Raw genomic sequence first — 52,544 nt, 5'->3', positions numbered from 1 at the left:
TATCGACCAAACCCGATCAAAACCGGTGGACCGGCACGCCGCCATTATTCAGCGGTCTCCTAGTCGGGCGTGGGGATTGCGGGGAGGCGGAGTTCGGCGCGGACACCGGGAGCCGCGCCTTCCAGGACCACTGTGCCGCCGTGGCGACGGGTCAGCTCGCGGACGATCGCCAGCCCCAGGCCCGAGCCGCCCGCGTCGCGGGCGCGGGCGTCGTCGAGGCGGGTGAAGCGGTCGAAGACGCGCTCACGGTCGGCGACCGGGATGCCGGGGCCGTCGTCGGTCACGGTGACGAGCTGGTACGGGCCGTCGGCGCTCACCCCGACGACTACACGGGTGCTGGTGTGGCGGACCGCGTTGTCGAGCAGGTTCGCCACCACGCGGGCAAGCGCGTCCGGCTCACCCATCGTCCACAACGGACACTCGGGTCGGGGCACCTCGACCGCCGGGTACCGCTCCGCCACCGTGGCCACGAGATCGCCCAGCTCGACCGGCACCGCCGCCCGCGCGGCCCGCGCCCCACCGTCGTCGGAGCGGGCGAGCAGCAGCAGGTCGTCGACCAGCCGGCTGAGCCGCTGGATGTCGGCGAGCAGGTCGTCGCCCACGTCTGCCCAGTCGGTGCGGTCGCCCAGCCGCTGCGCCACCTCCAGCTCGGTGCGCATGTTGGTCAGCGGGCTGCGCAGTTCGTGTGCCGCGTCCGCCACGAACGCCCGCTGCCGCACCCGGGCAGCCTCCAGCCGGTCGAGCATCCCATTCAGCGTCACCGCCAACCGGTGTATCTCGTCTTGGGAGTCCGGCACCGGCAACTGGCCTGGCCGGGCGCCGCCGGTGATCTCCTCGGCGCCCCTGCGCAGCGCCTCGACCGGCCGCAAAGTCAGGCCCACGACCCGCCACGCCACCGCCGCCAGGGCGACCAGCAGCAGCGGAAACGCCACCATCAGCGTGATACGCAGCAGCCGCACGCTGCGCGTCAGGTCGGCCATCGAGCGCGCCACCAGTACCGTCTGCGTGCCGCCCTCCCCCGCCGGCTCCCCGACGACGCGCACCGGCCCCTCGATGCCGAGCCTTTCTCCCGGGATGAGCAGCGCCTTGCCGGCGCGGGCCTTCGGCAGCTCGTCCCGATACAGGATGGCCACCAGCCGGTCGGCGCCGATCGAGGCGGCGAGCACCCGGCCGTCGACGTCCACCACCTGTACCCGCACGTCGCCAACGACGGGCAGGGGCTCGGGCACCTCCTTCTCGTTGACCAGCCTGGCCACGCCCTTGGCGCTCTCCCGTGCCTCGGTCTCCGCGGTGCGCTGTAGGGCGATGCCGAGCGCGCCGACCAGTACGACCCCGCCGACCACCAGCCCGGCCGCCAGCCCGGCGACGCCGATGAACATCAGCCGCGCGCGCAGGCTGACGCGGCGCCACCAGCGCAGCCTCATGCCGTGAGCCGGTACCCGGCGCCGCGCACCGTCTCCAGCACGTCGCGACCGATCTTGCGGCGCAGGTATCCGACGTAGACCTCGACCGCGTTCGGCGCGGTCTCGACGCTGGCGTCCCAGACGTGGTCGAGCAGCTCGGTCTTGGAGACCACCTCGCCGGGCCGGCGCATCAGGTACTCCAGCAGCGAATACTCCCGCGCGGTGAGCACGATCTCGTCGCCCTCCAGCGTGACCCGCCGCTCGGCGGGGTCGAGGCGCAGGTCGCCGACCGTGAGCACGGCCGGGCGCTGCGGGGCGCCGCGCCGCAGCAGCGCCCGGAGCCGGGCGAGCAGCACCACGTACGAGAAGGGCTTGGTCAGGTAGTCGTCGGCGCCGCAGTCGAGGCCGTCCGCCTGGTCGTACTCGCCGTCCTTCGCCGACAGCATGAGCACCGGCAGCCAGTGCTCCTCGGCGCGGAGCTGGCGCACCACCCGGTATCCGGACAGTCCGGGCAGCATGACGTCGAGGATCATCGCGTCGTACCCGCCGTGCCGGGCCATCTCCAGCCCGGTCGGACCGTCGCCAGCGACGTCGACCGCGAAGCCCTCGCCCTGGAGCCCGCGCTTCAGGGCGGTGGCGAGCCGCGCCTCGTCTTCCACGACCAGTAACCGCACGCCACCAAGCGTGCCATTCTTGCTGAGAGGCCCGACAGCGACTCTCAGCACGCTCACAGCGCCAGTTCCGCACGATGGGCGACAGGAGGTGCGAAACATGTCAGTAACGAAATCCCGGCCAGCCCTGCGTTGGTTGGTGCCGGCGGTCGCCACGGTGGTGGTGATCGGCGGAGGTGCCGCGGTCGGCACGTTCGCCGCGTCGGCCGATCCCAGCCTGCCGCCCCGGACCGCCGCACAGCTTCTGGTCGACCTACAGACCGCTCGCCTGGACGGCCTGTCCGGCACAGTGGTGCAGACGTCCGACCTCGGGCTGCCGTCGCTGCCCGACCTGGGCGGCGGCAACGGCAGCGCCGACCTGATGTCGCTGATCACCGGCGACAACACGCTCCGCGTCTGGTACTCCGGGCCGGACAAGGCGCGCGTGGCGCTGATGGGCACGCTCGGCGAGACCGACATCATCCGCAACGGGTCCGACGTGTGGCTCTGGGAGAGCAAGGCCAACAAGGCGACACACAGCAAGCTGTCCGGAACGGAGGCTGGACAGAAGCACACCCTGCCGAACGGGGTGCCGTCGACGCCGCAGGAGGCCGCCGACAAGGCGCTCGCCGCGATCGACCCGAGCACCGAGGTGACCACCTCCGGCACCGCCAAGGTGGCTGGTCGTGACGCGTACGAGCTGGTGCTCCGGCCGCGCGACACGACCTCACTGGTCGGCCAGGTGCGCATCGCGATCGACGCCACCGAGCACGTGCCGCTGCGCTTCGAGGTCCTGGCCAAGGACTCCGACAAGGCGGCCTTCCAGGTTGCGTTCACGCAGGTCGACTTCGAGCGGCCGGACGACCAGCAGTTCGAGTTCAACCCGCCGCCCGGTGTGAAGGTCGAGGAGTCGACCGAGCTGGCGCCCCAGCAGAAGGCCCAGCAGAAAGACAAGGCACACGATGCCGTCACGACCGTCGGCGAGGGTTGGACCACGGTTGCCGTAGCGAAATACGACGGCGCCGCCCCGTCGGGCTCGTCCACGTCGGAGCAGGGCGCCGCGGGCCTGCTCAAGGCGCTGCCTGAGGTCAACGGCGCGTGGGGTAGCGGGCACCTGCTGACCGGCACAGTGTTCAGCGTCCTCCTCACCGACGACGGCCGGATCCTCGCCGGTCTGGTGAGCCCGGAGCGGCTGTACGAGGTGGCGGCGACCAAGGCAGGCAAGTGACCGCGTTCGCGGTCGAGAGCAGCGGTCTCACGAAGCGGTTCGGACGCCAGGTCGCGGTTGACGCCGTCGACCTGGCGGTCCCCCGCGGCACGGTCTACGGGTTCCTGGGGCCGAACGGCTCGGGAAAGACCACGACGATCCGCATGCTGCTCGGCCTGATCAGACCGACCGACGGCGGCCACGCCCTACTGGGCGAGCGGATGCCGGCGGGCGCCGCACGCGTACTGCCGAAGGTGGGCGCCCTCGTCGAGGGGCCCGGCTTCCACCCGTACCTCTCCGGCTTGGACAACCTGCGGCGGCTCGACGCGGCTGACCGTACCGGCGATAGAAGGACCGCGCAGGCCCGGATCCGGACGGCGCTCGACCGGGTGGGGTTGGGCGCCGCGGCGCGCAAGCGCTACCGGGCGTATTCGCTGGGGATGCGGCAGCGGCTGGCCCTCGCGGCGGCGATCCTGGCGCCGCGCGACCTGCTGATCCTCGACGAACCGACGAACGGGCTCGACCCGCAGGGCACCCGCGAGGTGCGGGCGCTCATCGCGGCGCTGGCCGCCGAGGGCAGCACGGTGCTGCTGTCCACCCATCTTCTGTCCGAAGTGGAGCAGATCTGCGGCCACGTCGGCGTCATGCACCAGGGCCGCCTCGTCGCCCAGAGCACGCTCGCCGACCTGCGGTCGGAGGCGGCGCCTCGGGTGCGCGTGACGACCGACCGGCCGCACGACGCCGCTCGGGTGCTGCGCGAGCTGGGCCTGACCGATGTGGTGACGGGCGGCGCCGAGGCCGCCGGGGTACTCGGGCCGATCGCGCCGGAGAAGGTGGTGGCGGCGCTGGTGCACGACGGCGTGCCGGTACGCGGGTTCGGCGTGGTGGCGCCGGATCTGGAGGAGCTGTTCGTCGGGCTGACCGGGGAGGGGTTCGATGTCAGCGGTTGACGCTCCGGCGTTCTTCCTCTCCGAGCTGCGGCTGGCTGGCCGCCGGCGGCGCAACCAGGCGGGGCTGGCGGTGCTCGCCGCGGTGCCGATCATCATCGCGGTGGCCATGAAGGTGGCGGCGCCGACCGGAGACGGCACGTCGGAGGGGCCGCACTTCCTCGGCTCCATCACGAGCAACGGTTACTTCGTGGCGTTGGCGGCGCTGGCCGTGGAGATCCAGCTCCTGCTGCCCATCGCGGTGGCCACGGTCGCGGGTGACTCGGTGGCCGGCGAGGCCAACCAGGGCACCCTGCGGTATCTGCTCACCGTGCCCGTCGACCGGACGCGCCTGCTGGCCGTCAAGTTCGCGGCGATCGTGGTGGGCGCGTTCGTCGCCACGCTGACCGTCGCGACCGCCGGGCTCCTGGCCGGGTGGGCGCTCTTCGGCGCCGGCCCGGTGACGCTGCTGTCCGGCTCGCAGGCGAGCGTGGGCGGGTCGCTGCTGCGGCTGCTCGCGATGTGCGCGTATATCACCGTGTGCCTGTCGGCGCTGGGGGCGATCGGGCTGTTCGTCTCGACGCTGACCGAGCAGCCCATGGGCGCCACGATCGCGATCACCATCATCGCGGTGACGAGCTGGGTGCTCGGTGCGGTGCCGCAGCTCGACTGGCTGCACCCGTATCTGCTGACGAACTCGTGGAACGCGTTCGGTGAGCTGCTGCGCTCTCCCATCGCATGGGAGCCGCTGCGCGATGGGCTGTTGTCGGCAGCGGCCTACATGCTGATCTTCTTGAGCGCCGCGTGGGCCCGCTTCACGACTGCCGACGTGACGTCGTAGTCACGAGCGCATCGGGACCACCAGATAGGTCAAAGCGGACTCGGGAGCCGTGAACGCGGTGGCGCGCATGGCCTCCTGGACGCTCACCGTCACCGGGCCACCCGCGAACGGGCGAAGGGCGTCGAGGACGAATCGCGCCTGGTAGTGCGCGCTCAGGTGGTCGCCGCGCACGCTCGCCTTGACCGCCTCTTCGGACTCGCCGCTGTGCGGGTCGCGCCCGCTCACCTGGAGCACCCCGTCGCTGGCCCGCAGCGTGACCCGGCCGTGCGGGCCGGCGTACGGCAAGGCGCGCTGCACAGCCGCCGCCAGCTCGTCGGCGGCCAGCTCGACCACGCACTCGGGACGCACGTCGAGCAGCGCGTCGAGCTGGCGGTCGGGAAACGGGCCGGCCAACGACGCCGCGACGACGGTGCACCCCTGCCAGGCCAGCCCGAAGCGGTCGCCGCTCGCGTACACCCGGACCTCCTCGGCACGGCTCGCCTGCCGGCACACCTCGGCGAACAGCACCCCCGGCACCAGCCCAGCGGGCCCCGCCTCACCGGCCGATGGCTGCCACGGGATGGACGCCGCGGCCATTCGATACCGGTCAGTGGCCACGAACGCGAGCCGGTCGCCGTCGGACCGCACCCGCACGCCGGTGAAGATGGGCAGCGCGCCGTCGCGGGACGCCGCACCCGCCACCGCGGCGCCCACGCCGAGCGCCGCGCCCGCCACCGTGCCGGTAAGCGGCGGCTCCTGGGCCGGCGCCGGGTGCGTGGCGGCGTCGAGGCACGGCAGTGCGAACCGGCCGCCGCCGGTGCGGATGGCAAGCCGCGAGCCCTCGACGGCCAGCCGGACGTCGGGCGCGTCGAGCGCCGCCACGGTGTCGGCGAACGCCCGGCGCGCCACGACGACAGAGCCGTCGGTGTGGACGGTGGCCGAGGCGTGCAGCCGCACCGACAGCTCCGCGTCGCTGGCGGCCAGCGTCAGGCCGCCGGCGTCGGCGCGCAGCAGGACGGTGGCCGGGCTCGCGTGCAGGGAGCGCGCGGGCAGCAGGCGGACGAGGCGCGCGGCTGCTTCGGCGAGTGGCGCGGTGACAGCGGTCAGCTCCAGTGACATGCCGGCACGCTAGCCCGACCCACCGACAAGACCCGTCTTGTGGCCCATGGTCGAGAAGAGCGGGTGGCCGCGCAGCACCAGGCCGGAGGTCGGGTCGGTGACGAGCTGGCGGATCCGCTCCAGCTCGGCGGCGGTCAGGCCCAGGCTCAGGAACCGCTCACGGAACTGCGTCAGGCTGATTGTGGCCAGTAGGGCGCCCGGGCTGCCGGCCGGCCACACGGGCGTGAAGATTTGGGTGTCCACATCGGTCAGTCCAGCGGCACGCATCGTGGCGTGGATGCGCGAAGCCCAGTACGGGTCGGTGCCGCTGCGCGCGAGCACGTCTTCGGCCAGCAGGCGGCGGAACCGCGCGATCAGCCGGGCGTCGCGGGCACACGGTGCGACCAGCACGGGATCGTCCAGCCACAGGTACCAGTCCTCCACCACGAGCGTGCCGCCCGGTGGCAGCGCGGCGGCGAGGCGGCGCAGCACGCGCTCGGGGTAGAGCAGGTGCATCAGGAGCAGGCGGGCGCGGATGAGCCGGAACGGCCCGGTGGGTACCGGTTCTGTGGTGATGTCGTGGGTCAGCACCTTGATCCGCGAGTGGTTGGGGATGTGCCGCGGCTTGATGTCGGTGGCGACCACCTCACCGGCGCGACCCACGCGGTCGGCGAGCCACACGGGCACCGCGCTGCCGCCCGCGCCGACATCCAGGCAGCGGGCGCCATCCATGCGGTCCAGCCCGGCGATCCGGTCGATGCTGAACGAGTCCAGCACCGCCGCGAGGCACGCGTGCTGGCGTAGGGCGTCGACCGCGTCGTTGTCGAACGCGTACGCCGTCGTCCTCATCGGACACCGTCCGCTGCCTGCGCCGCCTCGAACGACACGACGTCGTCGGGCACCAGCGCGCGCTTCACGAGGCCGGTGCTGTACAGGATCGCGATGGCACGGGCGACCCTGCTGGGATCGAACGTGCCGGTCCGACCGTCGAGCCGCACGTACGGCCGCATCAGCCGCAGTTCGTCCGCCGCGATGGCGGGGTCCTGTGCCGGCACGTGCTTGTGGAGGATCTCGCCGGCCTCTTCGGGGTGGTCGACGGCGTAGGCCAGGCCGGCCAGCAGGGCGGTGGAGAAGCGACGCACGAGCTCCGGGTCGCCGTCCAGCATCTTCGTCGACGTGATGAGCGCATTGCCGTACAGGTCAGTCAGGACGTCGGAGTACGGCAGGACCACCACGCTCCTGCCGCCCGCCACCTTCTCCACCGAGCCGCGCGCCACCACGAACAGCCCAACGCCGTCGACCTTTCCGGCGGCGAGCAGCTTCGGCAGGTTCGCCGCGGGCGTCGGCACCCACGTGACGCGCTTCGCGTCCACATCGGCCAGTTTCGCGTACGCCGGGAACAGCAACCACGGCGCGCCGCCGGCGACCCCGCCGATGGTGCGCCCGGACAGGTCGCGCGGCGCCGCGATGCCGGTGCTGGACACGGTGGTGATGGAGTTGAGGGTGCGCTGCTGGATGGCGGCCACGGCGCGCACGGCGTGGCGGAGGTCGCCGCCACCGAGCATCACCATCACGGCGGAGAGGTCGCAGGCGGCGAACTGCGCCTTGCCGGCGGCGAGCAGTGCCAGGTTCTCGGTCGTACCGGCACCGGGCAGGATCTCGACGTCGATGCCGGCCTCGGCGAAGTATCCCTTCTCCTTGGCGACCCACACGTACGATTCCCGGCCGAATGCGCCGACCGCTGTGAGGTACGAGACTTTGTCGACACCGCCTGCGGGCGCCGCGTTTTCGCCGCTTACGCAGGCGCTTTGCGAGAACGCAAGGAGGGGGGCCAGAAAGGCGGCGAGTATTGGTCTGCGCACGGATTCCTCCGAGGTGTGTAAGGCGGGCGTACTCGCGTTTGTGGCGCGTCTGCGGGAGGCACACGCGAGTACGCCCGCCAGCCTGGCACCCGGCGGCGCAGAGGCATAGGTCGTCACACCGCCGGGGAATCGGGGTTTGCTTTTATGCAACGGACCGAGCGGCTCCTGACCTGCGGGAACCGCGCCAACTCCGGCGCACACCGACGATGTTTTCAACGCTTTCTCGTTGGTTTCAGGCACCCCTGGCCAAGATTTTTTAGCAGGGTTGGACCAAGGGGATTTCCATTCCACCTCTATTACCGCGACACGCCGGTAAAGCCGGTAAACGCGTCATTGGGGTCGCCCATGCCAGCGCAGCCGTGGTAAACACTTCTCCGTCGGCGATCGTGGGCCAGTCCCCGTTCGCGTGGCGGAAGCTTTCCCCCCGAATCCTTCTCGCCATTTCCTACCGCGACCAGACCTTATCGCGAGAGAGGTGCGTCTTGCCCACCAAACGAGAGCAGTTCGTTCAGACCATCCGGGCACAGTGGCTCGGTCAACGGATGCGGGAGCTGCGCGACGACCGCGGCCTGACGCTGAAGTACGTCGCGGCGTACCTGGGCGTCGAGTTCTCCACCCTGGCCCGCTACGAGCGTGCGGAGTGGCCCTTCCGGCGCGATCACGTGATGGCGCTCCTCGACGTCTACGGCGTGTACGACGAGCGGGATCGCACCCAGTTGGTGCAGCTCGCCCAGGACGCCTGGCGCATCAACAAATGGGAGGAGGACTTCGAAGGAGCCGTCTACGACGCGACCTTTGTGGACTATCCGTGGCTGGAGTCCCGGGCGCGGGAGATCTGCGCCTACAGCACGATGATCGTGCCGGGCCTGCTGCAGACCGCTGGATACGCCGAGACGATGATCCGGCACTACGAAGGCTCAGCGGCGGCCGAGCACCGCGTGCAAAAGTGGCTGCACCTGCGGCTCGACCGGCAAAAGGTGTTGAACGACAAGGACACCCGGTTGACCGCGATCCTGGAAGAGTCGGTGCTGCACCGGCCGGTGGGTGGTCGCGGCGTGCTGCGCGGTCAGCTCGAGCACCTCAAGGAGATCAGCCGCCGGCCGCAGATCGACATCCGGGTCATCCCGACGAACGCGGGCGCGCACGACGGCACCTACGGTTCGTTCTTCCTCTTCCAGATGCCACCGCCCTACCCGGCGGTCTCCTGTGTGGAGCATCTCGCGGGGCGGCTTTTCGTCGAAGCCACTAGCGCCGAACGGTACGAGAAGGCGTATGCTTCGCTGCGGGAGGCCGCACTCAGCGACAGCGAGTCGGTGGCGCTCATCGCAACACTCGCAGAGGAGTTGTCATGAGCGAGTCGATGCCGGGCGTTGCCTGGCACATCAGCAGCAAGAGCGACGGCAGCGGCGGCATGTGCGTCGAGGCCGGGCCGCTCTCCGACGGCAGCGGCCGGGTGGCCGTCCGCCACAGCCAGCGGCCCGACGACGCGGTGATCGTCTACACCCGTGGTGAGTGGGAGGCGTTCGTCGGCGGCGTCAAGGAGGGTGAGTTCGACTTCACCACTGCCTGAGTGGAGCGTCCTGGTGGGTCAGCGTGCCAGCAGCTGACCCACCAGGACGGTCAGGGTTGCGGCCACCACTCAATTTCGGTGACCGTGGCACCCGCTACTACCACGGTGCCGGCGGGATCGGTTTCGTTACGCCAGATGACGTAGGCACCGGCCGCCAGCGATGGATACACCGCGGTGTAGCGAACACCACCCGCCACGTGCCGGGCTCGGACGGCGACATGGGTGCGTATCTCAGGGAGCTCGCCCTTGCGGCTGATCTCGATCTCCCGGCCGTGCCACTCCGGACCGGTCGTGATGATCAGTGCGCCCATGTCGCCGCCGATATCGAGCATCACGCTGCCGGCCATGGAGTCGGCCAGTGTATGAGCGTGTACGCCGTTCATGACGGGTTGTTGAAGCCGTCGTAGGGCAACCCGAGGTACGGGAAGCGGTTGAGGAACTTGGCCGTCACGTCGGCGGCGCTCAGCCCCTGCGAGAGGTCGGCGACCGCCTCGTCCGGCTCGAAGTCCTTGTCCACCAGGGCGAACGTGGCGCCGGCCACCGCGCGGAGCGCGATCGACACCACGTCGTCCTTGACCCGGCGCCCGTTGGGGAAGCCGGCAAGGTCACCGCCGAGGAGGCCGAACCTGTTCTCCTTCTTGGACGGCTTGATGTCGGTGTTCAGCCGGAGCATGTCGGCTTGGAGGTCACCGGTGTCGTTGCGGAAGCCCTCGATGAGCCCTTCCGGGATACCGGTCAACAGCACCGCCACCAGGTCGGCCCGGGGCGTCTTGGCCTCGTTGAGCTTGGCCAGGTTGTCGAAGACGCCCGGGTACAGGGCGGGTAGGAGGCGTGCCAGCTCGGGCTGCTCGACGAACTGCTTGAAGTTCTTGTCTTCGGTGGGCGGCAGGCTGTTCCACAGGTCCTTCTTGGACATCGGCACGATCACCTCGTTGAAGAGGGGGTTGCCGAGGCGCGACACCTGGACGTTGGGTCCAACGTAGACGTCGTCGCTGGAGTGCCCGTGCAGCACCCGCACCTGGCGGCGGCTGGCGGTCGTCCACACGCCGATGACCGGTGAGCTCTTGCCGCGCAGGTCGGTGACGGGCACCTGGATGGCGATGCTGTGCACGTTGGTCCGGTCGGTCGCGTTGACCGCCTCGCCCGCCTCCTGGAAGGCCTTCTGCCCGAGCACGTGCAGGTTCTGGAACGGCCGCAGCGTGCCGAGGTCGAAGATGGAGCCCAGGTCGACGAAGAAGCCTTCGGCCCGCTGGCCTACGAACACCTTCTCGCCCGACTTCAGCTTGAACGTGGCGTCGTCGGCAAGCTTCTTGTAGTTGGGGATCGACAGCTTGCCGACGTTGCAGGGCGGGCATGGCACGTTGCGCGCCAGCACCTTGGCCTTGCCGTTACCGTCCACCTTGGTCACGCTGTAGAACTGGCGGCGGTTCCACGCCTCGCTGTCCAGCTCCTCGATGGGGCCAGTGTTGTACAGGAACGTGTTGTTGTCGTTCAGCTTCGTCTCGAAGCGGAACTGGTAGGTGACGTCCGCGTGGCCGTCGCCGTTGTTGTCAACGTGGATCTCGTATAGGACGTCGTCGCCGAACTCGAAGAAGTTCGGGCCGGACGACGGCGTCTGCAACGGCACATAGTTCGCGATGATGGTGACGGTGTCCGGGTGGTCCGGGCTGACGAACGCGTAGAGGTCGGTGCTGTCCGCCACGGGATCCTTCGAGATCTCGGGCGCCTCACGATGTGAAGACATGTCGATTTACCCCTACTTCTTCGCCGCTTTGGCGAGCCGGTTCGCGAGGTCCTTGTCGCGTACTTCGATCAGCCGGTCACCAGCGAACACGTCCAACCGCCCGTTCTTCAGATCACGGACGTGGACCACGATCGCGTCGTCTGCCGAGTTCTGTGCGTTGTCGAACGCCTCGCTCAGGTTCGAGACGCTGACGACAGCGCCACCGACACCAACGGTGGCCGCGCCCAGCAGCACAGTTCGACGGGACACCCTCGGTACGGCTCTTGCCCTGCGGGCACTACTCACGGTCGTCCTTTCCAGAACGAGGGCATGGCGGATCGCCATGTGACTTACGGATTCCCCGGCCAGCCACCCGTCCAGCCGCCGGCACCCTGACATACGGACGAGGCGCGTTCAGAGTTCGGGCGTGCGGAGAAATAAGGAAGTCGTAAGGATGCTGCCCGTTACCGCTTGATCACCCGCGCACTATCTTGAGCGCGATGTCCCTGGTAAACGTCGGTACGCCGAGCGCGCCGGAGCGCGCCGGAGCGGTCGCCACCGCCGACCCGTCGGCCGTCGCGAGCCACGTCGCTGTCCACATTCCGGACAGGCCCGGCACCGTGAGCCGCGCACCGGCCACTGTGGGCGGCCGGTAGGTGTATCTCTCCAGCTTGGTGCCTTTGTTGAGCGCCGCGCGCAGCGCCTTCTCGTACGCGCGCTTGGCGTCCTCGCGCGTGTATTCGGCGGCACGGACCCACACGAGCACCCGGCCGGGCGCACGCAGCCCCATCGCCACCGCGCCGCCGGTCATCGGCGGCCGGAAAGGCGTGTAGCGCGCCAGCCTCTCCCCCGCCAGGAACGCCGATATCCCGCGCACCTGCCGCCACAGGTCCTGCGGATCCAGGTACTCGTCCCACCACCAGTACATGGCCGGGCTGGCGAACCCCGCGAACGGTGCCGCCCACAGCCCGTTGTGCCAGTGGATGCCCTCGGGGTCCACTGTGGCGTCGTCGGGCTGTCCGGACGCGCCGTACTCGGCGAGCACCACCGGCTTGCCGGCCGCGCGCGCTCGTTCCGTGGCGGCCAGGTCCGGCAACTTGGCCACCGGGTCGTCGGTGTCGTAGACGTGGGCGGTGGCGAAGTCCAGCTCGGGCAGTCGCCAGGTGTCCGTCGCGATGCCGCTGCCGTAGCTGTTGGTCGCCAGGTGCCGGTATGGGTCGTTGGCCCGCAGCACGGCCGTCATCCGCTGGATCCAGGGCGCGAGCGCGGCGTCGTCGATCGGCGTCCAGTTCACCTCGTTCCACCACTCCCACGCCCACAGTGCCGGCTCGGCCGCCCACCGCGCCGCGACGTATCGCAGCCGGCGCGCGAACATCGCCTGCGCGGTCTCGTCGGTCACGAAGTGCCGCGGGGAGTCGAGCGGGCCGCCCTTCGCTTCGTTGTAGGGGTTATTTATCCACTCGGCGTCGGTGGTGTGGCTGAACTGGCCGTGGTTCAGCAGCGTGAGCATGATGGCGACGCCGCGCTCGTCGGCGTACTCGAAGACCCGGTCGAGCTCCCACGCGCGCCGCAGCCTGTTGGTGTAGTTCCCGAGCGGCGTGTCTGACCACTCCAGACTGAACGACCACGGCGCCATCCACACCCGAGCCGCGTTACCACCGGCCGCCGCGAGCCGCTCGAACCACCGCCGATAGTCACCGAGCACATCGGACCCTCGGGACCAGCCCATGTTGGCGCCCACCGGAAGGTACGGCGTGCCGTCGTCGTACCCGAATCCAGTGCGCTCGCGATCGAGCCGCAGGAAGCCGCGCGCCCGCGGCGGCGCGGCGCCGGCAGAAACCGTGAGGTCCGCGCTGCGCAGGCTCCGCGCGGGGATTTCGGCCCGCGCCGTCCATTCCCCTGGTACCGCCAGCGTGGCACGCGCCCGGAACGTTGGTGGGCCGGCGGTCCGGGCGCCGTCGGCCGTGAAACCCTGATGCCAGAACGCCGGCACGGTGAGGGTCTCACCGCCCGGCCCGGCGAGCGTGAGGCGCAGGTCGACCTCGGCCGGGTCGAAGGGGTTGGCCCACACCCCATCGGTATCCACAGTGAACTCGATGGGGCGGCGGGCGGTGAGCGGGCGGTCGTCCGCGCGGCGGAGGGTGAGCCGGGTGGCCGGGCGCGGCGACGGCGGGGACGGCGGAGGTGCCGGCCGCTCGTCGGAATCACAGGAGCCGAGGACCGTGGCGCCCGCCGCGGCCAGCAGAGCACGTCGGGACGGCACCGCACACCTCTCTGAACCGGTCCAGTGTGTCGAGCCTACCCAAGAGGCGCGACCGCCGGCGTGACCCTGCAACGGCGGCGGTCGGGAACGTCGATGAGAGCGCTTCGGCAAGAATAGAGCGAAATCACTGGTTACGGAAGGTGCGCCTGCGCCACGGATACCTTCGTCGACAAAACCAGGATTTTTCGGTTACGGGGGGTTACGGTCTGATTCCGGTCCTGCGGACGGGAGGAGGCAGCCCCATGGTTGACATGCTTTTCATTGCTACCGCCGGTGTGCTCATGCTCGCTGCGATCGGTGCCCTTGCCGCCTTCCAAAGCAGAGGCGAGGCGCCTCGACCCGACGTGCCCGAAAGCCCCTCCCCCGAGGAGGCCCGCACCGACGTGTAGCCCCTGGCTGCCCGGGTATGGCAACCAACATGGTTGCTGTTGGCTACACCCTGATGTGTGAGCAGGCCGGGCCGAAACAGCTCGTCGACAACGCGATACGGGCGGAACAGGCCGGGTTCGACCTCGCGGTGGTATCCGACCACTACTACCCGTGGCTCGAAAGCCAGGGCCACTCCCCGTACGCCTGGTCGGTGCTGGGCGCGGCGGCGTACGCGACGTCGCGGATCGGGCTGATGTCGTTCGTGACCTGCCCGATCCGGCGCTACCACCCCGCCGTGGTGGCGCAGAAGGCCGCGACCGTCGGGCTGCTCTCCGACGGGCGGTTCACGCTGGGCCTCGGCGCCGGCGAGAACCTCAATGAGCACGTCGTCGGCGCCTGGCCGCATGTGCAGCAGCGACACGACATGCTGGAGGAAGCGCTGCACATCATCCGGCCCCTGCTCGACGGCCAGACCCTGACGTACTCCGGCGAGTACTTCGACGTCCCCGAGGCGTACCTGTGGGACCGGCCGGAAGACGGCGTCCCGATCGCCGTCGCGGCCTCCGGGCCGTCGTCCTGCGAGCTCGCCGGAGAGTACGCCGACGGTGTGATCGCGGTCGAGCCCGACCACCGGGTGCTGGAGCTCTTCGACGAGGCGGGCGGCATCGGCAAGCCGCGCTACGGCCAGGTGGCCGTCTGCTACGGCCCCGACGAGGACGAGTGCCGCAAAATCGTGTACGACCAGTGGCGCTGGTTCGGGCTCGGCTGGAAGGTGAACGCCGAACTGCCCGGGCCGGACTCGTTCGCGAGCGCGACCCAGTTCGTGCGCCCGGAAGACGTCGTGCAGGCGGTGCCGTGCGGCCCGGACGTCGAAAAGCACGTGGCAGCGTTCCAGAAGTTCGTCGACGCCGGCTTCACCCACGTGGCACTGGTACAGGTAGGCGGCGACCGCCAACCCGACTTCCTGGACTGGGCCGAGCACGAACTGCTCCCCCGCCTGCGCGGCTGAAGCGGGGCCCCATTTTCGAGGCCCCGCTTCAGACTTGTCTCTAGCTGCGCCGGAAGGCGTACTGGCGCGGCTGGTGCGCCGCCTTGGTGTTGCCGCCCGCCTTGGTCCGGTCGGATCCACGCGGCGCGGGCTTGGCCGAGCGCCGCGCGCGCCCCTTGCTGGCGTCGTCGGCCGGCTCGAAGGCGGCGGCGAGACGCTGTTCTTCCAGCTCCGCTGGATCGACGTGTACGGAGAATTCTGCACGCATAAGAGGTGACTCCTTCCGCTGGAGGGAGTCTCGGGCGCCGGCACGCGAAAGAAGCCGCGGCCGCGACGAAGGCAGATTGACGCCCGAGACGGGACAACACACTCGGTCTCAGCAGGCGTCAGAAGATCATGCGTACACGCTAGCGCGCAGGCGGCCAGACGACCACCTTTTTATCGCGGTTGCCCTGCGCGCGCCGCACGCTAGGCTTGTCCGCGTGATGTATCGAGTAGCGCGATTTCTACGCCCCCGGCTGGCCGGTGGGCGTTCGACGCTGCTCTGACTCCTGAAGGATTCCGACGGAGCGATGCGAAACCCGCGGTCAGGGCCGGGGGTTCGTCGTATCCGCATCGAATCCGGAAGGAAACCCCATGACACCCGACGACCTTCGCGCTGCCCTGAGCCTGCGCGACCTCACTGACCCGGCCGCCGGCCAACACGCCATACAGCACGTCGTCGCCGCTATCGAGAACGCTCTGGCCCGCACCTGGGGCGTACCGGTGCGCCGCGATCCCGGACCGCGCGTCGTGCCGATCGCCGACAACTACGACCGGCTGCGGTACTCGGCCGGCGCCGTCACGCGGGACCGCCGGTACACCCGGTACGTGGACGACACGCACATGCTCCGCTCGCACACGACGGCGCGCGTCCCCGCGCTGCTGGACGCGCACGAGACGGGTGACGTGCTGCTCAGCGTTCCCGGGGTGGTGTACCGCCGGGACGCGATCGGCCACCGGCACGTCGGCGAGCCGCACCAGCTCGACCTGTGGCGGGTAAGCCGGGACGGGCCGGCGCTCACCGGCGCCGACCTGATCCACATGATCGCCACCGTGGTCGACGCCGTACTGCCCGGCCACCCGTGGCGCACGGTGCCCAACAACCATCCCTACACGCTGCACGGCCGGGAGATCTACGTTGGTGACGTGGAGATCGGCGAGTGCGGGCTGGCCCACCCCGAGGTGCTGGGGCGGGGCAGCGGGCTGGCGATGGGCCTGGGCCTCGACCGGCTGACGATGCTCGCCAAGGGCGTCGACGACATCCGGCTGCTGCGCGCCACCGACCCGCGGATCGCGTCGCAGATGCGCGACCTGTCGCCGTACCGCCCGGTGTCGTCCATGCCAGCCGTGCACCGCGACCTCTCCCTGGCGGTCGCGGCCGACCTCGACGCCGACCTGCTCGGCGACCGGGTGCGGGTCCTGCTCGGCCCGGACGCCGCCGCGGTGGAGGCGATCACCATCCGGTCGCAGACCGAATACGCCGACCTGCCAGAGTCGGCGCGACAGCGGATGGGCGTACGGCCCGGCCAGAAGAACATCCTGCTCCGCGTCGTTCTACGCGATCTGAGCCGCACCCTGACATCCGGCGAGGCGAACGCCCTGCGCGACCGCGTCTACGCCGGCCTACACGAAGGATCAGCCTACGAATGGACAACCACATAGAGCTGTAGCACCTCGTAGCACAACGGGTATGATGGCGTCATGGCTGAGCACGCGCGCGAGATCACGCAGCGGGAGCTACGCAACGAGTCAGGCGCCATAATGCGGGGGGTCGAGCGCGGCGAGTCGTACACGATCACTAGAAACGGCTCGCCGATAGCTCGCCTGATCCCGCTTCGCCGTCGCACCTTCGTGCCGCGGCACGAGGTGCTGGCCGCGTTCGCCAGCGTACCGGCGATCGACGCGGCGAACTTCCGCGACGACCTCGATGCCGCAGCCGAGCAGGACCCGTTCAGCCGTGAATGGTGAACCGGCGACGCGCGGACTGGTCGACACGAACATCGTCATCCAGTTGCATCGCCTAGACCCGGCGAGGCTGCCTGATGAGATGGTGATCAGCGCGATCACGCTCGCCGAGCTCTCGGCTGGACCACACTCCACCGACGACCCGGCAGAACGAGCCCGGCGTACCAACATCCTGCAGCACGTCGAAGCGGTCTTCGATCCGCTGCCCTTCGACGCTGAGGCAGCACGGGCATTCGGTCTGGTGTCGGCGGCGGTACTGGCAGCGGGCCGCCAACCGCGCCGACGCGTCGCCGATCTGATGATCGCGGCGGTCGCGCAGGTGCACGGGCTTCCGCTCTACACGACCAATGTGGACGATTTCGCCGGTCTCGACGGGCTGGTCGGCATCGTGGCGGTGCCGCTGCGCTCGTAGGCTCGGCGCATGGGTGATCGATTTGCGCGACGGGAACTGGGGCCGACCGGGTTGTTGGTGACGGCGGTCTGTGTGGGCGGCGGGCCGCTCGGCAGCATGCCGGACCTGTTCGGGTACCACGTGAGTGACGAGCGCGGCGTCGAAACAGCGGTCGCCGCGCTCACCGGGCCATTCAACTTCCTGGACACGTCGGCCGGGTACAGCGACGGCGAGAGTGAGCGGCGGATCGGCGAGGCGCTGCGGCAGGTGGGCGGGGTGCCGGAGGGTTTCGTGGTGGCGACGAAGGTCGACCGGGACTTCGCCACCGGCGATTTCTCCGGTGCTCAGGTGCGCCGCTCGGCCGAAGGCAGTATGACCCGGCTGGGGCTGGACCGGCTGCCGCTCGTGTACCTGCACGACCCCGAGCACATCTCCTTCGAGGAGGGCATGGCACCGGGCGGGCCAGTCGAGGCGCTGGTCGACATGCACCGGCAGGGCATGATCGAGCACCTCGGCGTGGCGGGCGGGCCGGTCGACCTGATGGCGCGGTACCTGCGTACCGGCGTCTTCGAGGCGCTCATCACCCACAACCGCTGGACGCTGGTGGACCGGTCGGCCGGTGATCTGATCGACGAGGCGGTGTCGCTGGGCGTGGGTGTCGTCAACGGTGCGCCGTTCGGCGGCGGGGTGCTCGCCAAGGGCACCGCGGTGGTCGGCAAGTACGCGTACCGGACCGCGAGCGACGAGGTGATGCGCCGCATCCGGGCGATGGAGGAGGCGTGCGCGGCGCATGGAGTACCGCTCGCCGCGGCGGCACTCCAGTTTTCGCTGCGCGACCCTCGGATCGTGTCGACCATCGTGGGCATCTCCCGCCCGGAGCGGGTCGCGGCGACGGCGAAGATGGCCACCTGGCCGATCCCCGACGAGTTGTGGGCCGAACTGGACCCACTGGCCGCACCGCGCGACCAGTGGATCTATTGACGGTCGGGTATCGACTCCAGGAACCTGTCCGGCACGTTCGTGAACGTGATGTCGCCGCCCCGCTCGTCCCACTCCTCCGGCGTCATGTGGTGCTTTCGGCCGTCCTTGACCTCGTAGATGGCCCGGTCGTCGAGGTCGCGCAGGTACACGGTTTCGCGCGGAACCTCACCGAGGTCCTTGAAGGCGCCTTTGCCGACCGGGATGAACGCCGGCTTGCCGAGCAGCGCGTACTCCACCTTGCTGAGGTGGTACCGGGCGCCGCCGATGACCAGGTGGATGGCGCCGCGGGCGGCGCGGTCGGTGTCGCGCAGGAAGAGCGGGCCATCGGGCGCGGGCCGCCTGATCGAGTCGATGAAACTGGCGGGCACGTCGGTGGCGGCGGGCTTGCCGAGGTCGCCCCACTGCTCCTCGGTGACGTGGTACTTCGCGTCGCCGAGGACGTGGAAGATCGCCCCGGACGTCCGGTGGCACAGGAAGGTGTTGTCGACCGGCGTGCCGTCGAGCGCCTCGGCGAGCCGTGCGGGCACGTCGACTGCGGACGGCCTGCCCATCGCCGCCCACTCCCTCGGCGTGAGACGGTGCTTGGCGCCACCCGCGACGATGAAGATCGACCCGTCGTCCTTGAGCCGGATCAGCGTGCCGTTTCGCAGGGTGCCGGGCATCTTGCGGAAGGTGCCGGTGGGGACGATCGTGAACTCCGGCTTCCCGAGATCCTTGTACTCCTCGGGCGTCAGGTGGAACGGCACGCCGCCCACCACGACGTAGATCGCGCCGCTCGGCTCGCGGAGCACGGCGCCCTCGGAGTGCGGGACCGACCGTCCCGGACCGTCGGCGATCTTCTTGTACCGGACCGGCCGGTACAAGGCCATCTCCTCGCTGTCGTTGCGACCGAGGTTGCCGCGGTTGGTGCGAGCCTTCGGGTTGCGCACGGTCTCGCCGAACGTGTTGAACGAGTACACGAACGCGCCCTTGCCGTGCCGCTTGGCATCCACCCAGCGCACGAACAGCTCGACGTGCCCCTGCTTCAGCAGCGCGTCGCCGGGCTTGAGGTCTTCTCGGCTGGGCAGGCGGAACGCGCCCTTCCAGGTCAACATGTCTGCGGTGGTCAGGGACTGCGGCAGGTGCCACGACATCGCGACGAGGCCCGAGCAGTCGGTGCGGTACTGCTTGCCGCCCAGGTCTGGGCGGTGCTCCTTGCTGGTCACCGACCCGTTGCGGAACCGCGTGCCGTATGTGAACCTGCGTTCCACCCAGTTCTGGGCCCGGACGAGCACCTCGGTGCGCCCGATCGGGCCCCCGATCTTCGAAGGCATGGCACCGAACGTACGCTGGCGATTTCGCTCAGTGAGTCGGATCTTGGACGCAACAACCCGAACGACGCAAGGATGACACCAGATACGGTGACGCTGTGAAGTTCAAGGTCCAGGTGACCTGGTGGGGGCACAGCACCGTCTGGGTCGAGGACTCCGGCGTACGGCTGGTGACCGACCCGGTGCTCGGTGACCGCATCGCCCACCTGCGGCGCATGCGGGGGCCGAGCCCGCGGTTCCCGGGCACGCCGGACGCGGTACTCGTGTCTCACCTGCACGCCGACCACCTTGACGTCGCGTCGCTGCGCCGCGTCGGTCCCGAGGCCGTGCTGGTCGTGCCGGACGGTGCCGGCGCGTTCGTGCGGCAGCGGCTCGGGCCGGCCTATGCCCGGCGCTGCGTCGAGCTCGCGGTCGGCGACGAGCACGCGCTGGGTGACGTGCGCATCCGGGCCGTGCCGGCAAACCACCACGGCGGTCGCGGCCCGTGGTCGCGGCACCGCGCGGCGGCCGTCGGCTACACCGTGCACGGGGCGGCGAACACCTGGTTCGCGGGCGACACCGGGCTCTTCGACGGCATGTCCGACCTCGGGCCGCTGGACATGGCGCTGGTGCCGGTCGGTGGCTGGGGGCCGACCCTGGGCGCCGGCCATCTCGACCCCTACAGCGCCGCGGAGGCGATGCGGCGGGCCGCACCGCGCGCGGCGGTGCCCATTCATTTCGGCACGTTCTGGCCCGTGGGCCTGACGAGGGTACGGCCGGACAGGTTCCACAATCCGGGGCCCGACTTCGAGCGGCTGACCGCGGTGATCGCGCCGGATACCAAGGTCACCGTGCTGGCGCCCGGCGACTCCCTGACGGTAGCCGCCCGGTGAGCGCGACTCTGCTAGTTGGCGCTCGCTCCGCTCGCGCGGGTCACGCGCCCCTTATGCCTCCCTGTAGCCACCAGTCACTCCGGTCGCTGCAATGCTGGCCCGCGCTGCGCGCGGGCGGTTCGGGCGCTGGAATCCGCCCTGTAGCCGCCAGTCGCTTCGGTCGCTTCGCTCCCTGCGCTTGGTGGCGGCTGCGGGCGGCGCGCCCTCACAGCTCCCTCCGCTTTGTGACGGCTGCGGGAGGCGGCGCATGATCAGCACGCTGATCTGGCTGGTCGCGGTGGTGACGTTCGGCGCGGTGGTGCCGATCGTGCCGACCGGTGCGGCGGTGAGCGGCGCGGCGGCGTACGCGGCGCACCAGAACCCGGTGAACGTCGTGCTGGTCATCCTCGCCGGCGCGGGCGGGGCGTACGTGGGCGACCTGGCCATGTACGCGATGTGCCGGTGGGGCGGCGAGCAGCTGGCACGGCGACTGCACTGGCTCCGCGACCCGGAACGAGTGGCGCGCATGGAGAAGCGGCTGCGCGAGCGGCAGATCTCCATGCTGCTGGTGTCGCGGCTGCTGCCCGGCGGCCGGGTGCCGGTGCTGCTTGCGGCGGCGTTGATGGGCATGAGCTGGAAGCGGTTCGCGATGGCGAACGGCCCGGCGTGCCTGCTCTGGTCGACGCTGTACGCCGCGATCGGCATCTTCGGATACGCGATCTTCCCCGAGCCGTGGCAGAGCGTCCTCGCGGCGGTCCTGCTGGTGCTGCTGATCTCGCAGACGATGTCGACGCTCAGCCGCCGACGGGGCGCGTGACCGGCTCCGGTTCCAGGTCGGCCTCCACGTCGACGTCCGGCTTTCGCAGGCCGAGCTTGTCGAGCCAGCCGACCAGCGTCGCGTACACCGCGTCCGGCCCCACGAGCGGGTCGGTGCCGAGGTGCCAGCCGGACGGATACAGCAGCACCGCCTCGGTCTGCCAGCCGCCCAACCCCCCGTGGCTGCCGACCAGCTCCTCGAACGCCGCCACCTCGTCGACGCCCCGCTCGACGACGCTGAGCAGTACCAGGTCGCCCACGTGCGCCATCTCCTGGTGGCGCAGCAGGTCCGCACGGGCCTGCGGCCCGTACGGCACGAGCGGATCGTCGCCCTCGACCACGCCGTCGCGCAGCCGGTGGCTGCCGCGCCCGCCGATCGCGACCGGCCCGTCCTCGTCGTCGACGACGACGAGGCCGATGCCCGGGTGCGCGACCAGGCCGTCCAACAGCAGCGGGTACGCGGCCGCGATCTCCGCGCGCTTCAGGCGGCCTGGGTACCGGGTGAGGTAGACCATGCCCAGGTTGCCGGACGCGATCACCACGGTGGCCGGGTCGCGCTCCTCGATGCGGCGCGCCTCCTCGTTCGCCGGGCCGAGCGTGACCTCGCCGTCGGTGGTGTGCCGGCGCATGGCGGCACGGGTCGCGGCGGCCGTCGGTCCGCGCCGGGCGACCGCCTCGGTGAGGAGGGCGTTGACCCGGCCCCACTCCTCGGCGGTGCCGCTGGCGCCCGCGACCGCCCGGCCGTCGCCGACGGCCTCTTCGGCGAGCCGGGTCACCACCTCTTCCAACGACTCGTCGAACCGTTGCCGGAACGTCGCACCCTGGCTCTGCCCGTGGTCGGAGAGCACCACGAGGTGGTACCGGCGGGCCGCCTCGACCGACAGCCGCTCCAGGATGCCGAGCACCTGGTCGAGCGCCTCCAGCGCCTTCAGCGACTCCGGACGGGCCGGACCGGCGTGGTGTGCCACCTCGTCGTAGTCGACGAAGTCGCAGAAGATCACCGGCGCGCCCCGGGCCATCTGCTCGGCGATCAGCGAGACGTTGAGGTCGCGCAGCAGCGTGGTCGCCGGCCGCAGCGCCAGGAACGCGCCGCCCCGGCTCACCCGCGGGCGCACGTCGCGCAGGCGCTGCACGCGAGCCTGGTGCAGCTCGCGGATCAGCTCACCGACACCGAGCACGATCGCCCGGGTGAAGCCGTACGGGCTGGTCATGAACGCGGCGTACCCGCGCGCCGAGCGGCCCGGCAGCGAGGCGTGACTCACCGTGAGCAGGCATTCGGCGGCGTCACCGGAGAAGACGTTGCTGATGCTGACGCCGCCGTCGCGCAGCAGCCCGCGGCCGCTGGCCAGCCGCCTCTCGACCTCGGCGGCGTCGCGTGGCCGGCTGGTCACCACGAGGCGCCGGCTGTCCTTCTCGTACCAGCGGAACGCCGGCACCTGGCCGGTGTCGCCGTACAGGATGCCGGCCTGGGCGGCGGGTGTGGTGGCGGGCATGCCGGTGTGCCAGGCGGTGAGTCGGTGACTGCGGGTGCGCAGCCACCGGCCGACGTGCGGCAGGTTGCCGGCGCGCACCGCCCACCGCATCAGCGGCGCGGGCACCCCGTCGAGCTGGATGATCAGCAGTCCCTCGGGGCACGGGTCGGGCAGCGCCCGGCCGTTGCGCTCCTCGATGCGGCGCACCCGGCTCATCAGTCGCACCGTCTCGGAGACGAACGCGTCGTCGGTGCCCGCGTCGGCGAACCAGTTGACGAGGGCGGCCAGCGCGACCGCGACCCAGGAGGCTCCGAACACCACCGGCAGGTTGGCCACGTGCGTTTCCGGCGCGAGCGACAGCGCGATGTACAAGACGATGACCTGCACAAATGCACCCAGTACGAGCGCACCGAACCCGCCGAGCACCGTCGCCAGGGCCAGCAGCAGCGGCCGCAGCAGCGCGCCGACCGCCGCGACGGTCACCACCATGCCGAGCAGCCCGACCAGGCCGCGGGCGTTGACGCCTGGCATCAGCCAGAACGTGCCGGCCAGGACGATGAACGAGGTCACCGCGGTGCGCACCAGCGAACGGACCCGCCGAAACGTGGGCCGCCAGCCGCGCAGCGCCCGCAACCCCACCCGCACCCGACCGGGACGGGCGGCGGTCGCTTCCGGCTGCTGCTTCACGACGGCCACCTGCAAACGATGGCACAGGCCGTCACGCGGCGACCGAGGGACACCCGGCCGGGACAGTAGAGTCGGTGCATGAGGTTGGCCACCTGGAACGTCAACTCGGTCCGGAGCCGCCTGCCCCGGCTGGTCCCGTGGCTGGCCGACGTCAGCCCCGACGTCGTCTGCCTCCAAGAGACGAAGATCTCGGACGACGGGTTCCCCGCCGCCGAGGTCGGCGAGCTCGGGTACGCCGTCGCGACGCACGGCGACGGCCGGTGGAACGGCGTCGCACTACTGTCCAAGGTCGGGATCGACGACGTGGTGCGCGGGTTCCCCGCCGAGCCCGGCTTCCCCGACCCGGAGACGCGGGCCATCTCGGCCACCTGCGCCGGCGTGCGTGTCTGGTCGGTGTACGTGCCGAACGGTCGGACGCCCGATTCGCCGCACTACGCGTACAAGCTGAAATGGCTGGCGGCGCTCCGCGACGCCCTGGTGACCGACCTGGCCGCGGGGCGACCAACGCTGGTCTGTGGTGATTTCAACGTGGCGCCGACCGACGCCGACGTGTGGGATCCGACCGTGTTCATCGGGTCCACGCACGTGACCGCGCCGGAGCGCGACGCGCTCGCGCGCATCCTGGAGGCCGGCTTCAGCGACGTGGTCCCGCGCCCGATGAAGGGCCCGTTCCCGTTCACCTACTGGGACTACCGCGCCGGCATGTTCCATCAGAACAAGGGGATGCGGATCGACCTGGTGTACGCGAGCGCCGGCGTGACGGTGGATTCGGCGTACATCGACCGGGAAGCCCGCAAGGGCAAGGGTCCGTCCGACCACGCGCCGATCGTCGTCGACCTGGCGTAGGTTGGGCTGGTGTTGAGCCCGCAGCGGGTGCCCATGCCCGGCTTGCCGCCGTCGGTGACGATCTGGGAGGTCGGGCCGCGTGACGGCCTCCAAAACGAGCCGGCCGTGGTGCCACTCGACGTCAAGCTGGAGTTCCTGGAGCGGCTCGCCGCCGCCGGCCTGACGGTGGTCGAGGCGACCAGCTTCGTCCACCCCAAGTGGGTGCCGCAGCTTGCCGACGCCGACGAGCTGATCTCCCGGCTCAGCCCGGCGCCCGGCGTGCGGTACCCCGTGCTGGTGCCCAACGAGCGCGGGCTCGACCGGGCGCTCGCGCTCGGTGTGCGCGAGATCGCGATCTTCGGCAGCGCGACGGAGACGTTCGCCAAGCGCAACCTGAACACGACCGTCGACGGGTCGCTGGCGATGTTCGAGCCGGTGGTACGGCGTGCGCGCGACACCGGGTTGTGGGTGCGCGGGTACCTGTCGATGTGTTTCGGCGACCCGTGGGAGGGTGAGGTGCCGATCCCGCAGGTCGTGTCGGTGGCGCGCCGGCTGCTCGACCTGGGCTGCGACCAGCTCTCATTGGGCGACACGATCGGCGTGGGCACACCTGGGCACGTCAGCGCGCTCATCACCGCTCTCGGGTCGGCCGGCGTCCCCGCCGACCGCCTCGCCGTCCACTTCCACGACACCTACGGCCAGGCCCTGGCGAACACGCTCGCGGCGCTCCAGGCCGGCGTCACGACCGTCGACTCGTCGGCGGGCGGGTTGGGCGGCTGCCCGTACGCCAAGAGCGCCACCGGCAACCTGGCGACCGAAGACCTGGTCTGGCAGCTGAACGGCCTGGGCATCCAGACGGGGGTCGACCTGGCCTCGCTGGCACGCACCAGCGTCTGGATGGCCGACCAACTCGGCCGCCCCAGCCCGTCCGCCGTGGTCCGCGCCCTCGCATCCGAGCTCTGACGGCACGCACGATACATCCGATGTCTGCGCCACGCACGGGGCCGGAGCGACATTTGAGCCCCCGGTACGGCACTATCGACGGTTGTGGAAAGCAGCACCGCGGCCGTCGACGACGAGCCGACCCAGGACGACCCGCCCGCCCCCCAGCGCCGGCCCGCCGTCTGGCGCGTGCTCACGCACGAGCGGACTCTCGCGGTCCTCGGCGGGCTGTTCCTCGCGGCCCTGCTGACCTGGCCCACGCTGCGCCACCCGGCGACCACCATCCCGGGCGACATCGGCGACCCGACCCTTCAGGCGTGGCAGATCGCGTGGGGCGGCCACGCGCTGCTCACCGACCCGCTGCACCTCTGGGACTCCAACACGTTCTACCCGGAGCCCTACAGCTACGTGTACTCGGACACCCTGCTCGGGTACGCCCCCGCGGGGTGGTTCGGCTCGGGGGTCGAGGCGGCGATCGTCCGCTACAACATCATGTACGTGCTGCTGTACGCGCTCGCGTTCATCGGCGCGTACGCGCTCGTGCGCCAGCTCGGCGCTGGCCGGCTCGCCGCCACGGTGGCCGGCCTGGCCTGGGGTTTCTCCCCGTGGCGGCTCGCGCACGGCGGCCACATGAACATCCTTTCCACCGGCGGCATCGCCCTGTCGCTCGCCATGCTGGCGCGCGGTCACGGGTGGTCGCTCACGCACGGATACCAGCCCGAGAAGCGCCGCCCCGGCTGGGTGCTCGCCGGCTGGGTGGTCGGCGCGTGGCAGATCAGCCTCGGCTTCGGCATCGGCCTGCCGTTCGCGTACTTCCTGATGGGTGCCGGCGTGGCAGCGGCCGCCGGGTACGGGTGGTCGTGGTGGCGGCGCAAGCGGCGGCCCGAGTTCGGCGGCAGGCTCCTCGCGGCCAACGTGCTGGGTGGGCTCATCTTCGGTGGCCTGTCGGTGTGGCTGGCCATGGCGTACTTCAAGGTGGTCGACCTCAACCCCCAGGCCCGGCGGGGTCTGGAGTGGACGGAGCTGTTCTCCCCACCGCTCAAGGGCTTCTTCACCGCGCCGTGGGAGTCGTGGTTCTGGGGTGACCGGCACGCCGTGGCCCGCGAGCAGCTCGGCTGGGCGGCCGAGATGGCGCTGCTGCCCGGCGTCACGCTCATCATGCTGGCGGCGGCCGGACTGTTCTTCTCGGTGTTCAAGGTGCGGCACCGGGTCCTGCTGGCGGTGGGCGTGGTCGGCACCGTGCTGCTCGGCCTCGGGTCCACATTGGGCGGTGACGGCGACCCGGGTTACCTGACGCTGTCGAAGCACCTGCCGGGCTGGGACGCGCTGCGCACGCCCGGACGGTTGATGATCTGGACGAGCCTGCTGCTCGCGATCCTCGCGGCCGGCGCGCTGACCGCCGCGGCGAAGGCGACGAAAAACACCATCCTCCGGGCCGCGCTCGTGATCCCGCTCGCGCTCGTCTTCGTGGAGAGCGTCAACCGCACGCCCCACCCCGAGGTCCCCAAGGCCCCGGCCGCGTTCCAGGCCGCGGCGAAGACCGGTGACCCCATCCTGGTGCTGCCCAGCGACGGCCTGCTCGAACTCAACATCATGCTGTGGTCCACCGACGGCTTCCCGCAGGTCGCGAACGGTCTGGCCGGCTTCCAGCCCACCAGCCAGGGGCAGATCCGCGCGGCGACGTACGCCTTCCCCGACGCCACCAGCGTCGCGTACCTGCGCGGCATCGGCATCCGCTCGGTGGTCGTACTGCCGCAGAACATCGTCGGCACACCGTGGGACGGCGCACAGAGCCGGCCGGTGGACGGGCTCGGCATCACCCGCGAGGAGATCGACGGCGCCCTGCTCTTCAAGCTCTAGGAGCGCCGCCGCGGCCTGCGAGGGCGCGCACCGCCGCACCGATCGCGGGTTTGCCCAGGGCGCCCGCGAAGCTCGCCTCGCCGAGGCAGAACCGCGCGAACATGCGCCAGCCCGGCGGGGTGGCGAGCAGCGCGTGGAAGACGGTCGGGCGGCGGGTGAACGCGGCCAGCAACTCCCGACCGGCGCGCATCTCCGGCCCCAGCGTCGACACCACAGCGGACTCGTACCCCGCCTGGTCACCCGCGGCCGCGGCGGCACCGGCGAGCGCGCCCGACCGCAACGCGAAGCTGATGCCCTCGCGTGTCCACGGTTCCAGAAGCCCCGCCGCGTCGCCGGCCACCACCACGCGTCCCCGGTGCAGTGGTGAATCCGACGCGCGGCACCGGGTCAGGTGGCCGGAGTCCTGGACCGGTTCGATTCCCGAAAGGCCGAGCCGCCCGACGAACCGCCGCAGGTACCGCTTGGTCTCCTCGCCCCGGCCACGCTCGGCGATCACCCCGACCGTGAGCCGGTCGCCCTTGGGAAAGACCCAACCGTACGAGCCGGGCACCGGCCCCCAGTCCAGGAGCATCCGCCCGGCCCACGCCTCGGCGCGCGCGCCGGACACCGGCAGCTCCACCTCCAGGCCGAGATCGACCTGGGCGTATCGCACGCCGACGTACCGGCTGGTGACGCCCGAGGACCCGTCGGATCCAACCACGGCGCGGGCCAGTGTCCGCGTACCGTTGCCATGTCGGACCTCGACGGCGTCGCCGCTTTCCGACAGGCCGCGGACCGTGACGTTCTCGCGCACCTCGGCCCCGGCGGAGAGGGCGGCGTCGCGCAGCGCGCGATCGAACGCGTCGCGCCGCACCATCGCGACCAGCGGCCCGCCCGGGTGCCGGCGGGTGAACGCCCGCCGCCCGTCCTGAGTGAACGTGGCCCTGTCGACGCGGTCGTCAGCCGGCACCGTGATGCGGTCGCCGAGGGCGGCTAGCGACGCGCCGATCAGCCCGCCGCCGCACGTCTTGTAGCGCGGATGCGCGGCCTTCTCCAGCACGACCGTGCGCGCGCCCGCGCGTGCGGCGGCGTACGCCGCGGACAGTCCGGCCGGTCCCCCGCCCACGACGGCCACATCCCACAGCACTGGTGCAGCTTAGATGGCGGCAAAATCACGGTCATGGCGATACCTCTGATCCTCGACTGCGACCCTGGACACGACGACGCCCTCGCGATCATGCTCGCCGCGGCTGACCCACGACTCAAGCTGCTGGCGATAACGACGGTGGCGGGCAACCAGACGCTGGAAAAGACCACCCTCAACGCCCGCCGCGTCTGCACGATCGCCGGCATCACGGATGTGCCGGTGGCCGCCGGCTACGACCGGCCGCTCGTGGGCGAGCTGACCGTCGGTGAGTACATCCACGGCGCGAGCGGGCTGGACGGGCCGACGTTCGGCGAGCCGACCGTGCCGCTCGCCGAGGAGCACGCGGTGGATCTGATGCGGCGGCTGCTGCTCGCGCACCCGGAGCCGGTGACGCTCGTGCCGCTCGGCCCGCTGACCAATATCGCGGTCCTGCTACGCGATCATCCTGAGGTCCGCCCACAGATCCGAGAGATCGTACTGATGGGCGGCTCAACGGAGCGCGGCAACATCACGCCCTACGGCGAGTTCAACGTGGCGACCGACCCGGAGGCGGCCGACCTGGTGCTGCGCTCGGGCCTGACGGTCACGATGTGTGGGCTCAACGTGACGCATCAGGCCGGCGTGACGCCGGAGGTGATCGCCCGGCTGCGCGCGATCGGCACCGACCTCGCGGACGCGTGCGTCGACCTGCTGACGTTCTTCGGGAGCACGTACGAGCAGGTGTTCGGGCTCGCCGACCCGCCGCTGCACGACCCGGTGGCGGTCGCGCGGGTGATCGACCCGAGCCTGGTGGAGTGCGTGCGCGTGCCGGTCGCCGTGGAGCTGACCGGCACGCACACCCGCGGCGCCACCGTGGTCGACCTGCACGGCAAGACCGGCGCGCCGCCGAACGCGCTGGTGGCGATGCGCCTCGACACCCCGCGCTTCTGGGACCTGATGGTCGAGGCGGTTACGAAGCTGTCAGCGTGACGGTGCCGAGTTGTTGCGTGGCGCGGGTGAGGGCGACGTAGAGGTCGCTCTTGCCGCGCCGCGACTCGGCGACGATCCGGTCGGGTTCGACGACGATCACGTGGTCGAACTCCAACCCCTTCGCCTGCTTGACCGTCAGCAGCACGACCCGGCTCTCCAGGTCGGGGTCGTCGCCGAGAACCGCCTCGGGCACCGCCCGGCCGGCGCCGAAGAGCAGCCCGATGGGGACGATCACGCCGAGCCGGCCATCCCCCATGGCCTCCGCCTCGGCGCGCACGATCTCGCCCAACTCGGTCAGGTCGGCGGTGCGCTCCCACGGCCGCACTCCGGACTCCCGCACCGAACGCGGCGGCTCCAGCGTGGGGTCGATCTCGGCCAGCACCTCGCCGGCAACGGCCATGATCTCGGCGGGCGTGCGGTAGTTGACTGTCAACTCAGCCAGCCGCCACCGGTCCCCCACGTACGGCTCCAGCACCGGCGCCCACGACGACGTGCCGGACAGGTCGCCGGTCTGCGCCACGTCGCCGACCAGCGTCATCGAGCGGCTCGGGCAGCGCCGCATCAGCAGCCGCCACGTCATCGGCGACAGCTCCTGCGCCTCGTCGACGATGACGTGCCCGAACGCCCACTTGCGGTCGGCCGCCGCGCGCTGCGCGGCGGTGCGCCGCTCGCTGGCCTCGTGCCGCTCGGCCAGCCGCTCCGGGTCGATCAGGTCGGTGGCGGCCAGGAGTTCCGGTTCAGCCTCGTCTTCGACGTCGATCGACCGGGAACCCAGCGCGATCTCCAGGGCGCCGGCCGCGTACGCGACCTCCAGCCTGCGGAGGCGTTCGGCGGCCGCCGCGGCGCTGGCCTCGTCTTCGCCCAGCAGCTCCGCGGCCTCGTCAAGCAGCGGTACGTCGGCTGGCGTGAAGCCACCCCGTGGCTCGCGACGCAGCATCTCCTTCTCAGCCTCGCGCAGCTGCGGCGCCGCGGTCTTGAGGCGGTCTTCGGAGGCGAAGAGGCCGGCCACGAGCTGCTCGGGTGTGAGGACCGGCCAGAGCCAGTCGAGCGTGCCCAGCAGCTCGGGCTCCTTGCGCAGCTCGCGGCGGATCTCGGCCAGGTCGGCCTCGTCCAGGTACTGCTCGTCACCGGTCGCGTCGTCGCCGCCAAGCGCGTCGTGCGCGTACGGGTCGAAGCCGATCTTGTCAGCGATCTGCTGTGCCATGGCGTGCACGATCTCGGTGTCGAAGAGCTGGCGGGCCAGGTTGTGCTGTTTGCCGGTGCGCCGGATCCGGTCGCGCGCCTTGCGCACCGTCTCCGGGTCAAGCATCAGCGTCTCGCCGCCGATGATCCTGATTGGCAGCGGCTCGTCGGGCACGCGCTGCCGGTCGCGTACCGCCGCCGCCAGCACCTCGGCCATCACGGTGCGGCCCTTGATCTCGGCCACCTCGACGGGCTCGGTGCGCCGGGCGCTGACGCCCGGGTACAGGTCGCCGACGGTGCGCAGGAGCACGCCGGTCTCGGCCAGCGACGGCAGGACCTGCGAGATGTACTTCAGGAACGTCTGGTTGGGGCCGACGATCAGCACCGCGCGGGTGGAGAGCTCGCGGCGGTGCGTGTAGAGCAGGTACGCCGCGCGGTGCAGCGCCACGGCGGTCTTGCCGGTGCCCGGGCCGCCCTGCACGACCTGCACGCCGTCGAGCGGCGCGCGGATCACGTGGTCCTGCTCGGCCTGGATGGTGGCGACGATGTCGCGCATCCGCCCGGTGCGGCTGGCGGTGAGGGCCGACAGCAGCGCGGCCTCGCCGGTCAGGTCCTCGTGCGCACTGTCACGGGCGGCCTCGATGTCGAGTACCTCGTCGTGCAGCCCGACGACCTCGCGCAGCCGGGTGCGGATGTTGCGGCGCCGCCGTACCCCGTCCGGCGAGGCGGCTGTCGCGAGGTAGAACGGCCGGGCGGCGGGTGCCCGCCAGTCGACGAGCAGCGAACGGTAGTCAGCCGAGTCGTCGAAGAGCCCGATCCGCCCGATGTAACGCGGCTCTGCCTCGTCGTGGAAATCGAGACGGCCGAAGCAGAGCCCGTTCTCGACCGCGCTGAACTGGGAGACCTGCTCGGTGTACAGGGTGACGCCGCTCTCCCGCTCCGAACGGGCCTGCGGGGTGCCGCCCGTCTGCCGCAGGAGCGTGGCGAGCCGGTTGGCAGCCTTTTCCCGCATCTCGTCGAGGCGGTCGTAAAGCCGGGAGACGTACTTCTGCTCGTTGGTAATGTCGGCAGAGTTGCTTGACAACGCTCCCCCAAGTGTGTCTATACTGCTCGGGCACGGCAGCCGCTTTAGGCTGCCTTTTTTCATCTAGGCGACGGTCCAGCGTAGCGCATTTTCGCCTCCTTGTGGGGGCACATGATTTTCGTCGCAACGATCGGCGAGCGCGCCCTCGCTCATGAGCGAGGGCGCGCTCGCCTCCCGGGCCGGCGTCGCGCCACTTCCCGGGTCGAAATATCGGATACTTGCGGCCCTAGCCCACCGGGTCGCCGTAGACGATGCCCCGGCCGTTGGTGGCCAGGTACACCCGGCCGAAGACGCGCGGGTCACCGGTGATCGCCGCGCCCGTCCAGGCGTACTGGTGGCGGTCGTCGTTGACGCGTACCCAGCGCTTGCCGGCGTCGTCGGACCGGAAGATGCCGCGGACGCCGCGGACCTGCGCGGTGATGAAGACGCTCGGATACGAGCGTCCGCGCGCAGCCTTGCCAAAGCCGACCGCGTCCGCCTCCTCCACACTGGACAGCCGAGTGAACGAGGCCCCGCCGTCCGTCGAGCGCCACAGCCCGTAGACGCCGCCCTCCTCGCCGCCCGCAAGCCACACGTCGCCCGCGGCGCCGGGCACGGCCTTGAAACGCACGGTGCCCTCGGCCGGCAGGCCGGTCGCGGCCGTCGCGGCGAACGTCGCGCCGCCATCCGCGCTGCGGTAGAACACGCCGGCGGCGTACGCGTAGAAGACCGCCGCGTCCGCGCGGTCCGACTCGACACGCGCGTCGGCCGGCACGCCGGCCGACGCGGTCCAGGTGGCGCCGGCGTCGGCCGACCAGGCGACCTCACCCCCCGCGGGTGCCCACACGATCCGGGTACCGTCGGCGCCCACCGCCACGGTGCCGCCGCCCGTCGTGCCGGCCGGCTCGGTGGCGGCAGGCGTCCATGTCGTCCCGCCGTCGGTGGAGATGCCGAACCGCGGCGCGTTGCCGTTGCCGACGCGAGCGATGACGCCCGGCGCGAGCTCGGCCAAGTCGATACTCGTCGTGGAGCTGATCGTCGGGTTGGCGTGCATGCGGCCCGGGTTCCTGAAGTCATGGTGCACGAAGCCGCCGATGTCACCGACCGCCGAGAGCAGGTGCGCGCCGGATGGAGGGCTGATCAGATCCAGCACGGCCACCTCCTCCAGGCCGCGCGCCCGCACCGAGATGTGCACCGTGCCGCCGGTGTCCCAGTCGGTGAGGTTGTCGGTGCCGTAGATGGTGGCACCGGTGCCGTAGAGCAGGTGGTTCGAGTCGAACGGGTCGATCTCGACCGACTCCGTCATCCAACCCAGCTTCGGTGTCTGCTCCGGCAGCGGGGGCGTCGCGTTCCAGGTCAGCCACGGCGACTCGGAGATGTCGATGTCGTACCGGTTGGTGCGGTTGGGATATCCGGCGAAGTCCCACGCCCGGGTCCAGGTGGCACCGCGGTCGGTGCTGCGGAAGAAGACGACGTCGGGCCACCAGGAGATTTGCGTGGCCACCATGATGGTGTCGGGGTGCTGGCGGTCGATCGTCAGGCCGCTGTACCCGAAGGTGTTGTCGCCGCTCGTCGACGGCACCGGGCTGATCCGCGCCCACTCGCCCGTGGCGGTGTCGAGCCGCCAGACGTCGCCCTTGCCGCCGTCGTACGGGCCAGCCGTGTCACTCGTGGCGATGTAAAGGAAGCCGCCGGCGTGGTCGAGCACGCCCTTGTGCGGCAGATATCCGGTGGGCTGGCCGGGCACCCGCTCCCAGGTCGCGCCCGCGTCGGTCGACCGGTACAGGATGTTCTCCTTGTCGGCCACGCCCACGTAGATGGTCCGGGTGGGGCGGCGACGCGAGCCGGTACGCGGGTCGAACGTCACCCACAGCACGCCCTGGTTGTCGCTGGAGTATCCGCTCGCGTCGCTGGGGTCCAGCACGTAGTTGCCGGGGTTCGGGAAACTGGCGACCCGCGCCCACGTGACGCCGCGATCGGTGCTCCGCCACAGCCCGTGTCCACCTCGGACACCCAGGTACAGGATGTCGTTGCGGTTGGGGTCGACGGCGAGGCGCTCGCCCATCCCCCGGCCGGGCATGTTGCCGCCGAGCTTGAACGGCAGCGGGCTGACCTTCCAGGTGGCACCCCGGTCGCGCGAGCGCAGGATCGCGCCGTTGTTCAGATCCCAGTCGTTTGTGTACGTGCCCACCGCCAGGTACACCCGATCGGGGTCGACCGCGTCGGTGGCGAGGCTCACCACACCGGTGTACCCCCACTGGTCCCAGCCCACCCAGTCCAGCATCGGCACCCACCGTCGCTGACGGGCGTGCCAGCGGTAGGCACCGCCGATGTCGGTGCGGGCGTACACCAGGCCGGGCTCGGTCTGGTTGAACACGATGCCGGGCACGAAGCCGCCCCCGACCATTTCGACGTTGCGCCAGCGATATGTGGTGCCTCTGTGCCCTGGAACCGCGGGGATGGCCAGGCCAGCCGCCAGGAGGGTTCGGCGGGAGACGTGTGCGTCAACCATGCACAGATTCGACATCGTGGATACACAGCGCGTCAATAGTTGGGGCGATAAACGAACTGATGGTTTGACCCGCTGGCAGGGCAGCCGAGCGTACCGGCAGGTTTCCCCGCTAGGCCGTTGACCACTCCACTTGCGGACCACCTAGGCTGGACGATGATGTTGGTAGCTTTTGGGAAGGCGCCAGCCGGAAGGGGAAATCTGTGACGCATTCGGTACCGTCAGTGAGCGAGCCAGCCGCTGGCGCACCTGCGGAAGAGACGCCCTGCCAGCACTGCGGCCTGTCGCTGACCCAAGACGACATCTGGGGTTGGATACACGCCAACGGCCGGTACCTCTGTTACGACCCGAACACGGGCGAGCCGATGTCGCTTCCAGCGCAGCCCGCGACGCCGTGACCGCTGGCGCCGCACTGGCGTCCGCCCTCACCGATTACCAGCCACTCAGCGACGCGGAGGCCGCCGACGTCGCGCGGCTGCGTTCGGCGCTCGCCGGTGACCCGTGGGACCGCTCCACGTCGCTGCACGCGACCGCGTCCGCCCTGATCGTGCACCCACCCACCCGGCGGGTGCTGCTGCGCTGGCACGCGCGCCAGCGCGCCTGGCTCCAGGTCGGAGGGCACGCCGACCCGGGCGAGACCGACCCGCTCGAGGTCGCGCTGCGCGAAGGCCGCGAAGAGACCAGCCTGACCGACCTCGCCCCTTGGCCGGACGCCACGATCGCGCACGTCACGATCGTCCCGGTATCCGCCGCGCCACACGAGCCCGCGCACGAGCACGCCGATATCCGGTACGTCCTGGCGACCGACGACCCCGACGCCGCGCGCCCGGAGAAGCCGGGCGCGGAGCTGCGTTGGCTGCCGGTGGCGCAGGCGCGATCGCTGACGACCGAGCCGAACGTGCGCGAGACCCTGGACCGGGTGCACCGCCTCTTCGTGTGACCCGCCTAACTCCTGCCGCAACCTCTTGCGCTTCTTCTGGATCGATTTAGACTGGCTTTACTGGATCGATTTAGAAGGCAGGTCCCGCAATGGAGCCGTCAGGCATGCTCCTCGCCGTCAACGCCGTCAACGACCACGTGCTGTCCGCACGCCCCAACGCGCCCGTCGTGCCTGATCCGCCACCCCGGCCCGGGCGTGCGGCTCCGGTGCGACGGGCTACCGCCGGACTGCTGCGCCGGCTCGCCGATCAGGTCGAACCCACATGCAGGGAAGCCACTGCGTAGCGTCTTTGGCACTGCGTGTAGTCATTGACGGATCCGCATACGCCAAACCTACGTATGTCACTGAGGTGGCGGATCTCTCGTCACGCGCATCTCGCGAAGCTGATTCACGTGAGCATGATGCGGCGAGGCGACGAGGGCTACCACTACAGCGACCACTCTCATCGGTGGATCGCACCACCCGGTATCGACCAGGAAATATGGGAAGCCGGTGTACGCGCGCACCTCGCGCAGCACATGTCCACAATGGGCGGTCCGCCGGCCAAGCCGGAAGACATGCCCGAATGCCCACCGTTCCGCATCCCGCGCGCACCCCGCACCCGGCGCACCGCCGCGCCTGCACCGCGCACCGCCCGGGTACCGCGGCAACGAGCAAGCTGACCCGCACGGCGCCTCCGGCCGAGCGAAGTCCCCGACAAAGATGTCGGGGACTTCGCTTTGTTCCCCCGCCGGCCCGGAGCGACTGAAATCAGTCGCGGCGGCTTGCCTCGCGCGCGATTTCCGTGCGCGAGTGGAGGTTGAGTTTCGCCAGAATGTGCGACACGTGGGTTTGCACAGTGCGCCGAGACAGGAACAGGTGAGCGGCGATCTGCGGATTCGACATGCCGTCGGCCACCAGACGCGCCACCTTCACCTCGGTCGGCGTAAGGCTGCTCCACCCATGGTCAGCCCGGCGGTGCCTCGCATGTGGACCGCGCCGGATGCCGTACGCCCGGAACGTCGCCTGCGTCCGCGCCAGATCCCACTCGGCTCCGAGCTCGCTGTAGAGCGCGAACGCCTTCGTAAAGTGGGACCGTGCGGCCGACACCTCACCACGCTCGGCGAGCACCACACCCGCCGCCTCCAACGCCTGCGCCTGCGGCAACGGCCGGCCGGCCACCTTGTAATGTTCGGCGGCCTTCAACAGCAGATCCGCGTCGCGGTCGAGCAGCCCTCGGCAATGCGGCGCCACCGCGCGCCGATGCGGTACGTCCGACGTCCGCGCGACGACCTCCGCCCGCTCGGTGACCTCGCGCGCGGCGTCTTTGTCTTCAACCATCATGGCCAACCGCACCGCGTCGGCGAGCAGATCCGCCGTTACCTCGGTCTCCTCGGTGGCCTGGAGCGCTTCCATCAGTACGGCGAGCGCCTCGTCGGGCGCGTCCGCGCACTCCCGCTCAAGGCTGCGCGCCAACGCCAGCGGACTGTTGACCCGGATGGCGAGACGCTCCGCGTAGCTTTCGGCCTCGACCATCTCGCGCGGCGCGTCGGCATCGTTGCGGTGCAACCGGATGGTGGCGGCGATGGCATGGTCCTGACACCCAACCACCGGGTCCTTCGGGCCGCCGCCGTCGACCTCGACCTCAGCCAGGGTGTCGTCCCACCGGCCCACCAGGAACAACAGTTCCGACAGCACGCACTGCGCCTGGCCGAAGCGGACGGCGTTCCCCGTCTCGTCCGCCAGTTGGCGTACTCGCTGGGCCGCCGCGATCGCCGTATCGTAGCGATCGAGGTTGCCAAGCGCGACCGCCTTGTTGATCTGAAGCACCAGCCGAAGGTCTGCCAGTGCTGGGTCGCCTTCCGCCACCGCCAGTGCCCGGTCGAAGAGCGGCAACGCCTGCTCTGTCTCACCGCGCATGCCATGAACGATGGTCATGACTCCCAGCGCCCAACCTTTGGACCACCGATCGTCGATATTGTCGGCCGCGCTGAGCGCCGCCTCAGCGACCTGCCCAGCGATGTCGACCTGACCAAGCATGCAGTGTGTCCGCGCGATCAGCACCTGCAGCCGCGTCCGGTGCCGTGACCCATCTTCCGCAGCTCCGATCGCGCCTTCGAGCGCCTGCAACGAATCCTCGTTGCGCCCTTCGATGGCGCGGCACTGCGCGAGCGTCCACAATAGATCGACGTGCAGATCCGGGCGGGTGACGTGTGCGAGGGCGCCGCTCGCTGCCTTGGCCGCCTCTTCCGTATCGCCGACACGGAAGAGCGCGTCGGCGAGCTGGCAGGTAAACAGGTCGTGTGGCGGGATGCCGGCGGGTATGCCATTGACCACCAGGCGCAGCAACGGAATCACTACGTCGGGAGCGCGTCCAACGAGTTGCTGCGCCGCCCCGGTCAACCACCGCACCAGCCAGTCGTCGGCCACGCCGGATGCGGCGAGCGAGTCCATGGCGGGTAGCAACTGGCGAGCTACCCGCTCCGGCGGAGCCCCGCCGTCGGCGAGCCCGTGCGCGGCGTCGCAGTGCCAGGCGGCCCGGACCGCCGTTGGGATCTCCTCGTACAGCGCGCTGCGGATCATCGGATGCCGGAAAGCCAACTCGCTACCCTCGTCGCGAATCACGCCCGCGAGGATCGCCTCGTCGAGAACCGGCAGCAAACTGGCGATGCTCTTGCCTGAGACGTGCGCCAGATCGGAGACCGAGAACTCGGAACCCAGCAGCGCCGCCGCACGCAGGACACCACGCACCGGCGCCGACAGAAACTCCAGGCGGTCAGCGATCGCGGCGGACAGCGACACGGGCCCTCGCCGGGCGGTCGCCTCTACGGCGTCTCCCGTGCGGTTCAGCGCGCCGCCCCGATCCAGGGCATCGATCAGCTCCGATAGGTACAGCGGATTGCCAGACGCCCCCGCCGACAATTGCAGCAGGCGCGGCCCGGGAGTGCCGCCGGCGAGCATGCCCACGAATGCCGGCACTTCGCTGTCGGAGAGGCTGTGCAAACGCAGAAGGCCGTCTGGTGCGATCGTACGGCGCAGCGCGAGCAGGTCGTCGCGTCGAGGTACGGGACGCATCACGCCGACCATGAGCAGAGGGAGTTGCGGCACGGAACGGGCGAGTCGCCCGAGCGTCTGTACCGTCGCCTGATCGGCCCACTGCAGATCATCGACTACGAGCATGACCGGCGCAACGACACACAGTTCGTCGACCATGATCAGGAGGCGCTCGGTGGCCGCCGCCACGATGTCCACCCGGTTGCCTGGAGCCGAGTCAGCGTTCAACAGGTCGGTGATGTCGGACCGCCGAGCGCCAACCGGAGCAGACTCGACCGCGCCCAGAAGCGGAAGCAATGGGAACGCCTGGCTGAGCTCATCGCACCCTGCCCACAGCACATGGCACCCACGGACCTCTGCCTCTTCGGCGACCGCACGCACGAGGAACGACTTGCCGATTCCCGGCTCGCCCTCGACCAGTGCCGCCCTGCCCCGGCCGCTCGCCAAATGGCTCAGCCATTGCTGGGCGCGGTCGAGCTGGCGACGCCGGCCGATGAGAGAAGGCGCAAAATGCGTCTCGATCATCGCGAACCCGCTCCTTCGTCCGCTGCCACGGAAACCTGGTGTTCACTTGCCGTACACCTATCGCCTCGGCATTGGATCTCCGTAGCGATCTTCCGACGCACCTGTCGCCCCCACATTTCTCCTGCAAGTTGCACTATGCACAATTGATTTGAGGCGTCCAGCAGGGGAAATGACGCGCATGAATAAATGACAGTGGCCGCTTGCCTACTGTTGGGACTGCGTTCTTTGTTTGTTAACCTTTTGTTTACCTATCACGCTCACCGTTTGTGACCAATACCTGGCCAGGTGTAATCGGAGGCAACCGCTTGGCAGGACGGTGTGTGATGACAACCAAACGCAGGAGAACAGCCATCATCGCGACGGTGATGGCCGCTTGTGTAGCAGCAGCCACCTCGACGATCGCTGCAACGATCGTTTCGGCCGTCACCTATCACCCGTGATCGGCCACCACCACGCGACTAGTACCACCTCCACGGATTGCCGTGGTCGATACCCACGAGAAGTAATGATGCCCCTTGCAAGTCCCCCTGTGAACCCCCCAAGTTGCAATTTGCACCGCGCAACATCTCAGATGACGTAACGCAAGATCCGGATCGCTTTGGAGCGGTGGCAGCCAAGCCGGCTATCTGCCACCGCTCCTTCGCGAGAAGAGCCTGGTCAATGCAGCTTCCGGCCGACGACCGCGTGCATGCCCGAGCGCTCGGGCTCGGTGTCGAACACGCCAGGGTCGCGATCCGCCTGGGGCCGCCACTGGGGCGCCCACACCAGCCCAGGCTCGACGATCTCGAAGCCGTCACCGAAGAACTCCAGCACCTGATCCCGGGTCCGCAGCCCACCGGGAGTCGCCGTGCGCTGCTGGTACACGCCCTGCACAGCCTTGGCCTCGCCGGCGACAAAGCCCTCAGCTGCACCATGCGACACGACCAGCCAACTGCCGGGGACCAGGCGATCGCGCAGCCGCGTCACCGCGCCGTAGGCCACGTCGTCGTCGGGTACGAAGTGGAGCACCGCCACCAGCAGCAGCGCCACCGGCTTGTCCAGGTCGACGACCTCCCGGACCTCGGGCCCGTCGAGCAGGTCGAGCAGGTCGTTGGGGCGGCGCAGATCGCCGAGCACCGCGGCGGCGCGCGGGTTGCCTTCGAGAAGGCCACGGCTGTGCATGACCGCCACCGGGTCGATGTCCACGTAGACCACGCTCGCGTCCGGGTCGGCCTCTTGGGCGGCCTGGTGGACGTTGCCCTGGGTCGGCATGCCCGAACCGATGTCCAGGAACTGCCGCACGCCCTGGTCGATCAGGAACCGCACCGCCCGTCCCAGAAATTCCCGATTCGCGCGCGCGATGAACGGCACGAGCGGCATCGATCCGATGACCTTCTCAGCGGCCTCACGGTCGGCGGCGAAGTTGTGCACGCCACCGAGGTAGTAGTCGTACATCCGCGCGGCGGTCGCCGTGTTGATGTCGTCGCCTAGCCGCTCCCGCGCCTCCGCCCAGTTTCGCTGCTCCACCTCGCCGTACCGGCCTCCGCTGGTCACTGGGCTCCCCTCTCCGTGACGCCGATCACTGCGTCGTCCAACGCGAGGAGAGCGTAGTCCAGACGGGGGCGCACGGGTGACCAGCCACCGTGCCAGGGTCACACCACCTGCGTTTGTCCTTGATCGACGAGGTGGAGGGCGGCGCGCCCGGACGGCGGGGGCGAAGGGGCCGCGGGGCGGGGTGGGTGGACGCCCAGGCGTAGGGCGCGGTCGGTCCAGGCATCCGTGCTCTCGACACGGCGCAGCAGCACGCCCTCGCGCAGGGCCCACGGGCACACCTGCACCTCGCGCAGACCGAGCATCGCCATCGCCGAGTGCGCCACGATCGCCCCGGCGAGCGACTGCCGGGCCCGCGGCGCGGAGATCCCGGGCAGCCGAGCCCGCTGTGCCTCCGACATTCGGGCCAACCGGTCCATCTGGACCTTCAGGTCGGCGCGCCGCAGCATCCGCGGCACGAATGGGCCCTCCTTACGCGCCGGAGCCCCGCACAGCCTGGCCAGCTGATGAAACGTCCGGGATGTCGCCACGACCGTCCCTCGCCGCTCCCAGTGCAGCCGCACCGCGACCTCCTCCAGTTGCGCGCGGACGTGGTCGCGCAGCGACCGCACCTGCCGCTGGCTGGGCGGGTCGCCGGACAGCCGTTCCCGGGTGAGCCGGCCGGCGCCAAGGGGCAACGACACGGCGAAGTCCGGGGCGACGTCATGCCCGTACGCGATCTCCAGGGATCCGCCGCCGATGTCGAGCAGCAGCAGCGGGCCGGCACGCCAGCCCATCCACCGCCGGGCGGCGAGGAACGTCAGCTCCGCCTCCTCGGCGCCGTCGAGCAGGCCCAGCTCGATACCGGCGCGCTCCCGCACCGCCGCCAGGGCGGCGTCGCGGTTCGGCGCGTCCCGGACCGCCGCTGTGGCGTACCCGAAAAGCTCCTGGACCGCCCAGTTGCGCGCGTGGCCGACAGCGCCGGCTACCGCCGTCGCCAGCCTGTCGATCGCACCGGCACTGAGCGTGCCGGTCTTGTTGACCCGCTCGGCAAGTCGCAGCTTGGTCTTCTTCGCGTGTACTGGCAGCGGCAGACCGCCGCCAGCGTCGGCGACCAGGAGATGGGCCGTGTTCGAACCGACGTCGAGGACTCCGAGGCGCATGCCGCGCGGTTACCCGAAATCGGGGAAATTTATACGCTCACTGCCGACCGATGGCGTATCCCTGCTCGCGTAGGCGACGGGCCCAGCTCGCCAGCGTGTGGCGCGGCACCCCGAAGTGCTCCGCCGCCCCGGTGATCGAGCCGGCCTTCTCGTAGGCCGCCATGACCTCGTCCGGCTCGGGCATCCTGCGGTACGCGCGCTTGCCTGGCGTACCCGCCTGCACCCGGCCGCGGCGCCGACCGGCCTGCCGCGCCGGTGCGCGGCGCGCGGTGGCACCGCGCTTGGCTGCCGGCGCGGGCAGCGCTGATGCCGGTGTGGGCGCGGTGAGCGCCCGCACCAGCAGGTCCAGGTCGAGCGGCGGCATGTCACCAGGGGCCAGTCCGCTGCGGTTACCGGCCCGAACGGTGAGTTCGGTGATGCGGGTCTGTCCTGTCGAGGTGTCGACCCGCACGGTGGTGTGTGGTGTCTCCGCACCGCCGTTGTCGCGTGTGATGGTGATGACGTATCTGCTCACGGAAGCCTCCTTGCGACCGGCCCCCGTTAACCGTCGACCACCGTGACATTACTCCGTTCAGTAGCGATAGTGATCCGGTTTGAACGGTCCGGTGACGTCGACGCCGATATACCGCGCCTGCTGCTCGGTCAGCGTGGTCAGCCGGATACCCAGCGCGTCGAGGTGTAAACGGGCCACCTTCTCGTCGAGGCGCTTCGGCAGCACGTACACCTCGCGGCTGTACTCCTCTGGTCGGGTGTACAGCTCGATCTGCGCGAGCGCCTGGTTGGTGAACGAGTTCGACATGACGAAGCTCGGGTGGCCGGTGGCGTTGCCGAGGTTCATGAGGCGCCCCTCGGAGAGCACGATGACCGAGTGCCCGTCCGGAAAGCGCCACTCGTGCACCTGCGGCTTGATCTCGATCTTTTCGATACCCGGCACCCTCGCCAGGCCAGCCATGTCGATCTCGTTGTCGAAGTGCCCGACGTTGGCGACGATCGCGTTGTGCTTCATCCGGGACATGTGCGCGGCAAGCACGATGTCGCGGTTGCCCGTGGTGGTGACGATGACGTCTGCCCGCTCCACCACGTCGTCGAGGGCCACGACGTCGAGACCCTCCATCGCGGCTTGGAGCGCGCAGATCGGGTCGACCTCGGTGACCGCCACCCGGGCGCCCTGCCCACGCAGCGACGCCACCGCGCCCTTGCCGACGTCCCCGTACCCGCACACCACGGCCAGCTTGCCGGAGAGCATCACGTCGGTCGCCCGGTTCAGACCGTCCACAAGCGAGTGCCGGATTCCATACTTGTTGTCGAACTTGGACTTCGTCACCGAGTCGTTGACGTTGATGGCCGGGAAGAGCAGCGCACCTGCGGCGGCCAGCTGGTAGAGGCGCTTGACGCCGTTCGTGGTCTCCTCTGTGACGCCCTTCACGCCAGCGGCGATCCGGGTGAACCGCCGCGGGTCCTCGACGAGGACGGTCGCGAGCAGCCGCAGAAAGGCCTGATAGTCCTCGGGATCGTCGTCCATGGGCGCCGGCACGGCGCCGGCCGCCTCGAAGTCGACTCCGTTGTGGAGCATCATCGTCAGGTCGCCGCCGTCGTCGACGAGCATGTTGGGCCCCTGCCCGCCGGGGAAGTCGAGCAGCTGGTTCGTGCACCACCAGTACTCGGCCAGCGTCTCACCCTTCCACGCGAACACCGGCGTGCCGAGGGGCTTCTCCGGCGTACCATCGGCACCGACGACGACCGCGGCGGCGGCATCGTCCTGTGTGGAGAAGATGTTGCACGACGCCCAACGCACCTCCGCGCCGAGCGCCACCAGCGTCTCGATGAGCACGGCGGTCTGCACGGTCATGTGCAGCGAGCCAGCGATCCGGGCGCCGCGCAGCGGCTGGCTGGCAGCGTATTCGCGGCGGATGGCCATCAGGCCGGGCATCTCGTGCTCGGCGAGCCGGATCTGGTGACGGCCAGCCTCGGCCAGGGACAGATCGGCGACAGCGTAATCGACATTGGTAAGCACCAGCGGCACCTCCCAGACGGAGGCGCCCTTCTACCAGAAACCCACGGGCCGAGCGTGGCGGGTTACCCCGTCGCAGCGCCTCTCGGCCTGGGACCACGCCGGCAATCCGGCGCGATGCGTGAAACGCTAACGCGCCCCAAGCCCGGTCGCAAGGCTATCGGCGTTCCACGCCGCGAGGTCTCGTTGCATCAGGATGGTGTCGATCCAGCGGTCGTGCTTGTGCCCGACGCCGATGAGGCGCCCGACCTGGGTGAAGCCGAACTTGCGGTGTAGCGCGGCTGACGCGTCGCTGCCGGTGTCGGCGATCACGGCGATGACCTGTCGCATCTTCGCGTCGGCGCAGCGTGCCAGCAGCTCGCCGAGCAGCCCGGCGCCGATCCCGCGACCGGTATGGCCGGGCGCCAGATAGATCGTGTCTTCGACTGTGTGGTCGTATGCGGGCTTGGGCCGCCAGGGCGAGGCGTACGCGAGCCCCACCACCTCGGCGCCGTCGTCGGCGACGAGGAACGGCAGGCCGCGCCCGTTGACGTCGGCGAGCTTGCGGCGCCAGTCATCGACGGTAGGCGGGACCGTCTCGAACGTCGCGACCCCAGTCGTCACGTGGTGCGCGAAGATCGCCGCCACCGCGTCGAGGTCGCCGTCGACCATTTCTCTATAGTGAAGCACACCCCCATTATAGCGAACTGGCAGCTAGGTGAGGCGTGGCGCCGCCACCACCCTTGACAGCCGCCGATCAGACAGCGGATGGTTAGGACACTTTAAAAAAGACGCATCTCGATGTATGGCCGTACCAGTTCCGTGGGGTGGTACGGGCGACTCCCGCCAGCTAGCGGCGGACGAGCTCCACCGTGTAGGTGCGGGTGGCGGTGCCGTCCTCGGACGTCACCGTCACCAGCCGCCGATCCGGTCCCTTCTCGACCGCCACGGTCGCGTACGGGTCGCGCGGGGTTGCGGTGACGACCGCCTTGCGGGGCTGCGGCGTCACCACGCGGTACTCGGTGACGTCCGGGGCGAAGCCCGCGACCGGCACGCCGTCCACCTCGATCGCCGCGGCGGCCGCGTCGCTCGAAACACCAGGCGCCTTCGCATACACCTCGACCTCGCTGACCGTCGCATACCCGTCCGGCCGCATCGCCATCACCACACGGACCCCAGTCGTCGAGACCGGCTGGATCGGCACGTCAGCCACCACCGTGCCCTCGGTGCCCACCGGGACGTCCGCGCTGGCGTCGACCCACGCGCCGGCCGGGTCGAGCACCTGCACCTTGAGGCTCGACGGGAAGCTGAGGTTCGAGCCGTCCCGATAGAACCAGGTGGCGACGCGGGTCACGTCGCGAGCCGTGGGGAAGGTGTACGTGATCGTGTCGGACGGGTTCTTCGCGCCCGACCTCCAGTTCGACCACGCTTTCTCGGTGCGGTTGCCGTTGCGCAGGCCGGCCGCTGAATACCCGGACTCGGTGTACGTGGCGCCCACGGTCACCCCGCCGTCGGGTGCCGCGTTTCGCTGCGCGGGAGCGGCGACCTGCACGCGGGCGGTCGCCGGCAGGGTGCTGCCGTCGACCACCCGCGCGGTGCCGGTGACCGTGACGACGCCGACCTGATCGAAGGAGGCGCCGCCGGTCCATGTCACCGGCAGCTCGACGCGGGCACCGTGATCGCCAACGCCGGTCACCGTCACCGGCAGGTCGGGCAACCCGCCGGCGTACGCCTTGGCCCGTCCGGGCACAGTCGTGCCGAACGTGTCGACGGCGACGGTCGCCTCGGCACGCAGTTCGCGGCCGAGCACGTCGGTGGCAACGCCCTTGACCTTCACCGTGCCGGGCTGGCGCCACCGGCCGTCCGGCGGGTACGTCCACACGACCGGCAGGCTGCCACGCGCGCCGTCGCGGTACACCGGGGTGACGGTGTCGGGCAGCGTGGGACGCAGCCCCGGCACCGTGTACGCGGACACGGGCGCGACGCGCTGCGCCGTCTCGTCGACGACGGTCCAGCGCTGGTTGGAGCCGGAGGTCGGGGTGTAGGTCGACACGGGGCTGCCGTCCGCCGTCGCCTGGCCGCCGACGTCGATCAGCCGGCCGGTCTCGGCGTTGACGAGGGTGTACGTGCCGTCACCGGTCGTCGAGAGCATCCATTGTGTACCGACACCCGCCGTCAGCGGCGTCCCGGTGGCGACGTTGACCAGCTCGTACCGTTCCCTGTTGGTGACGCCCTCGGTCAGGTTCCGCACCTTCCACAGCTGCGCGGTGCTGGCTGGGTCGTCGGTGCGGATGACCAGCCCCGTGCCGTCAGCCGTAGGCGTGAGTGACCGTCCACTCTGCACGCCACGCAAGCGGTACACGTGACCCTCCTGGACCAGTGCGGCGCCCTTCGCCACCCCGCGGACGCCCTTGACCAGAAACGTCGTGACCGATTTTCCGGGGACGGTGAGTGTCGCGGCGCCGCCCGCGACGCGCACCGGCGCACCCCGCACGAGCGCGCCGTCGGCGCTGGTGATGACGGGCGTCACGGTCGCGTGCGGCCCGACGTGCCGGAACAGCGACAGGTCGAGGGTGACCGACCTGGACGCGGCGTCGTTGTTGACGTGCACGACCGTGGCAGCCGAGCCGCTGGGCTTTATGGCGGCGATGGTGGATGCGTTGTCCACTTTGACCACCCGGTCGCCGGGCCGGATGTAGTGGGTGAAGTTGCGGATCGTGTGGAACTTGGTGTTCGGCTGGATCGGGCAGGTCTCCAGGGTGGCGTCGGCCGCGCAGTTGAACGGGATGTGGATACTGCCCCAGTTTCCTCCGCCGGCGGCCTGCGGGATGGTGTCTTCGACCGGCTGCCAGAAGACCCACGCCGAGGGCTCCAGCTCGCGCAGGTCGTCGACCATCCGGGTGGCGATGCCGAGACCCGGCTCCATGCTCGTGTAGCTGGTGCCGGACAGGAAGCTGCCCTCCACCTCGCTCATCCAGAGCTTCTGATCCTCGCCCTTGGCGAGGTCACGGACGCTGGTGCGCTGCCCGGTGCCGTAGGTGTGGACGTTCATCTGGTCGACGACGGCCTTGGTCTGCGCGGTGTAGGCGTTCCAGTTGGTCGTGAACGTGCCCGGGTTGGTCTCGTCCATCGCGGAAACCACCGCGCCGGTCTGCGCGCCTTCGAGCGCTCGGGCGGTGGCCTGGACCACGAGCTGCTGGAGCGCGGGGCCGGCGTGCGCGCCTTCCTGACGCCCGCCGGTTGGTTGCCCGTCAGGGCCGAGCTGGGTGCCCCAGTACGGGGTGTTGGGTTCATTGAGCGGCGCGATGGTGTCGAACTGGATGCCGTGCCGCCGCTCCAGCTCCTCGGTCACGCGCACGAGGTACGTGGCGAACTCGTCGACGGTGTCGGTGCGGATCTGGTCGGAGCTTGCGTTGAAACCGCCGGACACGTACCCGCTGACCGTCTGAAACCATGGGGGTGAGTTACTGAACGACTCCCAACGGTCCACTTTGTCCTTGATCTGGTCGATCCACCAGCGCTGGTTGGCGTCGGCGTCCCAGTTCCAGTGGTCCGGGTTGTTCGGATCCCACCAATCCATGTCCTCGCGGGTGGTGCCCTCGGGCGCGCGCCAGAAGCCCTCCATGGTCGCGCCGGTCTTCATGTAGTCCTTGCGAACCTCAGGGGCGTTGCCACCGCCGATGTTGTAACGGGCGATGTTCAGCCGGAGGCCGTCCTCGCCGAAAAGCATATCGACCAGCTTCGTCCTGATTTCGTCCGGATATCCGCCCGTGACATTCGCGAACCAGACCAGACTCGTACCCCAGCCTTCGAAGGACGGCTGCTGATACGAGGGATCGATGCGGATGACGACGGGAGCCGCCTCGACCGCTTCGGCCCCAGCCTGTGCAACGGCTGGTCCGGCGGGTGCGACGGCCATTCCCACGGCGAGCGACAGCATTGCCACGGCGTTTCGGATATCCATTTACGAACCCCCATAGGAAGGCAGGTGGACACCGTACCGCAACGGGAACCGGGAGGCGAGACCCCAAGTTCGCACGCTAGAGTGTCCGCTCATCGAAGATCCCAATGGCGGGCAGACAGTGGACCAAACCTTCCAGGTCGACCTTCGCGGCATCGTCGACCTGCTCAGTCACCATCTGTACAGCAGTCCCCGCGTCTACGTGCGCGAACTGCTCCAGAACGCCGTCGACGCGATCACCGCGCGACGGTCGGCCAACCCGGACGCGCCGGGGGCCATCTGGGTCGAGACCGGGCCCGGACGGCTCGTCGTCCACGACACCGGCGTCGGCCTCACCGAGCCCCAGGTGCACGAACTGCTCGCCACCATCGGCCGAAGCTCCAAAAGGGACGAGATCGGCTTCGCCCGGGGCGAGTTCCTAGGCCAGTTCGGCATCGGGTTGCTCTCGGCCTTCCTCGTCGCCGACGAGGTCCAGGTGGTCACGCGGCCCGCGGCCGGCGGCCCCACGACCAAGTGGATCGGGTACGCCGACGGCCGTTACCGCGTCGCGTCCGTTCCCTCAGAACGCGATGAGCCCGGCACCACCGTCACGCTCACCGCACGACGTGGAGCCGAGCAGTGGTTCGAGGCGCCGACCGTCGCCGAGCTGGCGCGGCTGTTCGGTGCGCTGCTGCCGTACGAGGTGCGGGTCGACGGCAAGCCCGTCACCTCCGACGGCGCCCCCTGGGACGGTACGGGCTCCGACCGCCGTGCCGCGCTCGTCGGCTACGCGCAGGACATGCTCGGCTTCACCCCGTTCGACGTGGTGGAGCTGAAGTCGCCCGAGGCGGGGCTGGTAGGCGTCGCGTACGTGCTGCCGTTCCCCGCCAACCCGGCCGAGCGCGTCACCCACCGCGTCTACCTCAAGCGCATGCTGCTCGCCGAAAACGCCGAAGGACTGCTGCCCGACTGGGCGTTCTTCGTCAGGTGCGTCGTCGACACCAGCCAGCTGCGACCCACCGCCAACCGCGAGGCCCTGTACGACGACGACCTGCTGGAGTCCACACGCGAGGCGCTGGGCGCCCAGCTGCGCGGCTGGCTGGTGCGGCTCGGCACCACCGCACCCCGCAGGCTCGCCGACTTCCTCGCGATCCACCATCTCGGCGTCAAGGCGCTGGCCCTGCACGACGACGAACTGCTACAGCTCGTCGACCGCTGGCTGCCCGTCGAGACCAACGTCGGGCGGATGACGCTCGTCGAGTACCGCGAGCGGTACGGCGAGATCCGGTACGTGGCGTCCACTGAGGAGTTCCGGCAGCTCGCCGCGGTCGCCGCCGCGCAAGACCTGGCCATCGTCAACGGCGGCTACACGTACGACAGCGAAATCATCGAACGGCTGCCCCGGCTCGACCCGAACATCGAGGTGGCCCGGCTCGACCCGACCGAACTCGCCACCCGCTTCGACACACTCGACCCCGGTGACGAGCTTGCCCTGCGGGGCTTTCTGAGCACCGCGCAGCAGGCGCTCGACCCGGTCGGATGCGAGGTCACGGTGCGCGCGTTCGACCCGCCGTCGCTTCCCGCCATGTATCTCGTCGACCGCTCGGCCGCATTCGCCGCCGAGCTTCGGGCCACCCGGGACCGCGCGGACGCGCTATGGTCGCAGGTGCTGGGGGCACTCGACCAACCCGCCGACACCAGACCGCAGCTCGTCCTGAACCACCGCAGCCCGCTCGTGCGCCGGATGACCACACTGGACCATCCGCAGCTCATCACGCTCGCGGTCGAGGGCCTTTACGGGCAGGCGCTGCTGCTCGGATACCACCCCATCAGGCCGGCCGACGCCGCGCTGCTGAACCGCTCGTTCCTCGGCCTGATCGACCAGGCCGTACCGGAGGAGAACCCGTGAGCGCCGAGAAGGTTCACGAGCTGATGGCACGCGCCGACGGCATGCCGTACGGCGCCGCGAAGACCGCCGTCGTCGAGGAGGCGGTCCGGTACGCGGACGCGGCCGACGACCTCGCCCTGTCCTTCGCCACCCGGATGGAGCTGGTCAACGCGTACCAGTACGGCGCGGAGCCGGGCAAGTCCTTCGTGCCGTTCTCGTGGTGCCTGTCCACATACGACGCGGACCCGAAGCGGTTCGGCGGGCACACCCACACGCTGCTCTGGTACTTCAAGTACATGATCTCCAATCTCACCGGTTTCCCGGAGATCCCGCTCGACCGCACGTACGCGGTCCTCGACGACATGGAACGGCGCTGGCGGGCCGGCGGGCACACCATGCACGCCGTGCACCGATACCGCGAGATGATCGCCGCGCACGTCGGCGACACCGACACCGAGGTCGAGCAGTTCCGGCTGTGGTCGGCGGCGCCGCGCGACGCGCTCTCCGACTGCATCGGCTGCGACCCCACCGGCAAGGTGCGGCACCTGAGCCGGCACGCACGATACGAGGAGGCGGTCGGCGTCGCGCTGCCCGTGCTCCAGGGCCGCATGACCTGCCGCGAGCAGCCACAGCACATCCTCACCAGCCTGCTGTCCGCGTACGTCCACACCGGACGGTTGACGGAGGCCGCCGACGCGCACCGCCGGGCGTACCGCGCGCTGCGCGCCGACCGCGGCGAGCTGGAGGCCGTGGCCGACCACGTGCTGTTCTGCGCCCTGACCGGCAACGAGGTCCGCGCACTGGAGCTCGTCGAGCGGCACCTCGGCTGGCTCGACAACCCGCCGTCGCCGCGCGCCATCATGCGGTTCGCGAGCGCCGCCGCCCTCACCCTCGGCCGCGTCGCCCCTGACCTGCGGGTCAGGCGAAGTGGTGTGGAGGTCACAGCCGCCGCCCTCGCCACCGAGCTGGCTGAGCAGGCCGCCGAGGTCGCCGCCCGCTTCGACGCGCGCAACGGGAGCAAGCAGCAGAGCGACATCGTCGCCAACACCATCGCCGCTGAGCCGTGGGTCGAGTATCTGCCGCTGTCCGAGACCGCGCGGCGGGCCGCCGAGCGCCGTTCCGCTACCGCTCCCGCTTCGCCGTCGTCTCCGGCGACACCTCCGGCCGAGCCGGCTCCCCCGGCGCCCATCGACCCGGGCCTCACCGGCGACGCGCTGCTCGACCACGCCGAAGAGCGGTGGCGGGTCCGCGATACCGCCGGCGCCCGAGCCGCCTGGGCCGCGTTCGCCGATCGGGTACCGGAAGCCGCGCGCACGCCGTCGCAAGCCGCCCGCCTCCTCGACGCCAACGGCCTACAGATCGTCGACGAAGACCCGCAAGCGGCGCTGACCTCCTGGCGAGAGTCGCTGTCCGCGCACGCCGACCTCGGTGACGAATATCGGGTACGCCGTGCGCGCGCCCGCATCGGCATGCTGCTGTGCCAGCTCGGCGAGGTCGACGAAGGCCTCGCCACCGGCGAGGAGCCACTGCGGAAGCTCTTCACCGAGGGCGACCCCGCCGCCCGCGCCGGCTGGGGCATCTCGCTGGCCGCCATGCAGCTCACCGCCGACCGGCCCGCCGAGGCCCTCGACGTGCTCAACCGCGTCGAGCCGCTGGTCGAGCTCGCCGGCACTCCCGAGATCGGCGTGGAGATGCGGCTGCTGCGCGCCACTGTGCTGCTCTCGTTGGACCGCGGTGACGAGGCCGAACCCGAGCTGCGCGCCGTCCAGGCCACCGGGGCCGCCGACGAGACTCAGCGCGGATACGCCGCGTTCCGCCTCGGTGGCCTGCTGCTGCACCGCGACGACGTCGACGGCGCTGTCGACGCGTACGCCGACGCGGCCGCCCTCACCACCGGTCCCCTGGCCGCCGAGGCGCGATTCCACCGTGGACGGTTGCTCGCCGCCGGGCCGCGCGCTGCCGAGGCCGTGCCCGACCTGGTCGAGGCGGTTGCTGAGTTCACGGTCTACGGCGCGGCCGAACCGCCGGCACTCGCGCGCATCGAGCTCGCCATCGCGTACCTGAACAGCGGCCGGGCCCACGAGGCGGCCGAGACCGCGGAGGAAGCCGTGGCGGCACTGCCTGGGTCCGGTGTGGCCGCCGAGCTGCCGCGCGCCCGGCACGTGCTGGCCAGCGCCTACCGCCAGATCGGCGAGCTGGACTCGGCACTCGAGCTGATCCGCGCCAACATCGCAGCCGAAGAGAACGACCCGTACGGGTTGGCGCGGCTCCGCGAAGACGAGGGCGACGTTCTCGAAGCCGCCGACCGCGACGGCGAGGCGGTCCCTGCCTACGAAGCGGCCGCTACGGCCTACCACACGGCAGACTCCCCATTGGACGGTGTACGCGCCCTCCGCAAGGCGGCCCGGTCCGCCCGGTACGCCGGCCAGCTCGACGACACCACCCGGCTACTCGACGCGGTCGAGGCGATGCTGTTCCCACTGCCGTCCGCCGAGCCGGCAGTCGTGTTCCACACGGCAGGGCTCGACTACGACCGGTCGGCCCTCGCCGACCACATGGGTCGCCGCGAGGAAGCGGCGATGCTGGCCGGGCGGGCAGCCGAGGGATACGACCGGATCGGTGCCGCCGACAACGCCGCCGACGCCCGCCTCACCCAGGCTGAGCTGCTCGACGAGCCGGCGGCCGAGCCGTTGCTGCGCCAGGTCTTCGAGTCCGTGGAGCACGGCACCAATTTGTGGTACCGCGCCGGCTACGCCCTGGCCGACGCTCTCCGCGCCCTGAACCGCGACGGCGAGGCCGACACCATCCAAGCCCAACTGGACGCCGCCACCCCGTAACCGCCCACGCCCCGCACGGCGCCCGCCCACCACCCGCGCTCCCACGCGACGCTCCCACCACCCACCACCCACCACCCACCCTCCGCGCTTCCGCGCTTCCGTGCGTCTGGGCGTCCGCGCGTCTGGGCGTCCGCGCGTCTGGGCGTCCGCGCGTCTGGGCGTCCGCGCGTCTGGGCGTCCGCGCGTCTGGGCGTCCGCGCGTCTGGGCGTCCGCGCGTCTGGGCGTCCGCGCGTCTGGGCGTCTGCGCCGCTTCTGGTGCGGCGCGCGGCCCGCCTGGGCGGGCAGCGTGCCGCCGCGTCCGCCCCTCTCCCCACCGATCAAGGGCAAAGGCACGTGGTTTGATCTCTTTTCCGCGTGCATTTGGCCTTGATCGACGCACTTCGCCTTGATCGGCGGGGGTGAGCGGCGCGAAGGCCAGGCGCTGTCCGGCTTGGTTGGGCGCCGTGGATCTTGCGCTTCGCCATGTCGGATGCATCCGCACGCAAAGTTCTGCCAGGCGATGGCCGAGCCGCTACGCGGCCAAATTTCGGACCGCCCTCGTCGCCAGAGCGGCGGTCCGGCACCAAGATCCGGCACGTCGCCGCCCAGGCGCGGCGGTTGCTCCCGCCCAACGACGCCGGACGCGTCCGCCGGCGTGGCACGGGCCGTTGTGAGGCCCGGCCGCGCAATCTTGAACGCTTCTTGCTGCCAGAGCGGCCAAGAACGTTCAAGATTCAGCTCAACCCGGGAAGGAAGCGAGCAAGTCCGAGCCCGGGCCCTGCCGCCGACGCGCACCGGACCGTGCGCCCGGGTTCCGCAGTTCGTAGTCACACGTGTGCTGGAGTTTAGGGGTTGAGCTGGGCAAACGC

The 52,544-nt window shown here is 70.4% G+C and carries 45 protein-coding genes; 23 read left to right on the top strand and 22 right to left on the bottom strand.

Annotation, left to right across the window (positions count from 1 at the left end):
• Positions 1-59: 59 nt before the first annotated feature.
• Positions 60-1,379 carry a sensor histidine kinase gene (locus V6V89_RS29495; RefSeq protein ID WP_334622749.1) on the bottom strand — a complete coding sequence of 440 codons (1,320 nt, stop codon included), beginning with the start codon at positions 1,377-1,379 and terminating at the stop codon, positions 60-62.
• 41 nt (positions 1,380-1,420) lie between these two features.
• A complete protein-coding gene (locus tag V6V89_RS29490) occupies positions 1,421-2,077 on the bottom strand; it encodes a response regulator transcription factor (protein WP_334622747.1) in 657 nt (218 codons plus the stop codon).
• Between the two features lie 97 nt (positions 2,078-2,174).
• On the opposite strand from V6V89_RS29490, the gene V6V89_RS29485 reads away from it, so the two are divergent.
• Genes V6V89_RS29485 through V6V89_RS29475 form a run of 3 tightly spaced genes read left to right on the top strand, consistent with a single transcriptional unit; the run spans position 2,175 to position 5,027 of the window.
• Positions 2,175-3,281 (top strand): LolA family protein, encoded by a 1,107-nt coding sequence (locus V6V89_RS29485; protein ID WP_334622746.1) that lies wholly within the window; start codon positions 2,175-2,177, stop codon positions 3,279-3,281.
• Positions 3,278-4,210: an ABC transporter ATP-binding protein gene (locus V6V89_RS29480; RefSeq protein WP_334622745.1), complete on the top strand. Its 933-nt coding sequence runs from the start codon at positions 3,278-3,280 to the stop codon at positions 4,208-4,210. The genes V6V89_RS29485 and V6V89_RS29480 overlap by 4 nt, the downstream gene beginning before the upstream one ends.
• A complete protein-coding gene (locus V6V89_RS29475) occupies positions 4,197-5,027 on the top strand; it encodes an ABC transporter permease (RefSeq protein ID WP_334622744.1) in 831 nt (276 codons plus the stop codon). Before V6V89_RS29480 ends, V6V89_RS29475 begins: the two co-directional genes overlap by 14 nt.
• Here V6V89_RS29475 and V6V89_RS29470 read toward each other — a convergent pair whose 3' ends face one another.
• The 3 genes from V6V89_RS29470 to V6V89_RS29460 are packed head-to-tail and all read right to left on the bottom strand — an operon-like array spanning position 5,028 to position 7,966.
• On the bottom strand, positions 5,028-6,125 hold the full coding sequence (locus tag V6V89_RS29470; protein WP_334622743.1) for a DNA polymerase III subunit beta: 1,098 nt from the start codon (positions 6,123-6,125) through the stop codon (positions 5,028-5,030).
• 9 nt (positions 6,126-6,134) lie between these two features.
• Complete coding sequence (locus tag V6V89_RS29465; protein ID WP_334622742.1) at positions 6,135-6,953, bottom strand: methyltransferase domain-containing protein; 819 nt, start codon at positions 6,951-6,953, stop codon at positions 6,135-6,137.
• A complete protein-coding gene (locus tag V6V89_RS29460) occupies positions 6,950-7,966 on the bottom strand; it encodes an ABC transporter substrate-binding protein (RefSeq protein WP_334622741.1) in 1,017 nt (338 codons plus the stop codon). The genes V6V89_RS29465 and V6V89_RS29460 overlap by 4 nt, the downstream gene beginning before the upstream one ends.
• A gap of 482 nt (positions 7,967-8,448) precedes the next feature.
• On the opposite strand from V6V89_RS29460, the gene V6V89_RS29455 reads away from it, so the two are divergent.
• A complete protein-coding gene (locus V6V89_RS29455) occupies positions 8,449-9,318 on the top strand; it encodes a helix-turn-helix domain-containing protein (RefSeq protein WP_334622740.1) in 870 nt (289 codons plus the stop codon).
• The gene (locus V6V89_RS29450; protein ID WP_334622739.1) at positions 9,315-9,536 is read left to right on the top strand and encodes a DUF397 domain-containing protein; all 222 of its coding nucleotides are present in this window, start codon (positions 9,315-9,317) and stop codon (positions 9,534-9,536) included. Before V6V89_RS29455 ends, V6V89_RS29450 begins: the two co-directional genes overlap by 4 nt.
• Before the next feature lie 50 nt (positions 9,537-9,586).
• Here V6V89_RS29450 and V6V89_RS29445 read toward each other — a convergent pair whose 3' ends face one another.
• The 4 genes from V6V89_RS29445 to V6V89_RS29430 form a co-directional block, all read right to left on the bottom strand.
• Positions 9,587-9,883, bottom strand: coding sequence for a phospholipase (locus V6V89_RS29445; protein WP_334622738.1), 297 nt, complete (start codon positions 9,881-9,883; stop codon positions 9,587-9,589).
• Positions 9,884-9,915: 32 nt separating this feature from the next.
• On the bottom strand, positions 9,916-11,280 hold the full coding sequence (locus V6V89_RS29440) for a DUF4331 domain-containing protein (RefSeq protein ID WP_334622737.1): 1,365 nt from the start codon (positions 11,278-11,280) through the stop codon (positions 9,916-9,918).
• A gap of 12 nt (positions 11,281-11,292) precedes the next feature.
• Positions 11,293-11,529 carry a hypothetical protein gene (locus tag V6V89_RS29435; protein ID WP_334622736.1) on the bottom strand — a complete coding sequence of 79 codons (237 nt, stop codon included), beginning with the start codon at positions 11,527-11,529 and terminating at the stop codon, positions 11,293-11,295.
• A 205-nt stretch (positions 11,530-11,734) separates the two neighbouring features.
• Entirely contained in the window at positions 11,735-13,522 is a 1,788-nt protein-coding gene (locus tag V6V89_RS29430; protein ID WP_334622735.1) for a cellulase family glycosylhydrolase, read from the bottom strand.
• A 242-nt stretch (positions 13,523-13,764) separates the two neighbouring features.
• Here V6V89_RS29430 and V6V89_RS29425 point away from each other — a divergent pair, with 242 nt between their 5' ends.
• Positions 13,765-13,911, top strand: coding sequence for a hypothetical protein (locus V6V89_RS29425; protein ID WP_334622733.1), 147 nt, complete (start codon positions 13,765-13,767; stop codon positions 13,909-13,911).
• A 29-nt stretch (positions 13,912-13,940) separates the two neighbouring features.
• A complete protein-coding gene (locus tag V6V89_RS29420) occupies positions 13,941-14,900 on the top strand; it encodes a TIGR03557 family F420-dependent LLM class oxidoreductase (RefSeq protein ID WP_334622732.1) in 960 nt (319 codons plus the stop codon).
• Between the two features lie 40 nt (positions 14,901-14,940).
• Here V6V89_RS29420 and V6V89_RS29415 read toward each other — a convergent pair whose 3' ends face one another.
• Positions 14,941-15,147 carry a hypothetical protein gene (locus V6V89_RS29415; protein WP_334622731.1) on the bottom strand — a complete coding sequence of 69 codons (207 nt, stop codon included), beginning with the start codon at positions 15,145-15,147 and terminating at the stop codon, positions 14,941-14,943.
• A gap of 368 nt (positions 15,148-15,515) precedes the next feature.
• On the opposite strand from V6V89_RS29415, the gene srmL reads away from it, so the two are divergent.
• Genes srmL through V6V89_RS29395 form a run of 4 tightly spaced genes read left to right on the top strand, consistent with a single transcriptional unit; the run spans position 15,516 to position 18,258 of the window.
• Positions 15,516-16,583: a PheS-related mystery ligase SrmL gene (gene srmL / locus V6V89_RS29410; protein ID WP_334622730.1), complete on the top strand. Its 1,068-nt coding sequence runs from the start codon at positions 15,516-15,518 to the stop codon at positions 16,581-16,583.
• A 39-nt stretch (positions 16,584-16,622) separates the two neighbouring features.
• On the top strand, positions 16,623-16,889 hold the full coding sequence (locus V6V89_RS29405) for a type II toxin-antitoxin system Phd/YefM family antitoxin (protein ID WP_334622729.1): 267 nt from the start codon (positions 16,623-16,625) through the stop codon (positions 16,887-16,889).
• Complete coding sequence (locus V6V89_RS29400; protein WP_334622728.1) at positions 16,879-17,298, top strand: type II toxin-antitoxin system VapC family toxin; 420 nt, start codon at positions 16,879-16,881, stop codon at positions 17,296-17,298. The genes V6V89_RS29405 and V6V89_RS29400 overlap by 11 nt, the downstream gene beginning before the upstream one ends.
• A 9-nt stretch (positions 17,299-17,307) precedes the next feature.
• Complete coding sequence (locus V6V89_RS29395) at positions 17,308-18,258, top strand: aldo/keto reductase (protein ID WP_334622727.1); 951 nt, start codon at positions 17,308-17,310, stop codon at positions 18,256-18,258.
• Here the strand turns inward: V6V89_RS29395 and V6V89_RS29390 are convergent.
• The gene (locus V6V89_RS29390) at positions 18,252-19,571 is read right to left on the bottom strand and encodes a hypothetical protein (RefSeq protein WP_334622726.1); all 1,320 of its coding nucleotides are present in this window, start codon (positions 19,569-19,571) and stop codon (positions 18,252-18,254) included. The genes V6V89_RS29395 and V6V89_RS29390 overlap by 7 nt on opposite strands.
• 95 nt (positions 19,572-19,666) lie before the next feature.
• Here V6V89_RS29390 and V6V89_RS29385 point away from each other — a divergent pair, with 95 nt between their 5' ends.
• Entirely contained in the window at positions 19,667-20,440 is a 774-nt protein-coding gene (locus V6V89_RS29385) for an MBL fold metallo-hydrolase (protein ID WP_334622725.1), read from the top strand.
• Between the two features lie 247 nt (positions 20,441-20,687).
• Complete coding sequence (locus V6V89_RS29380; protein ID WP_334622724.1) at positions 20,688-21,236, top strand: DedA family protein; 549 nt, start codon at positions 20,688-20,690, stop codon at positions 21,234-21,236.
• On the opposite strand, the gene V6V89_RS29375 is transcribed toward V6V89_RS29380, so the two are convergent.
• Positions 21,214-23,403: an alkaline phosphatase family protein gene (locus tag V6V89_RS29375; RefSeq protein WP_442935242.1), complete on the bottom strand. Its 2,190-nt coding sequence runs from the start codon at positions 23,401-23,403 to the stop codon at positions 21,214-21,216. The genes V6V89_RS29380 and V6V89_RS29375 overlap by 23 nt on opposite strands.
• 69 nt (positions 23,404-23,472) lie before the next feature.
• Here V6V89_RS29375 and V6V89_RS29370 point away from each other — a divergent pair, with 69 nt between their 5' ends.
• The 3 genes from V6V89_RS29370 to V6V89_RS29360 all read left to right on the top strand — a co-directional run bounded on the left by V6V89_RS29370 (position 23,473) and on the right by V6V89_RS29360 (position 27,021).
• The gene (locus tag V6V89_RS29370; RefSeq protein ID WP_334622723.1) at positions 23,473-24,240 is read left to right on the top strand and encodes an exodeoxyribonuclease III; all 768 of its coding nucleotides are present in this window, start codon (positions 23,473-23,475) and stop codon (positions 24,238-24,240) included.
• Positions 24,241-24,249: 9 nt separating this feature from the next.
• Positions 24,250-25,182 carry a hydroxymethylglutaryl-CoA lyase gene (locus V6V89_RS29365; protein ID WP_334622722.1) on the top strand — a complete coding sequence of 311 codons (933 nt, stop codon included), beginning with the start codon at positions 24,250-24,252 and terminating at the stop codon, positions 25,180-25,182.
• 84 nt (positions 25,183-25,266) lie between these two features.
• Positions 25,267-27,021 (top strand): hypothetical protein, encoded by a 1,755-nt coding sequence (locus V6V89_RS29360; protein WP_334622721.1) that lies wholly within the window; start codon positions 25,267-25,269, stop codon positions 27,019-27,021.
• Here V6V89_RS29360 and V6V89_RS29355 read toward each other — a convergent pair.
• Positions 27,011-28,147, bottom strand: a complete 1,137-nt coding sequence (locus V6V89_RS29355; protein WP_334622720.1) for a geranylgeranyl reductase family protein — start codon at positions 28,145-28,147, stop codon at positions 27,011-27,013. The genes V6V89_RS29360 and V6V89_RS29355 overlap by 11 nt on opposite strands.
• A 33-nt stretch (positions 28,148-28,180) precedes the next feature.
• Between V6V89_RS29355 and V6V89_RS29350 the strand changes: the two genes are divergently transcribed.
• Positions 28,181-29,116, top strand: coding sequence for a nucleoside hydrolase (locus tag V6V89_RS29350; RefSeq protein ID WP_334622719.1), 936 nt, complete (start codon positions 28,181-28,183; stop codon positions 29,114-29,116).
• Here V6V89_RS29350 and V6V89_RS29345 read toward each other — a convergent pair.
• Positions 29,097-31,445 (bottom strand): HelD family protein, encoded by a 2,349-nt coding sequence (locus tag V6V89_RS29345; protein WP_442935241.1) that lies wholly within the window; start codon positions 31,443-31,445, stop codon positions 29,097-29,099. The two genes, V6V89_RS29350 and V6V89_RS29345, sit on opposite strands and share 20 nt — an antisense overlap.
• A gap of 163 nt (positions 31,446-31,608) precedes the next feature.
• Entirely contained in the window at positions 31,609-33,873 is a 2,265-nt protein-coding gene (locus V6V89_RS29340) for a xyloglucanase (RefSeq protein ID WP_334622717.1), read from the bottom strand.
• A 221-nt stretch (positions 33,874-34,094) separates the two neighbouring features.
• Here V6V89_RS29340 and V6V89_RS29335 point away from each other — a divergent pair, with 221 nt between their 5' ends.
• The 4 genes from V6V89_RS29335 (at position 34,095) to V6V89_RS29320 (ending at position 35,472) form a co-directional block, all read left to right on the top strand.
• Complete coding sequence (locus V6V89_RS29335) at positions 34,095-34,268, top strand: hypothetical protein (protein ID WP_334622716.1); 174 nt, start codon at positions 34,095-34,097, stop codon at positions 34,266-34,268.
• Complete coding sequence (locus tag V6V89_RS29330) at positions 34,265-34,810, top strand: NUDIX hydrolase (protein WP_334622715.1); 546 nt, start codon at positions 34,265-34,267, stop codon at positions 34,808-34,810. Before V6V89_RS29335 ends, V6V89_RS29330 begins: the two co-directional genes overlap by 4 nt.
• Before the next feature lie 104 nt (positions 34,811-34,914).
• Complete coding sequence (locus tag V6V89_RS29325) at positions 34,915-35,094, top strand: hypothetical protein (RefSeq protein WP_334622714.1); 180 nt, start codon at positions 34,915-34,917, stop codon at positions 35,092-35,094.
• A 108-nt stretch (positions 35,095-35,202) separates the two neighbouring features.
• Positions 35,203-35,472: a hypothetical protein gene (locus tag V6V89_RS29320; protein WP_334622713.1), complete on the top strand. Its 270-nt coding sequence runs from the start codon at positions 35,203-35,205 to the stop codon at positions 35,470-35,472.
• Positions 35,473-35,560: 88 nt separating this feature from the next.
• Here V6V89_RS29320 and V6V89_RS29315 read toward each other — a convergent pair whose 3' ends face one another.
• The 7 genes from V6V89_RS29315 to V6V89_RS29285 all read right to left on the bottom strand — a co-directional run bounded on the left by V6V89_RS29315 (position 35,561) and on the right by V6V89_RS29285 (position 46,994).
• Positions 35,561-38,368, bottom strand: a complete 2,808-nt coding sequence (locus V6V89_RS29315; protein WP_334622711.1) for an ATP-binding protein — start codon at positions 38,366-38,368, stop codon at positions 35,561-35,563.
• 657 nt (positions 38,369-39,025) lie between these two features.
• On the bottom strand, positions 39,026-39,874 hold the full coding sequence (locus V6V89_RS29310; protein ID WP_442935243.1) for an SAM-dependent methyltransferase: 849 nt from the start codon (positions 39,872-39,874) through the stop codon (positions 39,026-39,028).
• A gap of 125 nt (positions 39,875-39,999) precedes the next feature.
• On the bottom strand, positions 40,000-41,040 hold the full coding sequence (locus V6V89_RS29305; protein WP_334622709.1) for a Ppx/GppA phosphatase family protein: 1,041 nt from the start codon (positions 41,038-41,040) through the stop codon (positions 40,000-40,002).
• Between the two features lie 37 nt (positions 41,041-41,077).
• Positions 41,078-41,554, bottom strand: a complete 477-nt coding sequence (locus tag V6V89_RS29300) for a hypothetical protein (RefSeq protein ID WP_334622707.1) — start codon at positions 41,552-41,554, stop codon at positions 41,078-41,080.
• Between the two features lie 57 nt (positions 41,555-41,611).
• Positions 41,612-43,063, bottom strand: coding sequence for an adenosylhomocysteinase (ahcY, locus tag V6V89_RS29295; protein WP_442935240.1), 1,452 nt, complete (start codon positions 43,061-43,063; stop codon positions 41,612-41,614).
• Positions 43,064-43,180: 117 nt separating this feature from the next.
• Positions 43,181-43,720 (bottom strand): GNAT family N-acetyltransferase, encoded by a 540-nt coding sequence (locus tag V6V89_RS29290; protein WP_334622705.1) that lies wholly within the window; start codon positions 43,718-43,720, stop codon positions 43,181-43,183.
• Positions 43,721-43,880: 160 nt separating this feature from the next.
• Positions 43,881-46,994 (bottom strand): glycoside hydrolase, encoded by a 3,114-nt coding sequence (locus V6V89_RS29285; RefSeq protein WP_334622704.1) that lies wholly within the window; start codon positions 46,992-46,994, stop codon positions 43,881-43,883.
• A 118-nt stretch (positions 46,995-47,112) separates the two neighbouring features.
• Between V6V89_RS29285 and V6V89_RS29280 the strand changes: the two genes are divergently transcribed.
• Together V6V89_RS29280 and V6V89_RS29275 are read left to right on the top strand one after the other, a co-directional pair.
• Entirely contained in the window at positions 47,113-48,879 is a 1,767-nt protein-coding gene (locus V6V89_RS29280) for an HSP90 family protein (protein ID WP_334622702.1), read from the top strand.
• Positions 48,876-51,695: a hypothetical protein gene (locus V6V89_RS29275; RefSeq protein ID WP_334622701.1), complete on the top strand. Its 2,820-nt coding sequence runs from the start codon at positions 48,876-48,878 to the stop codon at positions 51,693-51,695. The genes V6V89_RS29280 and V6V89_RS29275 overlap by 4 nt, the downstream gene beginning before the upstream one ends.
• Positions 51,696-52,544: the final 849 nt, after the last annotated feature.

The sequence above is a fragment of the Micromonospora sp. CPCC 206061 genome (assembly GCF_036906915.1).
Taxonomy (GTDB): Bacteria; Actinomycetota; Actinomycetes; order Mycobacteriales; family Micromonosporaceae; genus Phytohabitans.
Note: the sequence above shows the minus strand (reverse complement) of the source record. Positions and strands in the feature narration are given on the sequence as shown.

What these genes read in the sequence shown, in the direction of transcription:
- V6V89_RS29495 (WP_334622749.1), bottom strand. Translation starts at nt 1,379, where the DNA reads ATGTTCATCGGCGTCGCCGGGCTGGCGGCCGGGCTGGTGGTCGGCGGG.
- V6V89_RS29485 (WP_334622746.1), top strand. Translation starts at nt 2,175, where the DNA reads ATGTCAGTAACGAAATCCCGGCCAGCCCTGCGTTGGTTGGTGCCGGCG.
- V6V89_RS29475 (WP_334622744.1), top strand. Translation starts at nt 4,197, where the DNA reads ATGTCAGCGGTTGACGCTCCGGCGTTCTTCCTCTCCGAGCTGCGGCTG.
- V6V89_RS29470 (WP_334622743.1), bottom strand. Translation starts at nt 6,125, where the DNA reads ATGTCACTGGAGCTGACCGCTGTCACCGCGCCACTCGCCGAAGCAGCC.
- V6V89_RS29465 (WP_334622742.1), bottom strand. Translation starts at nt 6,953, where the DNA reads ATGAGGACGACGGCGTACGCGTTCGACAACGACGCGGTCGACGCCCTA.
- V6V89_RS29450 (WP_334622739.1), top strand. Translation starts at nt 9,315, where the DNA reads ATGAGCGAGTCGATGCCGGGCGTTGCCTGGCACATCAGCAGCAAGAGC.
- V6V89_RS29445 (WP_334622738.1), bottom strand. Translation starts at nt 9,883, where the DNA reads ATGGCCGGCAGCGTGATGCTCGATATCGGCGGCGACATGGGCGCACTG.
- V6V89_RS29440 (WP_334622737.1), bottom strand. Translation starts at nt 11,280, where the DNA reads ATGTCTTCACATCGTGAGGCGCCCGAGATCTCGAAGGATCCCGTGGCG.
- V6V89_RS29425 (WP_334622733.1), top strand. Translation starts at nt 13,765, where the DNA reads ATGGTTGACATGCTTTTCATTGCTACCGCCGGTGTGCTCATGCTCGCT.
- V6V89_RS29420 (WP_334622732.1), top strand. Translation starts at nt 13,941, where the DNA reads ATGGTTGCTGTTGGCTACACCCTGATGTGTGAGCAGGCCGGGCCGAAA.
- V6V89_RS29415 (WP_334622731.1), bottom strand. Translation starts at nt 15,147, where the DNA reads ATGCGTGCAGAATTCTCCGTACACGTCGATCCAGCGGAGCTGGAAGAA.
- srmL (WP_334622730.1), top strand. Translation starts at nt 15,516, where the DNA reads ATGACACCCGACGACCTTCGCGCTGCCCTGAGCCTGCGCGACCTCACT.
- V6V89_RS29405 (WP_334622729.1), top strand. Translation starts at nt 16,623, where the DNA reads ATGGCTGAGCACGCGCGCGAGATCACGCAGCGGGAGCTACGCAACGAG.
- V6V89_RS29395 (WP_334622727.1), top strand. Translation starts at nt 17,308, where the DNA reads ATGGGTGATCGATTTGCGCGACGGGAACTGGGGCCGACCGGGTTGTTG.
- V6V89_RS29390 (WP_334622726.1), bottom strand. Translation starts at nt 19,571, where the DNA reads ATGCCTTCGAAGATCGGGGGCCCGATCGGGCGCACCGAGGTGCTCGTC.
- V6V89_RS29380 (WP_334622724.1), top strand. Translation starts at nt 20,688, where the DNA reads ATGATCAGCACGCTGATCTGGCTGGTCGCGGTGGTGACGTTCGGCGCG.
- V6V89_RS29370 (WP_334622723.1), top strand. Translation starts at nt 23,473, where the DNA reads ATGAGGTTGGCCACCTGGAACGTCAACTCGGTCCGGAGCCGCCTGCCC.
- V6V89_RS29350 (WP_334622719.1), top strand. Translation starts at nt 28,181, where the DNA reads ATGGCGATACCTCTGATCCTCGACTGCGACCCTGGACACGACGACGCC.
- V6V89_RS29345 (WP_442935241.1), bottom strand. Translation starts at nt 31,445, where the DNA reads ATGAAAAAAGGCAGCCTAAAGCGGCTGCCGTGCCCGAGCAGTATAGAC.
- V6V89_RS29340 (WP_334622717.1), bottom strand. Translation starts at nt 33,873, where the DNA reads ATGGTTGACGCACACGTCTCCCGCCGAACCCTCCTGGCGGCTGGCCTG.
- V6V89_RS29325 (WP_334622714.1), top strand. Translation starts at nt 34,915, where the DNA reads ATGCTCCTCGCCGTCAACGCCGTCAACGACCACGTGCTGTCCGCACGC.
- V6V89_RS29315 (WP_334622711.1), bottom strand. Translation starts at nt 38,368, where the DNA reads ATGATCGAGACGCATTTTGCGCCTTCTCTCATCGGCCGGCGTCGCCAG.
- V6V89_RS29305 (WP_334622709.1), bottom strand. Translation starts at nt 41,040, where the DNA reads ATGCGCCTCGGAGTCCTCGACGTCGGTTCGAACACGGCCCATCTCCTG.
- V6V89_RS29285 (WP_334622704.1), bottom strand. Translation starts at nt 46,994, where the DNA reads ATGGATATCCGAAACGCCGTGGCAATGCTGTCGCTCGCCGTGGGAATG.